The sequence below is a fragment of the Nocardia sp. CA-145437 genome (assembly GCF_050956485.1).
Classification (GTDB): Bacteria; Actinomycetota; Actinomycetes; order Mycobacteriales; family Mycobacteriaceae; genus Nocardia.
Map to the genome: position 1 here is coordinate 3,465,577 of NZ_CP191204.1, position 57,671 is coordinate 3,523,247.

General features: G+C 68.0%; 41 protein-coding genes and 3 pseudogenes (2 of these 44 only partly in view). 24 read left to right on the forward strand and 20 right to left on the reverse strand.

The genetic code is table 11. From position 1 onward, the window contains the following. The 4 genes in view from ACQPYY_RS16110 to dmpG are tightly spaced (each overlapping or abutting the next) and all read left to right on the forward strand, a layout consistent with a single transcriptional unit that may run on beyond the window. Positions 1-261 carry the end of a bifunctional 3-(3-hydroxy-phenyl)propionate/3-hydroxycinnamic acid hydroxylase gene (locus ACQPYY_RS16110; protein WP_433594344.1) on the forward strand. Its footprint begins 1,497 nt before the window's first position, so the window shows 261 of its 1,758 coding nt (coding positions 1,498-1,758); its start codon lies off the left edge, out of view; its stop codon occupies positions 259-261. After that, positions 258-1,073, forward strand: coding sequence for a 2-keto-4-pentenoate hydratase (locus tag ACQPYY_RS16115; RefSeq protein WP_433594345.1), 816 nt, complete (start codon positions 258-260; stop codon positions 1,071-1,073). The genes ACQPYY_RS16110 and ACQPYY_RS16115 overlap by 4 nt, the downstream gene beginning before the upstream one ends. After that, positions 1,073-2,017 carry an acetaldehyde dehydrogenase (acetylating) gene (locus ACQPYY_RS16120; protein ID WP_433594346.1) on the forward strand — a complete coding sequence of 315 codons (945 nt, stop codon included), beginning with the start codon at positions 1,073-1,075 and terminating at the stop codon, positions 2,015-2,017. The genes ACQPYY_RS16115 and ACQPYY_RS16120 overlap by 1 nt, the downstream gene beginning before the upstream one ends. Next, positions 2,017-3,030 carry a 4-hydroxy-2-oxovalerate aldolase gene (gene dmpG / locus ACQPYY_RS16125; protein WP_433594347.1) on the forward strand — a complete coding sequence of 338 codons (1,014 nt, stop codon included), beginning with the start codon at positions 2,017-2,019 and terminating at the stop codon, positions 3,028-3,030. The genes ACQPYY_RS16120 and dmpG overlap by 1 nt, the downstream gene beginning before the upstream one ends. A 53-nt stretch (positions 3,031-3,083) precedes the next feature. On the opposite strand, the gene ACQPYY_RS16130 is transcribed toward dmpG, so the two are convergent. Beyond that, positions 3,084-3,722, reverse strand: coding sequence for a TetR/AcrR family transcriptional regulator (locus tag ACQPYY_RS16130; RefSeq protein ID WP_433594348.1), 639 nt, complete (start codon positions 3,720-3,722; stop codon positions 3,084-3,086). Between the two features lie 92 nt (positions 3,723-3,814). Here ACQPYY_RS16130 and ACQPYY_RS16135 point away from each other — a divergent pair, with 92 nt between their 5' ends. Beyond that, positions 3,815-4,951: an amidohydrolase family protein gene (locus ACQPYY_RS16135; RefSeq protein ID WP_433594349.1), complete on the forward strand. Its 1,137-nt coding sequence runs from the start codon at positions 3,815-3,817 to the stop codon at positions 4,949-4,951. A 151-nt stretch (positions 4,952-5,102) separates the two neighbouring features. Here the strand turns inward: ACQPYY_RS16135 and ACQPYY_RS16140 are convergent, their stop codons facing one another. Then, positions 5,103-5,765 (reverse strand): TetR/AcrR family transcriptional regulator, encoded by a 663-nt coding sequence (locus ACQPYY_RS16140; protein ID WP_433594350.1) that lies wholly within the window; start codon positions 5,763-5,765, stop codon positions 5,103-5,105. A gap of 135 nt (positions 5,766-5,900) precedes the next feature. Between ACQPYY_RS16140 and ACQPYY_RS16145 the strand changes: the two are divergent. The 4 genes and pseudogenes from ACQPYY_RS16145 to ACQPYY_RS16160 all read left to right on the forward strand — a co-directional run bounded on the left by ACQPYY_RS16145 (position 5,901) and on the right by ACQPYY_RS16160 (position 8,938). Continuing rightward, positions 5,901-7,035 (forward strand): annotated as a pseudogene (locus ACQPYY_RS16145) (VOC family protein). After that, the gene (locus ACQPYY_RS16150; protein WP_433594351.1) at positions 7,032-7,970 is read left to right on the forward strand and encodes a fumarylacetoacetate hydrolase family protein; all 939 of its coding nucleotides are present in this window, start codon (positions 7,032-7,034) and stop codon (positions 7,968-7,970) included. Before ACQPYY_RS16145 ends, ACQPYY_RS16150 begins: the two are co-directional and overlap by 4 nt. Next, positions 7,967-8,101 (forward strand): hypothetical protein, encoded by a 135-nt coding sequence (locus ACQPYY_RS16155; RefSeq protein ID WP_433594352.1) that lies wholly within the window; start codon positions 7,967-7,969, stop codon positions 8,099-8,101. Before ACQPYY_RS16150 ends, ACQPYY_RS16155 begins: the two co-directional genes overlap by 4 nt. 55 nt (positions 8,102-8,156) lie before the next feature. Then, positions 8,157-8,938 (forward strand): annotated as a pseudogene (locus ACQPYY_RS16160) (amidohydrolase family protein). A 79-nt stretch (positions 8,939-9,017) separates the two neighbouring features. Here the strand turns inward: ACQPYY_RS16160 and ACQPYY_RS16165 are convergent. After that, positions 9,018-9,659: a TetR/AcrR family transcriptional regulator gene (locus tag ACQPYY_RS16165; RefSeq protein ID WP_433594353.1), complete on the reverse strand. Its 642-nt coding sequence runs from the start codon at positions 9,657-9,659 to the stop codon at positions 9,018-9,020. 259 nt (positions 9,660-9,918) lie between these two features. On the opposite strand from ACQPYY_RS16165, the gene ACQPYY_RS16170 reads away from it, so the two are divergent. After that, positions 9,919-11,382, forward strand: coding sequence for a WS/DGAT/MGAT family O-acyltransferase (locus tag ACQPYY_RS16170; RefSeq protein ID WP_433594354.1), 1,464 nt, complete (start codon positions 9,919-9,921; stop codon positions 11,380-11,382). Between the two features lie 62 nt (positions 11,383-11,444). On the opposite strand, the gene ACQPYY_RS16175 is transcribed toward ACQPYY_RS16170, so the two are convergent. Beyond that, positions 11,445-12,098, reverse strand: a complete 654-nt coding sequence (locus ACQPYY_RS16175; RefSeq protein WP_433594355.1) for an LmeA family phospholipid-binding protein — start codon at positions 12,096-12,098, stop codon at positions 11,445-11,447. A gap of 287 nt (positions 12,099-12,385) precedes the next feature. On the opposite strand from ACQPYY_RS16175, the gene ACQPYY_RS16180 reads away from it, so the two are divergent. The 7 genes and pseudogenes from ACQPYY_RS16180 to ACQPYY_RS16210 all read left to right on the forward strand — a co-directional run bounded on the left by ACQPYY_RS16180 (position 12,386) and on the right by ACQPYY_RS16210 (position 18,597). Continuing rightward, entirely contained in the window at positions 12,386-13,933 is a 1,548-nt protein-coding gene (locus tag ACQPYY_RS16180; RefSeq protein WP_433594356.1) for an MFS transporter, read from the forward strand. 62 nt (positions 13,934-13,995) lie between these two features. Further along, positions 13,996-14,961 carry a hypothetical protein gene (locus tag ACQPYY_RS16185; RefSeq protein ID WP_433594357.1) on the forward strand — a complete coding sequence of 322 codons (966 nt, stop codon included), beginning with the start codon at positions 13,996-13,998 and terminating at the stop codon, positions 14,959-14,961. A gap of 92 nt (positions 14,962-15,053) precedes the next feature. Beyond that, positions 15,054-16,016 (forward strand): amidohydrolase family protein, encoded by a 963-nt coding sequence (locus ACQPYY_RS16190; protein WP_433594358.1) that lies wholly within the window; start codon positions 15,054-15,056, stop codon positions 16,014-16,016. A 204-nt stretch (positions 16,017-16,220) separates the two neighbouring features. Beyond that, positions 16,221-17,204 (forward strand): hypothetical protein, encoded by a 984-nt coding sequence (locus ACQPYY_RS16195; RefSeq protein WP_433594359.1) that lies wholly within the window; start codon positions 16,221-16,223, stop codon positions 17,202-17,204. Positions 17,205-17,387: 183 nt separating this feature from the next. Then, on the forward strand, positions 17,388-17,897 hold the full coding sequence (locus ACQPYY_RS16200; protein ID WP_433594360.1) for a hypothetical protein: 510 nt from the start codon (positions 17,388-17,390) through the stop codon (positions 17,895-17,897). A 46-nt stretch (positions 17,898-17,943) separates the two neighbouring features. Beyond that, positions 17,944-18,030: pseudogene (locus ACQPYY_RS16205) on the forward strand (VOC family protein); the annotation flags it as partial. Positions 18,031-18,114: 84 nt separating this feature from the next. Continuing rightward, positions 18,115-18,597 carry an adenosine-specific kinase gene (locus ACQPYY_RS16210; RefSeq protein WP_379098796.1) on the forward strand — a complete coding sequence of 161 codons (483 nt, stop codon included), beginning with the start codon at positions 18,115-18,117 and terminating at the stop codon, positions 18,595-18,597. Between the two features lie 7 nt (positions 18,598-18,604). Here the strand turns inward: ACQPYY_RS16210 and ACQPYY_RS16215 are convergent, their stop codons facing one another. From ACQPYY_RS16215 to ACQPYY_RS16235, 5 genes are all read right to left on the reverse strand, one after another. Beyond that, positions 18,605-19,615 carry a LysR family transcriptional regulator gene (locus tag ACQPYY_RS16215; protein ID WP_433594361.1) on the reverse strand — a complete coding sequence of 337 codons (1,011 nt, stop codon included), beginning with the start codon at positions 19,613-19,615 and terminating at the stop codon, positions 18,605-18,607. A gap of 9 nt (positions 19,616-19,624) precedes the next feature. Further along, complete coding sequence (locus ACQPYY_RS16220; protein ID WP_433594362.1) at positions 19,625-20,116, reverse strand: Zn-ribbon domain-containing OB-fold protein; 492 nt, start codon at positions 20,114-20,116, stop codon at positions 19,625-19,627. Between the two features lie 904 nt (positions 20,117-21,020). After that, complete coding sequence (locus ACQPYY_RS16225) at positions 21,021-21,965, reverse strand: response regulator transcription factor (protein WP_433594363.1); 945 nt, start codon at positions 21,963-21,965, stop codon at positions 21,021-21,023. Beyond that, positions 21,965-23,296, reverse strand: a complete 1,332-nt coding sequence (locus tag ACQPYY_RS16230; protein ID WP_433594364.1) for an ATP-binding protein — start codon at positions 23,294-23,296, stop codon at positions 21,965-21,967. The genes ACQPYY_RS16225 and ACQPYY_RS16230 overlap by 1 nt, the downstream gene beginning before the upstream one ends. Before the next feature lie 449 nt (positions 23,297-23,745). Then, positions 23,746-24,408 (reverse strand): TetR/AcrR family transcriptional regulator, encoded by a 663-nt coding sequence (locus ACQPYY_RS16235; protein ID WP_433594365.1) that lies wholly within the window; start codon positions 24,406-24,408, stop codon positions 23,746-23,748. 264 nt (positions 24,409-24,672) lie between these two features. On the opposite strand from ACQPYY_RS16235, the gene ACQPYY_RS16240 reads away from it, so the two are divergent. Continuing rightward, the gene (locus ACQPYY_RS16240) at positions 24,673-25,188 is read left to right on the forward strand and encodes a hypothetical protein (RefSeq protein ID WP_433594366.1); all 516 of its coding nucleotides are present in this window, start codon (positions 24,673-24,675) and stop codon (positions 25,186-25,188) included. 149 nt (positions 25,189-25,337) lie between these two features. Here the strand turns inward: ACQPYY_RS16240 and ACQPYY_RS16245 are convergent, their stop codons facing one another. The 3 genes from ACQPYY_RS16245 to ACQPYY_RS16255 all read right to left on the reverse strand — a co-directional run bounded on the left by ACQPYY_RS16245 (position 25,338) and on the right by ACQPYY_RS16255 (position 26,925). Continuing rightward, complete coding sequence (locus ACQPYY_RS16245; RefSeq protein WP_433594367.1) at positions 25,338-25,538, reverse strand: three-helix bundle dimerization domain-containing protein; 201 nt, start codon at positions 25,536-25,538, stop codon at positions 25,338-25,340. Positions 25,539-25,813: 275 nt separating this feature from the next. Beyond that, the gene (locus ACQPYY_RS16250) at positions 25,814-26,266 is read right to left on the reverse strand and encodes a hypothetical protein (RefSeq protein WP_379098818.1); all 453 of its coding nucleotides are present in this window, start codon (positions 26,264-26,266) and stop codon (positions 25,814-25,816) included. A 14-nt stretch (positions 26,267-26,280) separates the two neighbouring features. Further along, positions 26,281-26,925 (reverse strand): VOC family protein, encoded by a 645-nt coding sequence (locus ACQPYY_RS16255; protein ID WP_433594368.1) that lies wholly within the window; start codon positions 26,923-26,925, stop codon positions 26,281-26,283. Between the two features lie 339 nt (positions 26,926-27,264). Here ACQPYY_RS16255 and ACQPYY_RS16260 point away from each other — a divergent pair, with 339 nt between their 5' ends. The 3 genes from ACQPYY_RS16260 (at position 27,265) to ACQPYY_RS16270 (ending at position 29,662) form a co-directional block, all read left to right on the forward strand. Further along, the gene (locus tag ACQPYY_RS16260) at positions 27,265-27,693 is read left to right on the forward strand and encodes a response regulator (RefSeq protein WP_379098823.1); all 429 of its coding nucleotides are present in this window, start codon (positions 27,265-27,267) and stop codon (positions 27,691-27,693) included. A gap of 104 nt (positions 27,694-27,797) precedes the next feature. Continuing rightward, entirely contained in the window at positions 27,798-28,694 is an 897-nt protein-coding gene (locus ACQPYY_RS16265; RefSeq protein ID WP_433594369.1) for an IclR family transcriptional regulator, read from the forward strand. Next, positions 28,691-29,662 (forward strand): Gfo/Idh/MocA family protein, encoded by a 972-nt coding sequence (locus tag ACQPYY_RS16270; protein WP_433594370.1) that lies wholly within the window; start codon positions 28,691-28,693, stop codon positions 29,660-29,662. Before ACQPYY_RS16265 ends, ACQPYY_RS16270 begins: the two co-directional genes overlap by 4 nt. 110 nt (positions 29,663-29,772) lie before the next feature. Here the strand turns inward: ACQPYY_RS16270 and ACQPYY_RS16275 are convergent, their stop codons facing one another. From ACQPYY_RS16275 to ACQPYY_RS16290, 4 genes are all read right to left on the reverse strand, one after another. Continuing rightward, the gene (locus ACQPYY_RS16275; protein ID WP_379098834.1) at positions 29,773-30,096 is read right to left on the reverse strand and encodes a hypothetical protein; all 324 of its coding nucleotides are present in this window, start codon (positions 30,094-30,096) and stop codon (positions 29,773-29,775) included. Then, positions 30,093-30,491: a Zn-ribbon domain-containing OB-fold protein gene (locus ACQPYY_RS16280; RefSeq protein ID WP_433594371.1), complete on the reverse strand. Its 399-nt coding sequence runs from the start codon at positions 30,489-30,491 to the stop codon at positions 30,093-30,095. The genes ACQPYY_RS16275 and ACQPYY_RS16280 overlap by 4 nt, the downstream gene beginning before the upstream one ends. 97 nt (positions 30,492-30,588) lie before the next feature. After that, positions 30,589-33,639 (reverse strand): protein kinase domain-containing protein, encoded by a 3,051-nt coding sequence (locus ACQPYY_RS16285; protein ID WP_433594372.1) that lies wholly within the window; start codon positions 33,637-33,639, stop codon positions 30,589-30,591. A gap of 176 nt (positions 33,640-33,815) precedes the next feature. After that, positions 33,816-34,820: an AraC family transcriptional regulator ligand-binding domain-containing protein gene (locus ACQPYY_RS16290; RefSeq protein WP_433594373.1), complete on the reverse strand. Its 1,005-nt coding sequence runs from the start codon at positions 34,818-34,820 to the stop codon at positions 33,816-33,818. Between the two features lie 218 nt (positions 34,821-35,038). On the opposite strand from ACQPYY_RS16290, the gene ACQPYY_RS16295 reads away from it, so the two are divergent. Together ACQPYY_RS16295 and ACQPYY_RS16300 are read left to right on the forward strand one after the other, a co-directional pair. Next, positions 35,039-35,647 (forward strand): TetR/AcrR family transcriptional regulator, encoded by a 609-nt coding sequence (locus tag ACQPYY_RS16295; RefSeq protein ID WP_433594374.1) that lies wholly within the window; start codon positions 35,039-35,041, stop codon positions 35,645-35,647. Between the two features lie 102 nt (positions 35,648-35,749). Then, positions 35,750-36,190 carry a nitroreductase family deazaflavin-dependent oxidoreductase gene (locus tag ACQPYY_RS16300; RefSeq protein WP_433594375.1) on the forward strand — a complete coding sequence of 147 codons (441 nt, stop codon included), beginning with the start codon at positions 35,750-35,752 and terminating at the stop codon, positions 36,188-36,190. 19 nt (positions 36,191-36,209) lie between these two features. Here ACQPYY_RS16300 and ACQPYY_RS16305 read toward each other — a convergent pair whose 3' ends face one another. The 3 genes from ACQPYY_RS16305 to ACQPYY_RS16315 all read right to left on the reverse strand — a co-directional run bounded on the left by ACQPYY_RS16305 (position 36,210) and on the right by ACQPYY_RS16315 (position 39,599). Further along, positions 36,210-37,817: a succinic semialdehyde dehydrogenase gene (locus ACQPYY_RS16305; RefSeq protein ID WP_433594376.1), complete on the reverse strand. Its 1,608-nt coding sequence runs from the start codon at positions 37,815-37,817 to the stop codon at positions 36,210-36,212. Beyond that, a complete protein-coding gene (locus ACQPYY_RS16310) occupies positions 37,814-38,740 on the reverse strand; it encodes an acetoacetate decarboxylase family protein (RefSeq protein WP_433594377.1) in 927 nt (308 codons plus the stop codon). Before ACQPYY_RS16310 ends, ACQPYY_RS16305 begins: the two co-directional genes overlap by 4 nt. Positions 38,741-38,819: 79 nt before the next feature. Next, positions 38,820-39,599 (reverse strand): alpha/beta fold hydrolase, encoded by a 780-nt coding sequence (locus ACQPYY_RS16315; protein ID WP_433594378.1) that lies wholly within the window; start codon positions 39,597-39,599, stop codon positions 38,820-38,822. A 291-nt stretch (positions 39,600-39,890) separates the two neighbouring features. Here ACQPYY_RS16315 and ACQPYY_RS16320 point away from each other — a divergent pair, with 291 nt between their 5' ends. Beyond that, the gene (locus ACQPYY_RS16320) at positions 39,891-40,487 is read left to right on the forward strand and encodes a hypothetical protein (protein WP_433594379.1); all 597 of its coding nucleotides are present in this window, start codon (positions 39,891-39,893) and stop codon (positions 40,485-40,487) included. Positions 40,488-40,496: 9 nt separating this feature from the next. Here ACQPYY_RS16320 and ACQPYY_RS16325 read toward each other — a convergent pair whose 3' ends face one another. Continuing rightward, a protein-coding gene (locus tag ACQPYY_RS16325) for an amino acid adenylation domain-containing protein (protein WP_433594380.1) crosses the window boundary here: on the reverse strand, positions 40,497-57,671 show its 3' portion. 945 nt of this gene lie beyond the right edge of the window; only the last 17,175 of its 18,120 coding nucleotides appear in the window; its start codon lies beyond the right edge, outside the window; the stop codon is at positions 40,497-40,499.

A 57,671-nucleotide genomic window follows, 5' to 3' on the forward strand; every position in this document is an offset into this window, starting at 1 on the left:
GACTACGCCGACATCGAGGACCACACCGGCGTGTTGACGCGATGGTTCGGCAAGGCCGGCGTCCGCACCGGCGGGCTGCTCCTGCTGCGGCCGGACCGCTACGTCTTCGGCACCGCCGCCGCCGGAGCAGGCGACAAGCTCGTGGCCGAACTGTTCGGTCGGCTGGCCGCGCCGCGCACCGGCGTCCCCGTTCCGGATACCTCCGCGATCGGGCCGTCCGCATCGCCGGAGTCCGACCGCGACCTCGAGGAGGCTCGATGACCTTCACCCTGACCGATTCCCCGGCCATCCGCGCGGCGGCCGACCGGCTGGCAGCCGCGACCGCCACCGGTGAGCCCGTCGCACCGGTCCGCGACCTCATCGGCCCGGACGACGTCGTGTCGGCGTACGCCGTGCAGCGCATCGGCGTCCAGGGCCGCCTCGGCTCCGGCGCCCGGATCGTCGGGCGCAAGATCGGGCTGACCTCGCCTGCGGTACAGCAGCAACTGGGTGTCGACCAGCCCGACTTCGGGGTGCTCTTGGGTGACATGGATGTATCGGAAACCACTGTGGCCCAGCGGCCGCGGCTGCTGCAGCCGAAGGTGGAGGCCGAACTGGCCTTCGTACTCGGTGCCGACCTGGATGGCGAGCAGCTCGACCCGATCACCGTGCGCGGCGCGATCGAGTACGCGGTCGCCGCCCTCGAGATCGTCGACAGCCGGATCGCCGACTGGGACATCACTTTCGCCGACACCGTCGCCGACAACGCCTCCAGCGGTTGGTTCGCGCTCGGCTCGCGGCGACTGTCGCTCGAGGAATTCGAACCCCGCGAGATAGCCATGACCATGGCCATCGACGGCGAGGTCGTCTCCACCGGAACCGGGTCGGCCTGCCTGGGCGACCCGCTCAACGCGCTGGCCTGGCTCGCGCGAACCGCTCGCGACTTCGGTAATCCGTTGCGTGCGGGGGAGGTGGTGCTCTCCGGCGCTCTCGGCCCGATGGCGTCGCTACGCCCCGGCGCTCGCGTGCACGCCGAGATATTCAGCAGCGCGGAGACACTCGGCGCCGTCGACTTCGTATGGGAGGAACTGTGATGAGCCGCATCAAGGTAGCGGTAATCGGTTCGGGCAATATCGGCACCGACCTGATGATCAAGGTGCTGCGTCACTCGGAGGTCCTCGAGATGGCGGCGATGGTCGGCATCGATCCCGACTCCGACGGGCTGGCCCGCGCCGCGCGGATGGGGGTGCCCACGACCGCGCGCGGCGTCAGTGGACTCATCGGCATGGAGGATTTCGATCAGATCGACATCGTCTTCGACGCGACTTCCGCGGGCGCTCACCAGGCCAACGCGGCCGCGCTCGAACCGTTCGGGAAACGACTGATCGACCTGACTCCCGCGGCGATCGGTCCGTACGTCGTGCCCCCGGTCAATCTCGACCAGCACCTGGACTCGCCCAATGTGAACATGGTGACCTGCGGCGGGCAGGCCACGATCCCGATCGTTTCGGCGATCTCTCAGGTCACGGCTGTGCCGTACGCGGAAATCGTCGCCTCGATCGCGTCGAAGTCGGCCGGCCCGGGAACCCGCGCGAACATCGACGAATTCACCGAGACGACATCGCACGCGATCGAGGCGGTCGGCGGTGCGGCGTCCGGGCGAGCGATCATCGTCCTCAATCCCGCCGAGCCGCCGCTGATCATGCGCGATACCGTGCTCGCCCTGATCGGTGACCCCGATCCGGAAACCCATGCGGCCGTGCGGGCATCGATCGAATCGATGGTCGCCGAGGTCGCGAGCTACGTGCCGGGCTACCGACTCAAGCAGTCCGTGCAGATCGTTCCGGTCAACGCGGCCGCGATGCGCACGCTCGTGGGTGATTCGATTGTCACGCACCAGATTTCGGTCTTCCTCGAAGTCGAGGGCGCGGCCCACTACCTGCCCGCCTACGCCGGGAACCTCGACATCATGACCTCCGCCGCACTGCGGGTTGCCGAGCGGATCGCGACCACCGCCCTGACCCAGGAGACCGTGTAATGACCAAGATCTTCCTTCAGGACGTGACGCTGCGCGACGGCATGCACGCGCTGCGCCATCGGATCACGCCGAAAACCGTTGCCGCGGTGGCCGCGGCGCTGGATGCCGCCGGGGTCGACGCGGTGGAGGTCGCGCACGGCGACGGTCTGCACGGCGGCAGCCTCACCTACGGGGCCGGCAGCCACACCGACTGGGAATGGATCGAGGCCGCGGCGGGGGCGCTGACCACCGCACGGCTGACCACGCTGCTGCTGCCGGGCATCGGCACCATCGAAGATCTGAGGCGCGCCTACGACCTCGGTGTCCGCTCGGTGCGCGTCGCGACGCACTGCACCGAAGCCGACATCTCGGCCCAGCACATCGCCTATGCCCGGGACCTCGGTATGGATGTGTCGGGCTTCTTGATGATGAGCCACATGAACACGCCGACTGGGCTGGCAGCTCAGGCGAGACTCATGGAATCCTATGGAGCGCACTGCGTTTACGTCACCGACTCGGGTGGCAGGCTCACCATGGACGGTGTTCGCGATCGCGTGCGGGCCTACCGTGAGGTGCTCGACCAGAACACGGAAATCGGCATCCACGCTCACCAGAACCTGTCGCTGTCCGTCGCGAACAGCGTGGTCGCGGTCGAGGAGGGCGTCACCCGTGTAGACGCGTCGCTCGCCGGTCTCGGCGCGGGCGCCGGCAACACACCGTTGGAAGCCTTCGTCGCCGTGGCTGATCTGACCGGCTGGAAGCACTCCGCGAAGCTGGATCAGCTGACCGATGCCGCGGACGACCTCATCAGGCCCCTGATGGACCGGCCGGTTCAGGTCGACCGGGAAACCCTGGCCCTGGGCTACGCGGGCGTGTACTCGAGTTTCCTGCGGCACGCGGAAAAAGCCTCCGCCACCTACGGAGTCGATGTGCGGACCTTGCTCGGCGAGGCGGGCCGGCGAGGTCTCGTCGGCGGCCAGGAGGACATGATCGTCGATATCGCACTCGACCTCACCGGCGGCCGTGCCCGATGAGGGTGGGCGGCGGCACTCGCCCGGCCAGGCCCGCCGCGGGGCGGGGGTTGCCGCTACAGCTGCGGCTGGGCGGGCAGTTCGGTGCTGGTCAGCTTCTGCGCGGAGCGCTTGTTCATGCCGAACATGCGCAGCATGTGGTACGTCATCTCGTCGGCCAGGGCGCCGGCGTCGGCGTCGGGCTGTGCGTCGAGCAGCTGAAGCAACCCGAGCAGCGATCCGCCCGCCGCCATCACCGCCATGTCCGGGTCCATCTGCTCGAAGCGCCCCGCTTCCTGAGCGGCGATGATGTCGCGGCGGGCGCGGGGAGCGAGACCTTCGTCGCGCAGCAGCACCGAGGTGCCGGAATTGAGGATCACCCGGATCATTTCGGGCACTTGCCGTTGCAGCCGCGCGGTCATGCGGAAGCTGACGGCGAAGACCTCGGCGGGATCGTCGTACAGGGCGACGATGCCGTCCCGCATCTCGCTGTAGACCTGCAACACGGACCGGACCGCTTCGTCGAAGAGTTGTTCCTTGGAGTCGAAGTGGTTGTAGAAGGAGCCGAAGCCGACGTCGGCTTCGTCGGTGATCTCTTGGATGCTCACCGCGGAGCGGCCCTCGGCCAGAAACTTCCGGGCTGCTCCGAGTAGGGCGTTGCGCGTGCGCTCACGCCGCCGATCGATGCGATTGCGGACCACGGGTTCTGAAGCCATCAGTTGCTCATCTCCATCGAAAATCGCCCTTGACTCATGTCTGACGAAACGATCAGTGCCGATCGTGATTCTAACCGAAAGGAAGGTCAGTTGTGACCGACGCCGCTTCGCAGTCCCAAACCGGTGTCAGCCGCCGCCGCATGCTCGGTGGTGCGATCGCCGGAACACTCGGTGTGGCCGCGACGGCCGCGGCGGGCCCGCTCGCCTCGGCCGCCCCGATCCTCGGGCGCCAGAGTGCGCCCGAGGGCACTTACCGGATCGATCTCCACGCGCACTTTCTGCCGCCCGACTACCGGGCCGCGTTGCTCGAACACGGCCACTTCACCATCGGTGGCTACCCGACGCCGGACTGGTCGCCGGAACAGGCGATCTCGTTCATGGACTACTACGGAATTGCGGCCCAGGCGCTTTCGGTTTCCGATCCGGGAGTTTCGTTCCTGTCCGGTCAAGAGGCCAACGACATGGCCCGCTACTGCAACACCTATGCAGCCGGCCTGTTCAAATCCCATCCCACTCGATTCGGCGCTTTCGCCGTGTTGCCGATGCCCGATATCGCGGCGTCCATCGCGGAGGCGATCTACGCGCTCGATGAGCTGAAACTCGACGGCGTGATCCTGCTGTCCGCGTACGACGGGGTCTACCTGGGCGATCCGCGCTTCGAACCGCTCATGATCGCCTTGAACCAGCGCAACGCCTACGTCTTCGTGCATCCCGCCGCGATCCCCGACAACGCGAAGCCCGCACTGCCGCTGCCGGACTTCCTCGAGGAATTCACCTTCGACACCACCCGCGCGGCGACGATGATGATGTTCACCGGCGTGACGCAGCGATATCCGAACATCCGGTTCCAACTCGCCCACGCCGGCGGCACCGTCCCGTTCCTTTCCCACCGCATCGGCATCGCGTCCGAGACCGTGATCGGCAAGATGTGGCCGCAGGACCTGCCGAAGGCGTCGCTGCTCGACACGCGCCAGCAGATCGCGAACTTCTACTACGACACCGCGCTGAGCGGTTCGGCAGCGGCCATGTCCGGCGTGCTCGCCGTCACCGCCCGCGAGCACATCGTGTTCGGGTCGGACTGGCCGTTCAGTGCCATGACGCTTCCGCAGACCGGCAGCCACGATCCGGCACCGGGGCTGAGCGATGTATTCAACGCTGATCAGCGGATGGAGGTCGAACGTCTGAACCCGCTACGGCAGCTGCCGCGGCTGGCGCAGGCGGTCGGCTAGCGACCGACTGGACACGTCGCGTGCTCGGAGGCGGCGCCCGAATCCTGCGGCGCTACCACCGGCACGAGATGGTCTGTGAGCCGATGCCGGAAGGTCCGGTGCAAACGCGGTCTCGTGTCCCGACTCTCGGCTGAGCTGCCGGCCGAGCCGGCTATGTGGCGGGTTCGGCCGGCGGCGCGATGTTGAGCGAAGGTAAAGGGCGACGGGAAATGTCCTGCGCTTGGTCGGCCGGTAGGCCGAGCATGCGCAGTAGGTCCTCGGTGATCTGATCCGTTGCCGCGGCGTCGTCGCGCTCCGGGTGGTCGTGGAGGAGTTTGCCCAGCGCTAGGGCGGTTCCGGAGATGATCGTCATGGTCAGCTGCGGGTCGCGGATCTGGAAACGCCCGGCACGCATGGCTGTTTCGATATCGCGGAGGGCTCTGGGCTCGAGTCCTTTCTCGGAGCCGGTGAGATTGAGGCCATTGTTGAGCAATACCTTGCTCAGCGTGGGACTCGAGCGGTGCAGGCGGCCTGTGAGCCGAAAGCTCTGTGCGAAGACCTGCGCGGGATCGTCCAGGTCTTCGCACAGGAGATCGAGGAGCGCACCGTGCTGGTCGAGCGCCTCCTCGATCGCGGCGTGGAACAGCTCCTCTCGGCTCTGGAAGTGGTTGTAGAACGACCCCATGCCGACATCGGCGGCCTGGGTGATCTCGAGGATCGGCGCGCCGGTCCTATCCGCTGCCAAGAGCGACTGTGCCGCGCGGACGAGTGAGGCGCGGGTCTTCGCCTTGCGGCGCTCCAGCCGGCTGGGCTCCATGTCGTTCCGCGGGGCCATCGTTGCTCGCCTCTCTCTCACATGTCCAGCTACATGTTAGTTGCTCTTGTCAGTATTGACGAACATGTCAGAAACTCTTGACTGATCGAATCGGCGTGAGTGACGATATCGTCAGTACTTCGAAGGGAGTGGTCGATGAGCGGCCATCACGATGTGCACAGTGGCCTGCACAGCGAGCACGGCGCGCTGGCGGGCGAGCATCCCGGACGTGCGCGAAACCCGGTGGTGAAGGTTCTCGACCTCGCCTGGCTGGAGTTCGAGAAGGCGGACCTGGACAAGGCCGAAGCTTTCGCGCACGCCTTCGGTTTCGCTGCCGCCCTGCGGACGCCCGACGAGTTGCAGCTCCGAGGAACCGACCCGGGTTCACCCTGCATTGTGATCCGGCGTGGACCTCGGTCACGGTTCGCCGGACCGGCCTTCCGGGCTGCTGACTCCGCGGATCTGATCCGACTTGCGGCAGCCATGGGCGAGCAGGCTGTACCGCTGCCGGAATCACTTGGTGGGCTGACCGTCGACCTCGCCGATCCGAGTCGGCTGCGCGTCCGGGGTCGTCGCCGACACCCACGAACTACCCGCCTCGGCGCCACAGCCGACGCAGGTCTTCAACGTCGGCCACGAGGTGCTGCGGGTCAACGCCACACAACGGCCACGGCGGACCCCCGCACTGGTTCGGAGGCTCGGCCACGTGGTGGTGCAGACGACCCGACACCGCGAAACTCTCGACTGGTACCTGAAGAATCTGGGCCTGATCGTCAGCGACTTCCTCTACTACCCCGGCCTGCGCGAGCGCGGACCGGTCATGAGCTTCATCCGCTGCGATCGAGGTTCGGATCCGGCCGATCACCACACCCTGGCGCTGACGCTGGGGCCGTCCAACCGGTATGTGCACTCGGCCTATCAGGTCGCCGACCTGGACGCGCTCGCCGCGGGTGGCGAGTATCTGCGTGACCACGGCTACCGCCGGTCATGGGGGATCGGCCGTCACATCCAGGGCAGCCAGATCTTCGACTATTGGCGTGACCCCGACGGTTTCATGGTCGAGCACTTCAGCGACGGCGACATGTTCGACTGCACCCTCGAACCCGGATGGGCTCCCATGAGCGCGTCCGGCCTTGCCCAGTGGGGACCGCCGGCCACCAAGGACTTCCTCGGCATTTCCCCGAGCCGGGAATCGGTTCGCGAACTGCGCGCGACGCTCGGCGCACTGCGCGAGGACAACGAATTCGACCTTCGCCGCCTACGCGGCCTGTTGAAAGTAGCCAACTCATGAGCGTTTCCGTCCTCCGCACCGCCGAAGCCTGGTGGGTGAGCACACCCTCCGGCGCGGCCCGCGTCGACACCGCCGCGACCACCACACGGGAGCTGCTGGCTGATCGCGCGGCGATCACCGCCGCGTCTGCGAGTTCGGACACCGTTGCGGTGGAGAGTCTTTCGTTGTTGTCTCCGGTGACGGCGCCCTGTCGGGTTGTCGCCCAGATGACGAATTTCGCTTCCCATGTCAAGGATTCCGGCGGGGACCCCGAGACTGTGCCGTTGACGTTCTTCCGGAAGGCATCCGGATCGATCAGCGGGCCCTACGACGAGGTGATCCGCCCCGCGCATGTGCGGCTACTGGACTACGAGGTGGAGATCGGCCTCGTTTTCGGTGCGGACATGCCGGTCGGATCGGAGATCACGCCGGACAATCTCCCGGACTACGTCGCGGGCGTGGTTGTCACGAACGATGTCTCCGCGCGTGACGTCCAACTGCCGAAAACTCAGTTCTACGAAGCGAAGTCGTATCCCACCTTCACACCGGTCGGTCCGGCGCTGCTGCTCCTCGATGCCGACGAGCTGAAGCGATTCACCGACCTACGGCTGCGGTTGTGGGTCAACGGCGAAATACGTCAGGACATGGCGGTCGCCGACATGATCTACCGACCGGTGCGGACCCTGCGCGAACTGACTCGATTCCAGCGAATGGAATCCGGAGACCTGCTACTCACCGGCACGCCGGTCGGCACCGCGATCAGCGCCCCACCCAAGCCGGTGGAGATCATCGGCTCCCTGCTGCCGCCGAAGGTCAGGTGGAAGCTGTTCTTCCGAGGGCAGGCCAAGAATCCTAAGTATCTCCAGGACGGCGACGTGATGGAGGTCGCGGTCGGCACCGACGACGGCCTACTGGATCTCGGTCGTCAGCGCACGATCGTGAGATTCGCCCGGTGACCAAGAAGCTCACCGTCGAAACCGCGGCATTCAGTCCACCGGGTCAGTTGTCTCTGGGCGGTCTCTGCCTGCTGGTATACAGCCTGGTCGTATTGATGATAGTCTCAGAAATGATCATTTTGTCGCATTAGTTGGCGCTCAGATCAAGCGACGGAAAGCTCGGCAGAGAGGATGTTCGGCATGCCGCTGAACCGAATCGATGTGCACCAGCACATGATCCCCCCGTTGTACGCGGAAGCGCTGCGTGAGCACGGCATCGCATCCGCGGGCGGACGGGACCTCCCGGAGTGGAGTCCTCGCGATGCCATCGACACCATGGCGGGTGCCGGTAGGAAGGGCAGGACGAGTTGTTCCGGGTGCTCGATGAGCGCGCGGCTGTGGTGTTCGTGCACCCTGCGGACCTTCGCGGACCCGCTGTCCCGGGAGTGCTGCCGTTCGCGGCGGACTTCCTCCTCGATACCAGCCGCGCGGCTTATCTACTGGTGCGCAACGGTGTTCGTCAGCGATACCCGAACATTCGGTTCGTGCTCAGTCACGGTGGCGGGTTCGTCCCCTATGCATCGCATCGCATGGCGTTGAGCATCTTCACTCAGACCGGGCGCAGTCCGATCGAGGTTCTCGAGGAGCTCGCGAGCTTCTACTTCGACACCGCGTTGACCTCGAGTTCGGCCGCGTTGCCGACATTGCTCGAGTTCGCCGCGCCGGGACATGTGCTGTACGGCAGCGACTGGCCGTTCGCGCCCGAACCGGCTGTGCGCTATTTCCAGGCCGGTCTCACCGAGTATCGGGGTGCGGACGAGGCGACCCGCACCGCGATAGCACGCTCGAACGCCACGGTGCTGTTCCCGCGCTTCGGTGAGGGCGGTGCGCCGGTATCGGCGCCCGGGCAGTCCCTGCGCACGCGGGTACGGCGCGAGCTGCGGACGCGTGTGTTCCGAGCGGTAGCGCGGGCTGCCAGTCAGCGCTGACCCGCATCACTGCGCACACCGCCGGTGAACTGCCACGGCCTGATCTGCGCTGATATCGGGCCGGACTCGAGACTGTCAACTAGAGGTCGAGCCTTGGCTCGGATGGCAACACGGACGTGGTCAGCGTCTGCGCCGAGTGCTTGTTCATGCCGAACATCTGCAACACATGCAGCGTCATCTCATCGGATAAGGCGTCGGCGTCGGCTTCCGGCTGCGTGTCCAGCAACTGCAGTAGGCCCAGAAGTGCTCCTCCGGCGGCCATGATCGCTACATCGGGATCCATCGGTTCGAACCGACCCGCCTGCTGGGCGGCGGTGATGTCCCTGCGAGCACGAGGGGCCAGACCCTCCTCGTAGAGCAGCACGGACATGCCGGAATGCAGCAGTACCCGCACCAGTTCTGGTGCCTGCCGCTGGAGCCTGCCTGTCATGCGGAAGCTGACGGCGAATACCTCTGCGGGGTCGTCGTATGGAGCGACGATGCTGTCACGAAACTCGCTGTAGATCTGCAGGACTGAGCGCAGAGCGTCGTCGAAGAGTTGTTCCTTGGAGTCGAAGTGGTTGTAGAAGGAGCCGAAGCCGACGTCGGCTTCGTCGGTGATCTCCTGGATGCTCACTGTGGAGCGGCCCTCGGCCAGGAACTTGCGGGCCGCTCCGAGTAGGGCGTTGCGCGTGCGCTCACGACGCCTGTCGATGCGGTTGTGAACCGCGGGGTCGGTCACGGCCCCTCCTTCCGCCTGCTATCGCACCTTCTATCATAACTGACCAAAGCATCAAATTAGCTGGGTCCTCGCGTGGCGAGTGGGTTCGATCACCGGCGAGCGCACCATATTGATGATCTGCTTCGTATATGATGAAATCATCAAAACTCGGTGTGAAGGCCTGGTGGATGGACCCCGCGGTCTCGCCGAGAAGCTGACTGTGCGCCGCCGATGTCGCGCGAAATCCACGTGTTCAACACCTTCATGCATAGGGGATATCGTGAGTGGATCTGCTGATCGCAAGCGGCTCGGAATCGACGACTCGTTCTGGGTGTGGCTCGAATCGCCCGAAACACCAATGCATGTCGCGGCACTCGCAGTCTTCGAGTCGGAGTCCGAACCTGCCACCGAGGTCGCTAAGAGGATCGTCGACGCCTTCCGGGATCGAACCGATTTCGAGGCGCGGTTCCGTTCCCTCATCGTCGAGCGCCGTTTCCCCCTGCCGGCCGGGCGCGGCGAGGCCGGAGACGTCGATATCGATTTCCACCTTCGGCACAAGGCTCTGCCCGCGCCTGGCGGTGAACTGGAACTGGCGCAGCTCATCTCGCGCCTGCACTCGATCCAGCTCGACGCGCGTCGACCGATGTGGGAGGTGCATGTCATCGAGGGCCTGCAGGGCAATCGATTCGCGATCTACATCAAGGTCCATCACGCGTTGATCAACGGCGTCGACGCGATACGTTTGCTCGCACGATCGCTCGCGGACGAACCTGAAGTGGCGATGTCCGACCCGGCGTGGGCGCTCGAACGGCCTCGACGAAAAGGTTCGGTGCGCAGTGTTCGAGACGTCGACGATCAGAACCGGCCGAGTCGGCCGAAACTGCTGATGGCCTCGCTGAAGGCGGTCAATGCCCTGCGGAAGGCGAGGCGGTCGGACTCTTCATTGGTCGGCCCCTTTGTGGCCCCACGATCACCGCTCAACGTGGAAGTCGGGCCACAGCGACGGGTATGCACCGCGTCGATCGACCTCGCCAGAATCAAACATCTCGCGACGCTCAGTGGAACCAGCCTCAATGACATCGTTCTCGCCGCCTGCGCGGCTGCGCTACGCCGGTACCTGCTCGAGATCGATGGCCTTCCCGGGATGCCGCTGGTAGCGGGCTGCCCGGTGTCCATCGCGCCGACGGGATCGTCAACGGACAGTTCGGTCGGCATCATGCTCGCGAACCTGGCGACCGACGAACCTGATCCACTGGTCAGGTTGTCGGTCATAGCCGATTCCACCCGATCGGCGAAGGAGCATCACTCCGCGGTGCCGCACCGTGCGCTGGTTGCGTATTCCATCCTCGCCATGGCGCCGCACACGTTGCGGCAACTGGTACCTACTGCCGTTCGCAAGCTTCCGCCAATGTTCAACCTCATCATCTCGAATGTGCCCGGACCGAAACAGCGTCTGTATCTGGCCGGTGCGCGCATGGTGGGGCTCTATCCCTTGTCCCTGTTGTTCCGGGGTGAGGCACTCAACATCACGGCGGTTTCGCACGACGGCCGAATGAACTTCGGCTTCACCGCGTGCCGCAGCGCCCTCCCGCACGTTCAAAACCTCGCGCTCTATCTGGAAGACGGGTTCGATGAACTCGAGCATGCCGTATCGGTCGGGCGCGCAGAGGGTTCCGGTCTTGATCGGGCCGCAGTGGTTCACATCCAATCCGTGCTGCGGCCCGACCGGCGCAGTATCTCGTAGCGAGAGGCGGGGGAGTGTCGCGCGGGCTACAAGGCGGTTGTGGCCTCCGGGCGCTGAGGTGATCAGCAACTACCTGTGCTGCCGGGCAACTCGGCGAAGCCTCCGGCCAGTTGGATTCGCAGTCCCGCGGGCGTGACGGTGATATCTGTCGGCTGCTGGTTCAGCGGATAGTCCTGGAGGCTCTGGGCTACCACGCCCAGGATCCGGTCGGCCATGCCGGCAGGGACCCCGCGGGAAGAGACGATCTCGATCTGAATCTTGCCGTCCGCGACATAGGGGTGCAGCTCGACTGCGGCCAAGCCGGTGAGCAGTTGCATGGTGATGGAGTTCGTGTCGGGGTGGGAAGTCACCTCCGATGCCAGGCCGTGCAGTGTTCTCAGGATCGCGGTGTCGCTCCATGTCGCAGTCGTTCGGCTACTCGTGACACTCGCGCCGCCACTGGACTTGTCGGCGAGGTCGACGTCTTTCAGATTCGCCTGGGCCTGCATGTCGACCGCCGGGCCGAACGCCGCGTTCTCGGTGTCGAGCGTCATGCTCGGGATATGGTGGTCGATCGCGGCCGGCAGCAAAGGGCGTGCGCCGAAACCGACCGTGACGGAGCTGCCGAGCTCCTGCTCCGCCTGGGCTGCGACGCAGCGCTCGATTCGATCGCGGTAGTAGATCTCCGCGGCCATGCCACATGCGGCGACGAGTGTGACTGCCAGCGCACTGCTCATGAGAGTCAGTCGTAGTCGGCGTTTCCTGTGGCGGACCGGGAAGTCTGCGGGTGCTGTCGCGGTGTCCGGGCTTCTGTTCACGGTCGGTCCTTCTTCATGTCGGGGCACATCCGGGCGTGGTGCCGGACAAGATTCCGGTTGGCATCCATCATTAGTGACGGTTTCATCATTGCCATTAGTTCGATCATAGCGTCATAATTGACGACATCATCAACAATATCTCTCGTGCGGCGGCTGACAACCACGGCCCGCGTCAACGAGGCAGTCGGATTTGGGAGGAGGGACCGATGGCTTACGAACCATCCGCACCGCCGTCCAGCGAGCACGCGAGTGTCCTCGCCGCTGGGCGTGCCGGAACCGGCGGAGTTCTCGCCGCGATGTGTACGTGCCTCGTCCTCGTCGTCGCGTCGGTGTCGGCTCTCAATCTCGCGATGCCGGATCTGGCTATCGACTTGTCGGCGTCGACGACCTCGCTGACGTGGATCGCCGACGCTTACACGGTCGCGCTGGCCGCGTTCGTGTTGCCGATCGGCGCTCTGGGAGACCGGATCGGTCGGCGGAATGTGCTGGTCGGCGGGACGATCGTCTTCGCGGTCGGGTCCATCGCGGCGGGCCTGGTCCACTCGACGGATCCACTGATCGGTTGGCGTGCGGTCATGGGTATCGGTGCCGCGATGATCATGCCGGGCACTCTGTCCACGATCACAGCCGCGTTCCCCGCCGACCGTCGGGACCGTGGCGTCGCGGTGTGGTCGGGGTTCGCCGCGGCCGGCGCGATCATCGGGTTGCTCGCCGCGGGATTTCTACTGCGGCAATGGAGTTGGCGCTCGATCTTCATCACCAGCGCGGTCGTCGCACTCCTCGGTGGGCTACTGGCGGTGCTCCTCGCCCCGAATACCCGGGACGAGGATCAGCGTCCGCTCGATCACGCGGGTGCGTGGACGAGCGCGGTCGCGATCGGTGGCCTCGTCTACGGCATCATCGAAGGCAGCGAGGCGGGGTGGACCAGCGGCCGCGTGGTCGCCGGCCTCGCCGTGGCCGTCGCGGCGCTGGTGCTGTATGCCGTTCTCGGGTTCCGCAACAGTCATCCCCTACTCGACCCGAGGCTGTTCGGCATTCGGGGCTTCCGGGCGGGGGCGATCACCATTCTGGTGCAGTTCATGGCGGTCTTCGGCTTCTTCTTCGTCGGCCTGCAATACCTGCAATTGATCCTGGGATACAGCCCGCTCGAGAGTGCCGTGGCGCTGATCCCGATCGCGGTCGTGGTCTTACCGACCAGCGTGCTGACGCCGAAATTGTCTCGGCGTGTGGGGATCAAGACGGTCATGGGTGTCGGATTGCTGCTGTTGGCCGCAGGAATGTTCGCGTTGTCCTTCCTGGAAGCCGACTCGGGATACTGGCTCTTCTTCGGCGGCCTGATCATCTCCGGGCTCGGAGTCGGCATGACCAGTGCCGTCGGCACCGCTGTCATCGTCGGCTCGCTGCGGGCGGAACAGCAGGGCGTCGCGTCGGCGATGAACGACGCCACCCGCGAAGTGGGCTCCGCGGTCGGCATCGCGTTGATGGGATCGGTCTTCACGAGCCACTACAAGTCGGCCCTGCCCACCCTGCAGGGACTGCCTCCGCAAGCGGCGCATGCCGTGGAATCGTCGGCGGCCGCGGGTATCCATGTGGCCGGGCTGGTCGGGCAACAGGGGCCCGCGCTCGAGGCGGTGGTGAAATCGGCCTTCATCAGCGGACTGTCTCACTCGTTGGTCGCAGTGACGATCATCGTCGCCGTCGCGGGTGTCGGTGCGCTCCTGTTCGCACCGCATGAACAGACCCCTCCGGAGTAACGGAAAACCGGTGCCGCAGTCCTGCATCTCACGAATTCGAAGACCGAATGGAGCTGGTTCGAATGTCCGGTCTGCGCGGGTGGTTGGCGGTTCCCGTGACGGTTGCGCTAGCCGTGGCGGGTGTGTTCGCGGTAACCGGGTGCAGCGGCATCGGGAAGAATGTGGCGTCGCGCGACTTCGGAGCGTCGGGTATCGGACCGTCGTCGGCCGGAAACGACACGGCCGCACAGGTAGTCGTCGCAGCCGAGCGGGCCGGTCACCAGTGGGCTGCGGCCGGGTCGGCGGCACTCGCGCCCGGCGTGCAGACCTATACGCAGGGCGGAGGTCAGTGCACGGCGAACTACGTTTTCGTCGATGATGCCGGCGGCGTATACCTCGGACAGGCCGCGCACTGTGCGGGCGCGGGGAACTCCGCCGAAACGAACGGGTGTATGGCCCACAACCTCCCGCTCGACACCGCGGTGAACTTCACCCACAACGGTTCGCTGCACTCCTCGGGCACCACGATCGGCACCGGACAACTGGCCTACAGCAGCTGGTCGACGATGCGCGCGCTAGGGGAGAGCGATCCGAATACCTGTGCGTACAACGATTTCTCGCTGGTGAAAGTCGACCAGCAGTTCGCCGACAAGGTCAATCCCAGCCTGCCCCACTGGGGCGGCCCGGCCGGCCTCAACACCTCGGGCACCGCCGGCGGCAAGGTCTACAGCTACGGCAACTCCAGCCTGCGTGCCGGAATCTCCGGCCTCTCTCCGCAACGCGGCGAGAGCAGGGCAGATGACAACTCCACCGGCGGTTGGACCCATGCGCTCGTGTCCCGCACGCCTGGGATCCCGGGCGACAGCGGCAGCGCCTACCTCGCCGCGGACGGACAAGCCCTGGGCACTCTCTCAACTCTGGGCATCGGCGTACCCGTGGTCAACAACGTCGGAGATATCGGCCGCGAACTGGCCTACGCCCGAGCGCACTCCGGAATCACGGGCCTGCGTCTCGTGCTCGGCACCGAGCAATTCAACCCGAACCGGTAATGCCCGGTGGGAGCCCTTCGGGAGAGGACGCCCCGGCAGGCGAGATGTTGCCGGACCGCAATACGATGATGTACAGCAAGGAGAAAGTTCCCATGAGTCGCGCTCACCGCATCGACACTCATCAGCACCTGGCCCCGCCGAAGTACGCGGAGTGGTTGAACTCCAAGGGGGTGCAGCCCGGCGGAATCGACGTGCCGAACTGGTCGGAATCGACGGCACTGGATTTCATGGACCGGCGCGGTATCCGGGCGGGGTTGCTGTCCCTGTCGACGCCCGGCGTGTACTTCGGCGACGCCGCCGAGGCGCGCCGATGGTCGCGGGAGATGAACGAGTACAGCGCCGACGTGGTCCGGCGGAATCCGGATCGGTTCGGGTTCTTCGCCACCCTCACGCTGCCCGATGTCGAGGGGGCACTCGCCGAGGCGGAGTACGCATTGGACACGCTGCACGCGGACGGCGTCGTCCTGCTGGCGAACAACGACGGCCGCTACCTGGGCGATCCCGAATTCGAACCGCTGCTGCAGTTCCTCCACGACCGGCAGGCGGTGGTGTTCGTGCACCCCGGGGAGCTGCCCGCCGCACCAGTGCCAGGGATTCCGACCTTCGCCGCGGACTTTCTGCTCGATACCACTCGCACGGCCATCAGCCTCATACTGTCCGGCCGCCTGAACAAGTACTCGGGTATCAAGTTCATTCTGGCGCATGCCGGAGGCTTCGTCCCCTACATCGCCTACCGCGTGAAGCTTGTCATGTTCGCAACGAACATGGTTGTGCCGCAGCTCGACGATTCCGACGATCCGGTCGCGGCGTACAAAGCTGTGCTGCGCCAGTTCTATTACGACATCGCCCTGTCCGGCACCCCCGCCGCCTTGCCCAGCCTGCTGGCCGTCGCGGACCCGTCACACATCACCTACGGCAGCGACTTCCCGTTCGCTCCCGAGGCAGCGGTCGCCTTCATCGACAACGAATACGAGCATTACCCGCTCGAGGAGGCACTGCGTACGGCAATCGATCATGGGAACAGCGAAGCTCTGTTCCCGCGGTTGAAGTTCTGACCGAACTCCTCCGCCGTATGGCGCCGGCGGTCGCCGACATTTGCGCACGCTTCAACTGGCCGTTCTGCCGCCATGCTTCGTCACGCCGTCATGTGACTTGACGTATCTATCGAATATGACAAACTCATCATCTGTAGGTGAATGGGCCGCAACCGCTCAGGCTGTGAAGGTGCGAGAGGGGCCGAATCGAAGGTAAGGAAGCCCATGCTCGCATCGCGCGGCGATCACATCACCAAGCTCGCATTTCTGGCTGTGATTGCTGTCGGAGTCGCGTCGATTTCCTCCTGTAGCCGGCCGGGAGCCGACTCGCTCACGCCGGACGGCGCACCATTATCGGCCGCACCCACACGTCTACCGAGCTTCGAGGACGACGTGATCGCGCAAATGATGGTGTCGGCGGACGCTGCTGGACCACAGTGGGCCCCTGCTGGATCGGCGACCCTCGGGCCCGGCACCCAGCTGACCACCCAGGGGGTGGGGCAATGCACCGCCAACTACGTATTCATCGACAATGCTGCCAACGTCTACCTCGGTCAATCCGCACACTGCGCCATGACCGCGGAAGTGATGAGCATGAACGGGTGCCGTTGGGGAAACAGCCGGTCACTCGGCACCCTCGTGTCGCTGGAGCGCGGCGGCGCGCCAGTCTTGGATGGTGCGACCCCAGCTGTCGGTCGACTCGTATACAGCAGCTGGCTGTCGATGCAACAGGCTGGCGAAACCGATAGGAATGTCTGCGCGTACAACGACTTCGCGCTGGTGAAGATCGCGCCCGGGCAGGTAGCGGGGGTCAATCCGAGTGTGCCGTTCTGGGGTGGTCCGGTCGGAATAACAAGCTCCGGCGTAGGTGCGGGAGATCGGGTCTACACGTACGGAGAGACAAATGCCCGTACGGACTCGACGGGGCTCTCACCTCATCGGAACGAAGGCAAAGCCGACGACTCTGCCCAGGGAGGCTGGACGCATTCGCTCGCCGCAGTAAGCCGCAGCACGTCCGGAGACAGCGGCGGCGCCGCGCTCGACCCCAACGGACGCGCACTGGGCACATTATCGACACTCGGTCTCGCCGCGCCGATCGTCAACACCATCGGCGACCTTGGGCACGAACTCGACTATGCCCGAGCACATTCCGGCATTCCCGGATTGCGTCTGGTGCTCGGCACCGAAAGCTTCCGGCCGACGCCCTGACCCCTGGCCCGCCCCGAATCGCCACGTGCACCGTCTGATTGAGCCCCGCGGAGGGGGCGATCGCGAGTAGCGTGATCAATTCCGTGTGTGCCATCGACGTAGCGATTCGCGGGCCCGATGAGACCCGAGGACACGGCTGTCATCGTAGACCGAAATAGCCGCGTTGCTCGTTAGGCTTTCGAGATGAACAGCTGGATCGTCGAGGGAAGCGCGGTCGACAAACAGGATGTGGTGCACCTGATCGTGGACCCGCACAACACGGGCGATTGGACGCAGCGATGCACGGGACGGCCCGCCACGCCTGAAACCGCGCCGGGGCGAGCGCGCTGCCTGCGTTGTGCGCTCAAAGCCGCAGAGGCGTTCCGCCTCGGCGAACAACCGTTGGATGTCGTCAAAGAATGGATGCGAGTCGACCACACGGCTCTTCCCCGCCCGGCTTCGATCCAGCCTCGGGCGCCTGAACGGCGGACGCATCGGTCGGCCCTTGCCGAGCCGGGAAACCAGGAGCTGGTGCTCGATCTGGCGGACCCGGACATGCGGTATGTCCTCAGGGATGCGCTCTCGAGATGGGCTGCGCACCAGCGTCGCAAGGCCCGCGCCGAACCGGACACGACCCTGACCGCAACGCGAAACCGTTGGGCCGACCTCGCTGACGTTGTCCGTGTCCGCGCCGATGTCGTGGGAAGTGACTGAGTTTCCAGAAGCGTAGGCAGAGTTTCCAGAAACGTGGGCAGTGGGTATGGGATTCGTTCAGCGATTCGACCATGTCGGTATCACCGTTGCCGACCTCGACGCCGTGACTGCGTTCTTCGTCAGCCTCGGCTTGGCAGGCCGCCGTTGACCATGCCGCAGCAGACGCGCGGGGTCGGGCGGGTTGTTTCCCAGCGACGTGACGAGGGACGATAGCCCCATGGAACTGACAGCGGTGCCCATCGAGAATCCCGATGAGCTCAATGTCGTCATCGGGCAGTCCCACTTCATCAAGACCGTCGAGGACCTCCACGAAGCCCTCGTCGGCACCGGCCCGCAACTCCGCTTCGGGCTGGCCTTCTGCGAAGCCTCCGGCCCCCGCCTGATCCGCTGGTCGGGGAACGACGACAGCCTGGTCGATCTCGCCACCAGGAACGCGACGGCCCTCGCCGCCGGCCACTCCTTCATCGTCTTCCTCCGCGACGGCTACCCCGTCAACGTCCTCAACGCGATCCGCCACATCCCCGAGCTCTGCACCATCTTCTGCGCCACCGCCAACCCCGTCGAAGTCCTCATCGCGGAAACTCCGCTCGGACGCGGCATCATCGGCGTCGTCGACGGTGCACCGCCCCTCGGGATCGAAACCGAGACCGACCGGGCCGACCGGCACCAACTGCTCCGCGCCATCGGCTACAAGCTCTGAGAGCCAGCTACACCACGGGTTGGGATGCGCGGTTGCGGCAACGGGGTGCCTGCAGCCGCGCGAGCATGCCCGGATTCGTATCGCGGATGCGGCGCGCGACGTCGACGAAGGACCGCACGAGGGGGCTGTCGTTCCCCGCGCGCCAGCTCACGGCGACCTCGTTCGGGGCCGTGCCGGTCACCGGTACCAGCCGCACGCCGGGAAACTTGATCCACGCCGCGCACGGCACGGTGATCGCGATGGCCGCCCCGGTCGCCACATGGTGCAGTTCCTCCAGGAGCGTCTTCGTGCGCGCGGCCACGCGTGCGGGCCGTCCTCCGCGATGGGAGTTCAACTGCCAGTAGGCATTCCACACCGAGTCGGTGGCGGCGGAGGACAGGATGGGTTCGTCCAGCAGTTCCGCCACCGCGACTTCGGCACGGTTCGCCAAGCGATGGTTCGCCGGCAGCATCACCATCAGCGGCTGGCGGAAGAGGGGTTCGAATCGCAGCCCGTCATCCTCGAACGGCCGCCGCACGATCGCCACATCCACCTGGCGGTCCGCCAATCCGGCCGAGGGCGTCTCGTAGGTGAAGTAGTTCGACTCGAGGGTGATGTTCGGGTGGCGTTGCCGGAATGCGGCCAGGATCGGTGCGGTGAGTGTCAGCGCCGCCCCCTCGATGCAGCCGAGCACCAGGCGGTTGTGCTCGCCGCGGTGCACCGCCCGCGCCTGCTCGACGCCGAAGTCCAAGCGGTGCAGCGCGTCCCGCGCATGCTGGAGAAACGCCGCTCCGGCCGCGGTGAGCTCGACATGCCGTGTGCTCCGGGCGAACAATGCGACGGCCACATGCTGCTCGAGCTGCTTGATCTGGGTGCTGAGCCCCTGTTGAGTCACGCCGAGGCGCTGTGAGGCCCGGGTGAAGTTCAATTCCTCCGCGACGACGATGAAATTCCGCAACTGGCGGGAATGAACGTCCATAGAGCGCGGCGCGACGGTCGGCTCGTCATGGCGGCCGTGCGGCGGATGCTGGGATCGCATGGCGCGCGATCAGCCGGACACGCGGGCGGGGGAGACGCTCCAGAATGCCGGATGCCAAGGATCGGCATCGACGGTGAAGACTGGCAACCTGTCCGGCCGGGGACTCGGCTGGAAGTGCACACGCGTCGGCGCATTGGAGATCAGCGGCAGGTGTCCTTCGATGGCGGTGTGGATCCATGGGCCCTCGTCGAGTTCCACGATGGCGGTCGCCACGGGCGCCGGCTCGCCGCTCGGACCGCTCGGGCGGTACATCATCCGCCACGACACGATCGAACCGGCGCCCGACGCCGGCACCGACTCGAGATCATCGGCGGCGCAGACGGAACAGGCCGTGGTCAGCGGGGCGAAGATTTTGTCGCATGCCGTGCAACGCCGGATCATCAATGTGTCTACGGTGGCGCAGGCGCTCTCGTCGGTGCCATCCTGCGGGAGCCGGGCTTTCGATGGGATCATGGAAACCTCTGCGGAACGGTGCTGGTGGACTCGTTCGAGCATGGTCATCGGCGAGTGATCCCGCGACGGTGGAATTACGTGTGGGTATACCTGTTTCTGTTCCGACGGGGGCCTTCCAGGCAAGCACGGTGGCCGCGGGCACGGGTTCGAAGCCGCGGGATGATGCCGCTGACGAGCCCGGGGAATCGCCTTGGATGAGCTGGACAACGTTGCGATCGAATTGACAAGCGGAACTTGTGGACAATCCACCGACAGCGGTTTCTCTTCGCAGCGCGGTTGCACTAGCATGATTCATGCGTCCGCGGCGAGAAGAATTGAGTTCCCCTCATGTGCGGCGGTTCGCGAAATCCAATGTGCGGACGCCGTTCACGGCGGCCTTCCAGACGTGCGAGCCCGCTTCCAATTCCAGGCTCGCACCGCCTCACCGAGCGCAGTGAGGCAAATGTCGGCATCGCTGGTGAATGCCCGTGAAGGGGCGGGAAAGCCAGCGGTGCCGACCTCCATTCCCGCCGCGGTCCGGCTAGACGCCCCACAGTTGGGAGCAAGGGAGACAAGGCATCTCGGAGGTCACGAGTTCGTCGACCGTGACCGCGACCACGCCGGCGGCGCTCAGCTCGAAGGCCACTTCGCCGATTTGATCGGCGTGGCCCCGATAGTCCAAGACCAGTGGTCCCAATTCCAGGTGAAGGTGGAGAATTCGACTCGGCGCACTCATCGGCCCGCTTCCGGTTTCGAATCTTGTTGCTGGCGGAGGACTGACGGTGCCGGGTGGCCGAGTTCAATCCGTTCTCGGCGGCGTGGAAGAATCTATCGCCGCCCGATGGTGTGCGCGAAGCCGAGGTTATCCGGCTGATTTCGAAACCCTACTTGCTGTCCGGGTATTCGAGAAATCAATTCTCTTTGCGGATTATCAATAGCTGTCTGTCAATTCCGCTCCCGGCGCGGAGAGCCCTTACTCGGCCGTGTCCGCAGGCTGAGCCGCGGCCCAGACAGCGATCTGCGCGCGCGAGGTGAAGCCCAGTTTGGTGAGTATGTGCTGGATATGCCCCTGCACGGTGCGCGGCGAAACGACCAGGCGATCGGCGATCGCCTTGCTGGTCAGTCCTTCGGCGACGAGGTCGGCGATCTGGCGTTCCCGCGCGGTGAGTGCCTCCGGCGAACGATCGGCTGGGGAGACGCCCGGGGATGGGTCCCCGAGTGCGAACGCGACCGCGTTCTCGAGACTCATCGACGCGCCGTGCTGGAGGGCGGCATCGAACGCGTTGTCGCCGAGGGTTCGGCGGCCGCTCTGCTCGCATTCGTGACGGTAGGGCATCAGCAGAATGGTGGGGCTGCCGGCGAGACGCCCCAGGGCATCCGCCGCGCCCAGCAGGACAGCCGCACGACGGGCCTCGAGCTCATCGGCCGCGATCCAGGCCAGCGTCGCCAGGCGGCCCGTGATGACCAGCGGATCAGCGACCTTGTGGGCCAACCGAATCGCCTCCGCGAGCGAGCGTCTGGCGCGCTCGGTCTCACCGCCGCGCCAGGCCGCGAATCCCGCCGTCCACAGCACATAGGATCGGTAGATCGTCTCGCCCGCGGTTTCCGTGAGGCGGAGTGCCTCCTCCAGAACGTCGAGGGCTCGGGAGGTCTCGCCCAGCAGTGAATAGCACCAGCCGAGTGAGACCCGAGCATCCAACTGCCGTGCTACCGCACCGCAACTCTCGTAGGTACGCAGCGCATGCTCGAGATCGGCGACCAACCGGTGCGGATCACCCCCGCCTCCGGTGAGCGCGTAGTTCGCCCGGGTGTGCGCGAGCAGCGCGGGAACCGTCGGATCGTCGGTCTGCTCGGACAGCTTCGCCAGTTCCTCGACCTGGTCGGTGGCGGTCCGCAGGTCACCTTGGAGGGCCGCCATCAAGCTCGCGGCGAAAGGGCTTCGGCCCGTTCCGTCGACGGGCCCGAGGACGGGCGCGCGAGAATCCGCTCGTGCCACCGGCGACCCTCGCCGATCCGGCCCCGCAACATCCAGAACACATACAGGGCGGTCACGATCCGCAGTCCGCTGTCCTCGGACTCGGTGAGGCTGAACTCCAGTGCGTTCACCACGTTCGCCTGCTCCCGCTCCAGCCGTTCGACCCAGTACATCTGGCGCGGCCCGATCCAGTGGGCGCTCCAGTCGTGCACCAACTGCTCACACCACTCCCGATGCCGGAGATGCAGCAGCTCGGACTCCCCGGACTCGTCGGCCTTCTGCGCGCCGAATTCACGGACCGTCTCGAGCATGTGGAACCGTACCGAGCCGGATTCCTCCTTGCGGATGAGGAGCGACTTCTCCATCAGGCCCGACAGCGTGTCATGCAAGTCCGGCTCGGCCGCGCCGGCGGAACACACGTGCAGGACCGCGTCGAGTTCGAACCCGCCGGTGAACACCGAGAGCCGGCGCCACAGCCGCCGCTCGTCCGATGTGCACAGGTCATAGCTCCAGTCCATGCAGGTGTGCATCGTCTGCTGCCGTCTGGGCGCACTACGGTTGGCCCGGGTCAGGAAAGCGAACCGGTCGTCCAGCCGGTTCAGTATCTGTTCGACGGACATCGTGCGCAGGCGCGCCGCGGCCAGTTCGATCGCCAGCGGCAGGCCGTCCAGCCGTGCGCAGACCTGGGCAATGGACAGCCTGTTGTCGTCGCTCACCTCGAATCCTGGGACCGCCGCGGCCGCTCGCTCGGCGAAGAGGGCGATCGCGTCATTGCGGGTGACGGTCCGCAATGACGGATTGGCGGCCGGATCGGGTACATCCAACGGCGACAGCGGATATACCGCCTCACCCTCGATATCGAGGGTCTCGCGACTGGTGGCGAGGATCCGCACGTTCGGGCAGGCTCTCAGGATCGATTCGACCAGCCGTGCGACGGCCGCGACCAGGTGTTCGCAGTTGTCCACGATGAGGAGCAGGTCCTGGGCGGCCAGCAACTGGATCAGCGCGTCGGGCGCCGATCCGCCGCCGTGGTCGGACAGGCCGAAGGCGGCGGCCACGACGTCCGGCAGCGACTCCTCGTCACGCACGTCGCCCAACTCGACCAGCCATGCCCCATTCGCGAAGTTCCGCCGCATGCTGTGCGCGACCCGTAGCGCGAGCCGTGACTTGCCTACGCCCCCGATCCCGGTCAGTGTCACCAGACGCGAGCCGGCCAGCAGGTTCTTGACGTCGGACTGCGGTGTCCTGCGGCCGACGAAGCTGGTCAACTGCAAGGGCAGATTTCCCAGTCCCGACCGGAAGCTGTCGCTGCGGAAATGTGTAATCCTGTGTGCCGCAGCGTCTTCGGATGTGGAGTCGATGTCGATGCCGCCCAGGCTCCCGTTCGGGCCGTCGTCAGGCATCTGTCGCTCGCAACCGGGACACATCGGTCAGACTATCGTCGGCCTCCGCGGTGAGCGTCGCCGACCAGGCTGTCCATGATTGCCGCGAAATCAGAACTACTCCCGCCCGTCAGATGTCCTATGCCGTAAGACAGCTGAGCTCGACGGCCAGATGTCTCGGACGAGGGCTGAGGCTACAAGAAGCATCCTGGGATCCGCGCAACCGCCTGATGGTCGGCGTGCCGATCCCGCTCCGAACTCATCGAAACCGTCCGCGCCACGTCCCCGCGCTGCGTCGTCCGCACCTGGGCAGGACATGCGCCGCTGCGGTCACTCTTCTCCTATGCGGTGATAATTCCGATCACCGTTGCGACGAGATCGCCGCCGGGATCGCGCAGGCGCGGTAGCGACGCCCTGTCCTGCAAAAGCGATCCCAGGGTGAGATCTACCAGTTCAGCACCGACCTGTTCGGCGGAATTGCGCCCGCCCGGCTCGAACCACGTCCACGCCCATTGCGCGGCGCCGAAGATGAGCAGGCTCCGGATGCTGGTGTCGACGGGCTGGAAGTCGCCGGATGCGATGCCCGCCTCTAGCACGCCACGCAGGATTCCGATGTAATACCTGCGCAGCTTGCGCCCCTCGGAATCCTCCTCCTGCTGCGCGAACCGGGCGACCTCGCGCTGGAATGCGACGGTCCGGTTCCGGTCGTGTACCTGATACAGCATGGCCGCGTGCAACAATCCGGCCAGCTGTTCGGGTGGTGCCGAGAAGGTCGAGACGATTCGTTCCGCCTCGTCGACACGGCGCCGCATATAGGAAACATGCAGCGCTTCCAGAAGCCGCGCCTTGGTGCCGTAATGGTGCACGATCAAGCCCTGGGAGATACCGAGCTCGCGTGCTACATCGCTGAAACTCGTTCCGTCGTAGCCTTTCTCGGCGACATGGCGCGTGAATGTATCGAGAATCGCGCCCGACTTGCCGGGTCCCGCCGCACGTCCATTCATCGATCCCGCCCCTTTTCGTTCGTATTCTCCGACGCCCCTGAGAACCGATCAACCCCGCGACCTGTCGTTGACTGAGTGCGCAGTCAGTATTAGCATTATGCCCCGAGTCGCAGCGGCGCGTTCTCTACATCAACCATTCATCTCGAAAAGTTGACCTACCGCCCATGTATCAGCACGCCAATCTCACCGAAACTGTCGATGAGCGACGAGCCCTCGCATGCATCGCATGACCGGCTCCTCCGACAGCCCCACGGGCGGGCGCGCATGAACGCGGACGTGGCGGCATACGAGGACCCGGCGACCGATTCCGAATCGCTGTTGTCGCCGGAGCAACTGCTGGCCGCGATCGCCGGGCGGCTCGCCGAACCGTTCCCACTCGTCACGTGGGCGCGAGAGCTCGGCGATCTGCACGCCGCGTTGATCGCGGCGGTTCTGAATCCGCGGCGGAACGCGCCGGAGGTCACCGAGGCGGCGCTGTGTGCCGATATCGCGAAGGTCATCGACAAGATCAATTCTTGGGCCGCGTCCGCTGTACGCCACAGCCGCTGCGCCCGCCGCCACACCCACACCTTCGGTGAGGTGATCAGTCACGTGGCCAAGACCTACGCCGAAGCGTGGTGGACGGTGCTGCACAGTGACTGCGAGGATCTTCGACACTCGGCCTGGGTCCATCTCGGCGAGGTTCGCGACGGCTACGCGCACCTCATCAGCGATATCCGCGCGGGGCGCGTCCAACTTCCACTCGGCTGGCGAGGCATCCGGCACGAGCCCGCAGGCTGAGGGCCGACGCGACCGGTTCGCCGAGGCGGCCACGAAACCCGATGTGCGCGTAGCGATCACAGGCCGGCGAGCGTATCGGCCTGTAGCCCGAGGACATTGCCCGCGGGATCGCCTGGGTCATCGATCGGCCGGCACCCTCGACAGTCGAATCACTGTGGGGCGGTGGCCAACCTGCGGGCGGCCATCCGCTCGACGAGCAGCGGGATGAAGTCGCGGACGGGACGTCCGTCGAAGCTGCGGTGGGCGTCGTGAACGATATCGGCGACCGTCCCGGCGCCGACGGCCGGAAACTTGGTGGTGAGTCGACGAACGAGTTCCTTGATCTGCTGATCTTCATCATTCGCTGCCATACCTCATGGTCGCGCCTCGTGGTCGAGTGCCGTTCCGGAACCGCGATGAAATCCACATGGCTGTTTGCTCTCCATATGGTCACGGTGCGCAATTCATGGTCACGGTGCGCAATTCGCGTCGAGCGCTGATCCCGTGTCTGCCGAAGACCTTCCTCCATCCGACCGCGACGAGCGGTGGTCTGTGCGGCCGTTCCGCCACGCCAGACCACCGTCGTCGCGCGACAGCGCTGCTACTCGGCTGTGCCCGCGAGGAATTCGTCGACACCGGGCCTGGTCTACCTGCCGGTCTCGGTTCGGGCCTCGATCGCGGTCACGGAGTTCTTGAACGCCTTGGTCAGTACGCCCCTGCCGACGGTGGCGAGCACCGCTCCGAGGAACCAGCCGCGCGGATTCTTGCCCTCTCGTACCACGACGTAGTCGATATCGGTGGTGCCGTCGGGACGCGGGGTCAGATCGTAGGTGTGCCCGGAGTGGTGACCCCACGCGTTGGAATCGGTGGTGGTCAGCACGACGTGGTCCGGGTTGGTCCAGTCGTATACGAGCCGCTCCCAGATTCCGGTGGATCCCTCGGTGACGTCCGCGTGATGGGCATCCTGGGCGTGCACCGCGAGGTACGACCCCGCGCTGTTGCCGAACAGTTCCGAACGGTCCGGGCCGAAGTCGGTGAGGGCCGCGACGAACTGCTCGGGCGTCACATGCGCGTTCGCGTGCATATGGATGGTGGTCATGGGGCTGTTCTCCTTTACTCGGGTAGCTGATCGCCGTGGGCTTCGGCGACCATGTAGGCCGCGTACCACCGGGGCCACTCGGCGTCGTACCGGCCGCCGTTGCGGGCCTCGTGCTCGCCGTGGGCGGTCGCCGCGCGCACGAGCGCGTCGACCAGGTCGCTGGTGGTGGCGTAGGAGGTCTCGGTGGCTTCGACGCGGCCCGGGATCCGGGCGGTGACCTCTTGCAGCAGGAAGGTGTTGCCGTCCGGGTCCCGGAAGGTCGCGAACGATCCGTAGCTCGCGCGCTCGTCGGCGGCTCCCGCCACGCGCCCGTCGCCCGACAGGGGCTGGAACTGGGCTCCGGGTGCGCCGGTGTGGAAGACCTCGCTGATGTCGGCGCCCTGGGCCGCGAGCGCGTCGCGTGCCTGCTGGACATCGGACACCACCAGGTAGATGCCTTCCGCCGTGCCCGCCTTCGCGGTGGTGATGCTGGTGCCGAATTGGATCGACGTCGGCGAGCCCGGGGGCGTGAACTGCACGGCCCGGAAGCCGTTGTCGAATTCGAAGTCGGCGTCGAGGCGCCAGCCCAGACCGTCGTAGAACTTCTTCGACCGGTCCACGTCGGCGACCGGGATGACGACCGCCTCGAGCTTCAGTGCGGGAACCCCTGTGGTTGTCATGGCCTGTTCCTCGTTTCCTGTAGCAGCGGTGTTGCTCGCATGTCCCAGGGTGCGCTTCGGCCGGCGTCGTCGAACCAGTGACTGTCCCTGGTCGGCCTCGGGCGCCGTTCTCGAAGCCGCTTCGATGAACTCCAAGTGGCTGTTCGGTCTCGATACGGACACGGTGGCGGCAGACTGGGCGCCACAAGATCACGGGAACGTGACGATCGTGATTAATCGGACGGTCTAGAGCACGCAGCTATTGCTGACAAGTTGCTGTTCGGCTTAGCGTCGAGTTCCGTCCGGATAAGTGGGGCGGGTCACACCCGGTCGGGGATCCGGTGAGCAAGGGATACGTCCATGAACCTTCATCAACTCTCCACCATTCGAGCCAGCCGTCCGCCGATCGACGTGCCCGATGAGATGCGGCCGGCGGCCCGCGTGCTGATCGTCGAGCAACATCCCGCGACCGCCGAGATGACTCTGCTGGTACTGGCCGCGGCCGGCTTCGACGCCGTGCACACGTCGACGGCCGCACAGGCGCTCACCGCCGTCGCCGGCTGGAAGCCGGATCTGGTGCTGACGGATCTGCTGTTGCCGGACCTTTCCGGACCCGAGTTCTGCCTGCGACTGCGGGCGACCTCGTCGGTGCCGATCCTGATCGTGACCACCGAAACCGATCCCGACCTCGTGGGCCTCGCGATCAGCGCGGGCGCGTCGGGCTATCTGCCCAAACCGTTCCGGACCGGCGAACTCTTGGATCGAATCCACACCGGTCTCGGGTTCTGACCGAGCGTATCGCCCGCCCGCTGAGCGGTGGGCCGTGATGCCGGGTATTCTCGCCGGGTATTCGAAATAGCGATGAACGCTTTCGAATAGTCGAAAGGAATCCGGTGGCTGTTCCGGCTGACTCGGGGTCGCCTCCCACGCAGCGGGTGGTGCGGATCGTGGCCGTCCTCGCCGCGCACCCGGGACGATCGTTCTCGCTGAGCGAGCTGGCTCGCGCGGCCGAAATCACCACCGCCACATGCCATGCCATCCTGGTCAGCCTGGTGCGGTCCGGGTGGGTGACCCGGACCGACCTGACCTACGGCCTGGGACCGGCGATGCTCGCGATCGGCCGGGCCGCCGCGTCGGGGTATCCGATGGCGCGGGCGGCTGCCTCGGAGTTGCCGTCCCTCGCCGCGACCACGGGATTCACCGCCGGGGTGTCGGTGCTGGACGGGGACTCGATCGTGCTGGTCGATGCCGTAGGCCCGGGTGCGGCGGAGTTGATCGGCCGCAGGGTTCCGTACGCGCCGCCGGTCGGGATGGTGTTCGCCGCGTTCGATCCCGCCGGGCACCAGGACTGGATGAACCGCTTGCCGGATACCACGAATTCCGTTGAGCGCGAGGAGCTCCGGCGTGCGCTGGAGGAGACCGCGCGGCGCGGTTTCGTCCTCGAACGCCTCACCCCGGCCGCCACGAAACTTCGTGACGTCCTGGCCGATATCGCCGGATCGTCGTCGAGTGCCGATGGTCGGTTGCGGGACGCGGTGTTGTCCCTGCTGGCCCGGCTCGGCCCCGCCGAGTATTTCCCCACCGCGCCCGACGGCGACGAATCGATCGAGGTGACGGTGCTGGGCGTGCCCGTCTTCGGAGCGGACGGCTACGTCGACGCGCACCTCTGGCTGCATCCGGGCCGGGAGATGTCGGGATCGCGCATCGCCACGGCCGTGGCGTCGTTGTCGAGCGCGGCCGCGCGGACCGCGGCGGGATCGGGGTCGATCGAAAAAGGGAGAGTGTCTTGAGGATTGGGATCCTGGGTGCGGCGTCGATCGCGCCCACCGCGCTGATCGGACCCGCCGCGGTGGTGCCGGGGGTCGAGGTCACCGCGATCGCGGCCCGGGACCGCGCACGAGCGGAGGCATTCGCCCGCAAGCACGGGATCGCGCAGGTATACGACTCCTACACCGACCTGCTGAGCGCGGTGGACGCGGTCTACATTCCGCTGCCCAATGCCCTGCACGCGCAGTGGACGTTGCGGGCTCTGGCCGCGGGTCGGCATGTCCTGTGCGAGAAGCCGCTCACCGCCAATGCCGCCGAGGCCCGGCAGGTGGCCGAGGAAGCGCGGCGCACCGGGCTCACCGTCATGGAAGGCTTCCACTATCGGTATCACCCGCTGGCCGAGCGCATGCGGGAGATCGCCGCGACCGAGTTGGGCGCCATCCGGCGGGTGGAGAGCTCGATGTGCTTCCCGCTGCCCAAGTTCGGCGACATCCGCTACCGGCTGGACCTCGCGGGCGGGGCCACCATGGACGCGGGCTGCTACGCGATCCACAGCATGCGACTGTTCGATCCCGACCGCCCGGAGGTGACGGCCGCGCGGGCCCTGCTGCGTGGTCCCGGCGTGGATCGGGCCATGACCGCCGACTTCCGTTTCCCGTCCGGCGCGGTGGGCCGGATCAACGCGTCGATGTGGTCGCGCTCGCTGTTGCGGATCGGGCTGCGGGTCGAGGGTGAGCGCGGAACCATGAAGGTCCTCAATCACGTACTGCCGCAGGCCTTCCACCGAGTGACGGTGACCGTCGACGGTGTCACCCGCCGCGAGCGGATCCCGGGCGAACCCACTTACGTCCGTCAGCTGCGCGCCTTCGCGAGCGCGGTGTCCGGCGCCGACACCAACCTCACACCGCCCGAGGACTCCGTCGTCACCATGGAACTGATCGACGATGTCTATCGGGCCGCCGGGCTACACCCGCGTGGCGCCGTCGGATGAGCAGTGGTGTCGGCTACCCCACCGGTAGTAGGTCGCTTCGGTGATCTGAAGGATCCGATACCCGAGGATGAACAGCATCGCTACCGGCGTCAGCGGCGCGGAGACGAGGCTCATGGGCGGACCTCCTGTACCGCGGCTTCGGCTCGAGCCTCGAGGATCGCGAGCAGGACCTTGCGGCACACGGACGTGCCCGACAGGTGTCCGGGGAGCGTCAGCACGTGGCAGGCTCGGGCCCGCCGGCATTCGTGGACGAGGTCGATGAACACCGGGGGCAGGGTCGCGCCCTGCGGTCCCGGCTCATGGAAAACCGTGCCGAGCGCGTACCCGAGTGATCGGGCGGCGGCGCGCAGTAGCGTGTCGCTGACACTCGGGTCGCGGTTGCTCAACAGATCGTCGCGCACGTATCCGTAGGCGAGCGGCAGCAGAGCGGTCATCGAAGCAGCCGGTTCGGGCGGTCGGCGACGGTGACGACCGGAAATCCGTCCTCGCGGCGACTCTGCTGGAAGCGCACCCGCACCGGCCCGATGGAGACCAGCGGGACCTCGCCTTCGAGGGAGGTGTAGACCCAGGGGCCCTCGTCGAGTTCGACGATGGCGATGGTCAACGGCGTCGACACGCCGTGCGGATCACCCGAGCGGTGCACCCTCCGCGAGGACACGATCGAACCGGACCCGGACGAGGGCACCCACTCGAGATCGGCGGACGCGCACGCCGAACAGGCGCCGATCATCGGCCCGAACAGCTTGTCGCAGGCCGCGCATCGCCGGATCGCGAACATGTCTTCGTTGTCGCTGACACCCGCTGTGTGCTGGGCAATCGGTAGGGACATGGAACCGAACCTCCGTGGACCGGTGCTGGTGGATTTCGGTTTTCAGCATCGTCGGTCCGCACGGCTCGCACGACGGTGGAATGGCCACTGGGTATACCTATTTTTGGGTCGCGTCCACGATCCACGCCGCGATCTGGGCGCGAGAGTTGAACCCGAGCTTGGCCAGGATGTGCTCGACGTGCGCGTCCACGGTGCGCTGGGCGATCACCAGCTGGGTCGCGATCTGCTTGTTGGTGAGCCCCTCGGCGACGAGGCCCGCCACCTGGCGTTCCCGTTTGGTCAGAGTCGTCGCGCGGGCGCGTGGCGTGTCGGCGGGGCGTTCTTCGTCCAGGGCGTAGGCGACCGCGGCGTTGACCCGCATCGCCTGCCCTCGTCGCCATGCCGTATCGAAGCGCGCGGCGCCGAGCGCGCCACGCACCACCCGCTCGCAGTCGAGGTGGGCTTCGACCATCTGGGGGAAGTAGATCGCCACGCCGGGGGCGGTCCGCATCATGTTCGCCGCCGCGCCCATCAGCACGGCGGCTCGCTGGTCGTCGGCCCCGGCGGCGATCCAGGCCAGCACTTCGAGATCGAGCGCCGCGACGAGCAGGCTGCGCACGCGCCGGTTGAGCCGCAGCGATTCCCGCAGCAGATCCCGTGCGCGGGAGCTCTCACCCCCGCGGTAGGCCGCGATCGCGGTCATTCCCAGAGCGGTCGACCGGAACAGCGACTCGCCGCACTCCTCGGTGATGGACAGGATCCGCTGATGGCACTCGGCGGCACGCTCGGCGTCCCCCTGCTGCGCGTACGCCACACCGAGCAACAGCAGCGCGGAAACGTGCAGGGATCCGCGCGGGTCGGAGCTCAGCACCTCGATGGCTCGATTGATACACGCCACCGCGCGCGGGGGCTCGTCGCGATAGAGCGCCAGATCTCCCTCCGCGTAGGCGATCAAGGCTTGATTCAGGGGTGTGGGATCGCGCTCGGCGAGCACCCGCCCGTGGGCGAGCAGGGCGGCCGCCGTCTCCAGGTCCCATTGCCGGGTGGCCATGAATATGCTGGCGTGCACCGCCCGGACCTGGTCGGTGGTCGAATGCGCGCACGGATGGGCCAGGGCGCGCTCGAGCCAGCGGCGGCCTTCACCGAACAGGCCGCGGAAGCTCCAGAACGTGAGGGACGCGGCGCTGATGCGCAGCCCCGCTTCGGCCGACTGTTCGGTCGGGTCGGACATGCAGAATTCGAGCGCTGCCCGGATGTTGCCCTGCTCGCGGTCGAGCCGGGCCATCCAGTCGCATTGCCGGTCGCTGATCCAGTCGTCCTCGGCGTCGAGCACCAGCTGCCGGTACCAGTCCCGGTGCCCGCGCCGGAATTCTTCGTCCGCACCGGCCTCCCGCAGCTTGTCCTGCCCGTATTCCCGGACGGTGTCGAGCATCCGGAAGCGGACCGCGCCCTCGGGCTCCTCCCTGATCACCACCGATTTGTCCACCAGCGAGGACAGCACGTCGAGCAGCTCTGCCGCCTCGGCCTCGGCGCCGCACACCGACTCGACGGCTTCGAGTTCGAAACCGCCGGCGAACACCGACAATCGGGCCCACAGCCGCTGTTCGGCCGGGGCGCACAGCTCATAGCTCCAGTCGATGCACCACCGCAGGGCCTGCTGCCGTGTCGGCGCGGTCCGGTGGCCCCGGGTGAGCAGGGCGAACCGGTCGGTGAGCCGTTGCAGAATCTGGTCCGGCGACATCGTGCGCATTCGAGCCGCCGCGAGTTCGATCGCCAGGGGCAGACCGTCCAATCGGGCGCAGATCCCGGCCACCGCGGCCTTGTTCTCCTCGGTCACCTCGAAACCGGGCACGACCGTGCCGGCGCGATCGGCGAACAGTGTCACGGCGTCGTACTTACGTAGCTGTCGCAGCGTCGGTTCGCGGCCGGCGGCGGGAACGCTCAGCGGCAGTAGCCGCTGCACCGCTTCTCCGCCGATATCCAGCGGCTCGCGGCTGGTGACCAGCATCCGCAGGTCCGGGCACGCCGACAACAATGTCTCGGCCAGGTTGGCCATCGGCTTGGCGACCTGCTCGCAGTTGTCGACGACGAGCAGGGTTTCCCGGGATCGCAGATATTCGACGAGCGTGTCGTGGACCGGCCGTGCCGAATCGGCCCGCACACCCAGAGCGGCCGCGACGATGGGAGCCACCAGTGACGGGTCGCGCACATCGGCCAGGTCGATCGCCCACACCCCGTCGGCGAAATCGCGTTGCGCGGCCGAGGCCGCTCGCAGCGCCAGCCGGGTCTTGCCGACGCCTCCCATCCCGGCCAGAGTCACCAGCCTCGACACGGTGAGTTGGTGCTTGAGTGCGGTCAACTCGGCGCGCCGGTTGATGAAGCTGGTCAACTCGGGCAGCAGAGTGCGGTGGTGTCGCGTGGTTCGCGCCGCGACGCCGTGTTGCTGTATCTGCCGGATGGTCGCGCCGAACTCCGCCGCGGAGGGCCGTTGTTCGGGATCGCGGTGCATCGCCGCTTCCACGGCGGTGCACAGCTCGGCGGGGAAGCCGCGATCGCGCAGGTCGGGTGCCTGCGGCTCGGAGGCCGCATGTCCGGTCAGTGCCCAGAACAACGTGGCGCCGAGCCCGTGGATATCGGCGGCGAGAGTTGGTGTGCGTCCCTCGGCTGACGTTTCGGGGCTCCCGGGAACGCGCGCGATTCCGAAGTCGGTCAGGGCGGGTTCTCCGTGTTCGGGGAACAGGATGTTGCCGGGCCGCACATCGCCGTGCACGATGCCCAGTCGGTGCGCGCTCTCGAGTGCCCGGGCAATCCCGGCTCCGAGCTTCAGCACGTCATCGACAGGAAGCGGACCTCGCTGCCGGATCCGCGTATCCAGGGAGTCCACCGGGTGATACGGCTGGGCGAGATAAGGGCGCCCGCCGCTGGTGACACCGGCCGCCAGCACGGTGACGAGATTGGGATGCCCGGTCAGGCGGCCCAGCGCCTGCTGCTCCGACACGAACCGCGCCTGGCTCTCCTCGTCCAGGTTCTCGGTCAGGACCTTCACCGTGACCGTGCGATCCAGCCTCGGCTGCCGGCAGCGGTAGACCACATCGAAACCGCCGCGACCGATCTTTTCGGCGTTCTCGAAGCCGAGTTCGCGCAATTCTTCCGCTACCGTCAGGCTCATGTCGCGGGGGGTTCGGTTCGTCGCGTCGTCGATCATCGGCCGCGCGCAATCCTCACGGTATGGCTGCGAGCACGGGCCATGATCGACTCACCTTTCGACGGTGTCCAGCCTATCGCCGATGACAGGCAGACATGCAGCTATTCGGTGCAGGATCGGTGGTCTCGATCGTCTGTCGTTCACGGCTGCAGCGGTGAGCGGTGCGTGCTGTTGGCGACCGCCCAGCGCAGCGCGGCCCGGCGCATGGAGGACTCGTCGGCGTACCCCAGCAGTTGTGCCTGTTTGCCGCGGCTCAGCGGTCCGGTCGCCTGTGCCGCGCCGAGGCGGGCCGAGCGTGCCCGGTCGAGCTCCCGCCGCCAGGTCGTCCCGGCTTCGGCGAGCCGGCGTTGGAGGGTGCGCGGGCTGGTGGTGAGTCGCCGCGCGACCCGTTCCAAGGACGCGTCGCCCTCGTCGAGGGCGGCGGCGGCGGCCACGGCGACCCGTTCGGGCCACGCGGAGATCAGCGGCGGGGGAGGCGGCAGCGCGTCCGCCAGGGGTTGCAGGACGGCGGCGAGGACCGGGTCGGCGGTGGTGAGCGGCAGGGCCAGGTCGGACGGGCGGAAGGTCATCGCGTCGATGTCCGCGCCGAATTCGATGGTGGCGTCGCCGAATACGTCCCGGTAAGCATCGAGCCGCCGAGGTGCGTTGCGGCGCACGGTGACTCGCACGGGGTCCACGGGGGCGTCGACGACGCGGCGGGCCCGGGTCAGCACGGCGGCCAAACCCCACAGCTGGGTGTGGTCACGGGTCGCGTCGGCCCCGTCGACCATGTCCAGGCGCAGTGTCGGTCCGCGGTCGTCGTCGACGAGGGTGAAATTGTGATTGGTGGTGACGGCGCTGACATAGGGGCCGCAGGTCGCCAATCCAGCGCCCAAGGTCGGTGCGCTGGTGAACAAATAGTCGTAGAGGCCCGTTGCGCGGAGCTGGTACCGGCTCGCGACACGCAACGCCACGTCCGGGTCGTCGAGCATCCTCGCCCCGGTCTCCCACAGTCGCCAGAAGGTTTCGCTGGGAACGTGGACGCCGCCGCCGGTCAATGTCCACTCCGGCACACCGGATTCCTGGATCAGCCGCGTGCGGTCGAGGCCCATGGAGGTCAGCTGGGAGAGCACAAACTGGTGCAGCAGAGTCAGATCAGTGCGCAATGCCCCTCCTACGCATCGTCGTCCCCCGGTCGATGGGTGGATCGTAGACGCGGCGGCGATCCGGAACCAGCACCGGGTGGGGCCGCGAACCGGGTGCGACGGTCGGCGACCACACCCCGCTATCGGTGGTGGGCGGGGCCGCGTTAGGGCGGTGTTCCAGCGGAAGATCGGCCGGTGGGCGGTCCGGCGTGGCGTCGCCGCTTGATAGATTCGATCGCGTGACGTCGTCGACCACTCAGCCGTATCATCACGGCGACCTGCCCTCGGCGCTGTTGCGTGCGGCGGTCGAGCTGCTGGAGGAGAACGGCGCCGCCGACCTGTCCTTGCGTGCCGTGGCCCGACGTGCCGGTGTGTCGACCGCCGCGCCCTACCGCCATTTCGCGGACCGCGAAGCCCTGCTGTCCGCGGTCGCCGCCGTCGGATACCGCGATCTGGCAAGCCGTTTGGCCGCCGTGCATCCCGCGCCGGTGACGCCGGAGGATCTGGCCCTGATCGCCGTCGCGTACGTGCGGTTCGCCTTGGATCGGCCGGGGTTGTTCCTGGTGATGTTCGCCGATCCGTGTGATCCGACGAGTCCGGAGCGGGTGGCGGCCACCGAGGCGATCCACGAGTACGTGGAGAACATTGTGCGGCAGGCGTTTCCGGCGTCGGATCCGGACGCCATGGCCACCGCGGTGTGGGCGCTGGTCCACGGCCTGGCGTTCCTGCACCTCGACGGCAAGTTCGAGGCGGTCTCCGACACAGCTGTCGCCGAACGTATTCGCGCCGCGGTCTTCGCGGTGCTCGGCGCGTCGAGCCAGGTCTCGAACACGCCTCACGCCAACTGACCTCCACAACCGGTCGGGGTCGCCGACCGGCGAGAATGAATGTTGACACTGTTCACACCCTTGGTAATGTCAGCGCCGCTAACTCGACACATGGGGTGCGCTATGAACAAGAACACGGTGGCAGACCGCGGAGCCAAGCTGATGAACTTCGCACACCGGCTCGTCCTCACGGTCAGCGGAAACAAGCTGCTGGCCAATCCGTTCGGAATGCCGGTGGTCGAATTGCACACGATCGGAAGGAAATCGGGGCAACCGCGGTCGTGCTATCCGACGGCCCCCGTGCACGATCCGAACCGGATCGTCCTGGTCGCCTCGAAAGGCGGTGACGACCGAAATCCCGACTGGTACCGCAACCTGCGGGCCAACCCCGACGCCGAGGTCGTGATCTACGGGCGACGGCGAAAAGTGCACGCGCACACCGCCGGCGCCGAGGAGCGGGCGGTCCTCTGGCCGCAGATCACCTCGGCGTACCAGGGTTATGCGAACTATCAGCAGCGGACCGCCCGCGAGATTCCGGTCGTGGTCTGCGAGTTCCGGGACTGAGACGGGTGGGCGGGTCGATTCACCGGACGCCGAAGCGCTTCATCACCTTCAGCCACGTGGTGAGAATGCCCGCCCACGCTCGGTACGGCACGGCGGCCGGCGGGGTGAATCCCATGACGCGCTGGTGGGCGACGGTTTGCGCTTCGGTGTATTTGAGAATGCCCTCCGCCCCGTGACGTCGTCCGAGCCCGGAGTCGCCCACCCCGCCCATCGGAGCGTCGATGCTGCCCCAGGCGGCGGCGAACGCATCATTGACGTTGACCGTCCCCGCGTGCAGGCGGGCCGCGACGGCCCGGCCCTTGGCGCCATCGCGAGTCCACACACTGGCATTGAGACCGTGGGGAGTGGCGTTGGCCCGCTCGACCGCATCGTCGAGACTGTCGAACGAGTAGATCGACACGACCGGGCCGAAGGTCTCGTGCGCGCAGAGCGTCATCTCGGGCGTGACATCGGTGAGAATCGTCGGCTCGAAGAACAGCGGACCCAGATCGGGTCGCGCCCGGCCGCCCGCCAGCACCGTTGCGCCCTTGGCCACCGCGTCGTCGACGTGCGCGGTGACGGTCTCCAGTTGGGAGACCGTCGTCAGCGACCCGACGTCGCGGCTGAAGTCGTAGGCCGCGCCGGTGCTCAGCGTGCGTGTGCGGGCGACGAAGGCCGCGACGAATTCCGCTCGGATCGATTCGGCGACGTAGAGACGCTCGACCGAGACGCAGAGCTGACCCGCCGACGGGAAGCAGGCATCGACCGCGCCGGCGGCGGCCCGATCGATATCGGCGTCGTCGAGGACCAGCATGGCGTTCTTGCCGCCCAGTTCCAGGGATGCCCCGATGAGCCGCTCACCGGCGTCGCGCGCGATGCGGCGGCCGCTGGCCGTCGAGCCGGTGAACATGATGTAGTCGGCGTTGTCCATCAGCGCGTCGCCGATATCGCTGCCCCGCCCGACCACCATCTGCCACACGTCGTCGGGCAGACCGGCCTCACGCATCAGGTCCAGCGCCCACAGCGCGGTGAGGGCGGTCTGGGTGTCGGGTTTCTGGACCACCGCGTTGCCCGCCAGCAGCGCCGGGATCGCATCGCTCGCCGCCATGCTGAGCGGATAGTTCCACGGGGAGATCACGGCGACAACGCCTTTGGGGTGGCGCAGTTCGGTGGTGTAGGTCAGCAGCGGGATCGCGCCGCGGCGGCGGGTGGGCGCGAGCAGCCCCGCGGCGCGCCGCGCGTAATAGCGGGCGACGATCGCGACGTCGACGACTTCGAGGAAGGCGTCGCGCCGAGTCTTGCCGCTTTCGGCCTGCATCAGATCCAGCACCTCGCGCTGACGTTCGAGCAGCAGATCGTGGAAGCGCAGCATGATGGACTTGCGGTCACGGAAAGACGTTGCCGCCCACCGCTTCTGCGCGGCCCGCGCGCGGGCGAACGCGGCTTCGACGTCGGCGTTCGTCGACACCGGCAGATCGGCAAGGGGCGCGCCCGTGTACGGGATCGTCTTGGTGACCGCGGCGGCGTCGGGCGCTGCGGTGACCCGGGTGGCCAGTCGGGAGATGAGCTCGGCGGTCGATGCCGGGGCGGGAGACCGGTGGCCGGTGCCACCGGCTGCGCGGATGGGCGAGACGTACTCGATGGTCATGCCGCTGCTCCGAGGGTGGAGACCGAGGTCGGGACCGGCATGTGGAGGGCGAGTTGGCCTTCGGTCATGACATCGAGCCGGACGGTCCGGACCGGTGCGAGCGAGCGCAGGTCCGCTGCCATGCGGCCGGTCCCGAGTTCGAGGTCGATACCGCGCGGCAGCAGGGAGCTTCCGGCCGCCAGGGTGTTGGTCTGGCTCAGCGTCGAGTGCCACGCCCCGTCGATCCGGGTGTAGGAGGTGAGCGACGAGACATGTGCTCCGGTGCGATGGGTGGTCTGCGCGGGTGTCGGCACCGACAGGGCGATATCGGTGCCGCCGTCGTCGTTCGCCACCCGGGCGGTGGCCCGGTCGGCCCGGATGTCGATGTCGATGTCGGTGACCCACTTGGGGAATCCGTAGCCGTCGTGGCCGCGCACCTGGGCGATCTCACTGCTGACCGGGAGCGACAACACGTACGAGTGGAGATGGTCGCCGGCGAGTCCGGCGAGCAGGTCCACGGTGCCGAGACGTCCGTGCCGTGCCGGGCGGACCGCGATGCCGACCGCGGCCTCGGTGTAGAAGTCGATATCGCACACGTCGTAGCGGAACACCATCAGCGAGACGATCCCGATGCCGGGCACGACCTCGAGCGGTGCGAGCTCGCGGGGGAGCCGGCCGCGGATGGCGCGGGTGCGGGCGAGCATCACCAGCCGGGCGGTCGAGATGCGGTAGTAGAAGTTCGGGGTGAGCGTCTTGCCGATGCGGGAGTCGACCTCGGTCTTGGGCATCCGGCGGAAGAAGTCCACGCTGCTCACCCGTGGATCCGCCGCGATGGCGTCGAGGTCGGGCCGCATCCGGTAGGTGTCGTACAGGCCGCCTTCGGGGACGGTGACGACGCGGCCGTCGAGGGCGACCTTGACTGTGTTCTGAGAGGTCGATGGCATGTTTCCGGGTTCCTCGCTCTAATGTATGCGGTGTTAACATCAGGCTAGGAGTGAATGTAAGCGGTGTCAACACGTCTACTCAGACGAAGAACTCCCGCAGTGCCGCGGCCACCACGGCGGCGTCGTGGGGATGGTGGAACTGCCCCGGCAGGGTGATGGTGCGCGCATCCGGGAGCGTCGCCTGGAGTAGTTCGACGCTCTCGGTGCCGTAGGGGTCGGTGAGCCCGCCCGCGAGCAGGAGGGCGGGGACATCGATGGCCGACCAGGGGGTGATGTCGGCGTTCATGGCGGTCAGGCATTCGAGGTCGGCCACCAGGCCCGAGGCTCGGAAGGTCAGGGCGTCGGCGAGGGGCTGCAAGGCCGCGCGGGGCGGGGTGGGTTCGACAATGGCGGTGAAGAATTCGATGATCGCGTCCGCGGGGCGCGAGGCGGCCATGTGGTCGCGGATCGTTGCGAGGGTCGACGTCAGCGGGGGACCGGCGAGGGACACCGGGGGCTCGTAGAGCGCTAGGCCGCGGACCATCGACTGATCCCGGTGGAGCGCATGCAGAGCGACCAGGCCGCCCGCGGAATGCCCGAAGACGAAGGCGTGGTCGTCCAGGGTCGCGAGCACCGCTGCCAGGTCGGCGGCCTGGGCGGTGAATTCGGCGGGGCGCGGGCCGTTTCCGCTCTCGCCGTATTCTCGCCGTTCGACCACGAGGACCCGGTAGGCCGGGGCCAGCAATTCCGCCAGCTGGAAATAGAAGTCGAGGGTGACCAGCGCGCCGGGGACGATAACCAGGGCCGGGCCGTCGCCTCGGGAGTGGAAGACGATGCGGGTGCCGTCCGCCGATTCTACGGCTTCTCTGTATTGCGACATATATCGATGGTGACAGATATCCGCCATCACATCGGCTGGTGGACAGGAGAATTCGCCGCCCGTAGTGCTGTATCGGGTGGGTGGCTAATTGTGGGCACGAGCCCGCAGGAGGTCGGCCGGCGGCGCGCCGGAGGCGGTGGAGGGTGCGGAATATGGGGTGTGACGGTGGATTTGCTGATTGTGAATTGATATTGGAGTTTCGTCCTTATTTCGCCATGCGCTCCGCCTAAGATCTCTAGGGCATCAGGCAATTGCTCGATGTAGAGCAGTTTTTCGCTCAGGAGGTGCGGAATGCTGGAAGCCAATTGGTGGATCCGGTCGCGACCACTGTTGATTGCGGGTGCTTTGCCGTTCGCCGTGCTACTCGGCACCGGAGTCGCCTCGGCGGCACCGGAGGCCGACGCGCCGCCGCCCGCCGCGCTACCGGCGCCACCGGATTGGCTGATGAACGGCCAACTACCCGCGATCGATCTACCCGCGATCGACGCGGCGGAGCCGCTGCCGGGCGTGGATCCGGAGTTCGTGGGTTCGCTGTGCGCGTCCATTCCGGTCGACGCGCAGCGGTGCGGTGTCACCGTGGTCGACGCGGGTGTCGGCGCGGCGATCGGGGCGGGGATCGGGGTGGGCGTGTCCGCGCCGCTGGCGATCGCCACCGGACTGGTCGGCGCCGGTCTCGGATTCGTCGCCGGAATCCCGTTCCTGCCCACCGGTTTGGTGGTCGGACCGCTCGTCGGGGCGGCTGTCGGCGTGGCCGTCGTGGCCGGGCCCGCGGCCGTGCTGGGCGCGGCGTTGGGGGCGTCGGTCGGGGCGATCGTGGGCCTCACGACGCCGCTGCCGGTGGACGCGCCGGTCGACGACGGGGCCGGCGTATCCACCGCTCTGGAGTAACGACCATCCTCAGCGCTCCAAGTAGGCGTTGAGGATGTGGGCGATCTGGGCGACCGCGCCCGGGTCGGTCATCTCGAGGTGGGCCGCATCGATGTCGAAGGCCGAGATCCGGCCGCTGACAACGTCGGCCCATCCGGCGTGTCCGGTGGCGTCGGCCCGCCGGTCGCGGGTGGCGGTGAAGTACAGCATGTCGCTGTCGAGGAGCGCGGGCTGCCAGGTGCTGGCGGCCCGGATCGCCAGGTTGTAGGCGTCGGTCAGGCGCTCGATTTGCGCGGCGTCGATGCCCATCGCGGTGCCGAGGTGCTGTTCGATCAGGTCGGCGGCCTCCTGGGCGGTCGCGTCGGGGCTGACGTAGTCGACGCCCATGACCGGACCGAGGTTGCTGATCAGCTCGCCCGCGGTGACGGTGCGCAGCGTGGATTCGTCGACCCCGCTCGCCTCGGCGTCCAGTAGCGCCAGCAGCGCGACTTCCTCACCGGCGGAACGCATTTCGACGGCAATCTGATGGGCGATCGCGCCGCCGAGCGACCAGCCGAGCAGGTGGTACGGGCCGTGGGGTTGCACGGCGCGGATCTCCGCGAAGTAGCGTCGCGCCATCTCCACGATCGTGGTCGGTCCCGGGTCCTCGCCGGTGATCTGCGGGGCCTGGATGCCGTAGATCGGCCGGTCGCCGGCGAGGTACCGGTCGAAGGTGTGGTAGCACCACGACAGGCCCAGGGCGGGGTGGATGCAGAACAGCGGAGGCTGGTCGCCGCCGGTCCGGATGGGCAGCAGCACGTCGAAGCCGAGCGCGGTGCCGTCGACCGTGCTGCCGGAGCGCATGCCGGACTCGATCCGCTTGGCCAGATCGGCCGGGCAGGGATCGGACAGCATCCACCGGATCGGCACCTCGTAGTCGATCTCCTTGCGCAGGTGGGTGACCACCTGCACCGACTTCAGCGAGTTGCCGCCGAGGGCGTAGAAGTCGTCGTCCGCGCCGACCCGGTCCACGCCGAGCACCGCGCCGAAGGCTCGGGCGACTTCTTCCTCGAGCCACGACGACGGTTCGCGGAACTCGCCGACCGGGAGCACCGGCTCGGGGAGCAGCTTCCGGTCCAGCTTGCCGGACACGGTGAGCGGCATGCTGTCCAGGGCCATCACGGTGGTGGGCACCATGTAGTCGGTCAGCGCGCCCGCGGCGTGCGCCAGGATCGCGGCGGTGTCGATGGTCGCGCCCGCGGCGGGCACCACGTACCCGACGAGGTGTTCGGCCGCGCCCGTGTTGTGCACCAGCGCGATCGCGCGGGCGACGCTCGGGTGCTCGGCCAGCACCGCCTCGATCTCCCCGAGCTCGATCCGCAGGCCGCGCAGCTTCACCTGGAAGTCGGTGCGGCCCAGGTATTCCAGTTCGCCGTCGCTGTTCCAGCGCACCACGTCGCCGGTGCGGTAGAGGCGTCCGCCGTCGCCGAACGGGTCGGGCACGAACCGTTCCGCGGTGAGGCCGGGCCGCGACTGGTAGCCGCGCGAGAGCTGGACGCCCGCGAGGTACAGCTCGCCCGCGACGCCCGGCGGCACCGGGTGCAACCGGCTGTCGAGCACGTAGGCCCGGGTGTTCCAGGCGGGTGCGCCGATCGGCATGTTCCCGCTGTCGGTGTCGGTGACCGGATGCGAGGTCGCGCACACGGTGAACTCGGTCGGCCCGTACAGGTTGTGCAATTCGACCCCGGGCATGGTGCGCCGCGCCTCGGCGACGACGTCGGGACCGAACGCCTCACCACCGACCAGCAGCGTCCGCACGGAGTCCAGGGATCCGGCGGGCACCGCGTCGGCGAACACCGCCAGCATCGACGGCACCAGCGCGGTGATGGTGACCCGCTGGGCGGCAATGGTTTCCGCGAGATAGAGCGGGTCCGAGTGCCCGTCGGCGCGCGCGATCACCATGCGCGCCCCCATGGCGAGGGTCGCGAACAGTTCCCACACCGACATGTCGAAGGTGGCGGGGGACTTGTGCAGCACCACGTCGTCGGGTGACCACGCGTAGGTGCCGCCGAGCCACCGCACCTGGTTCACCACCGAACCATGGGTCACCGCCACGCCTTTCGGCCGTCCGGTCGACCCGGAGGTGAACAGGACGTAGGCGAGATTGTGTGGTCGCAGCGGCACGATCCGGTCGGCGTCGGTCACCGGACCGTCGTCGAATCCGGACAGGTCCAGGCCGTCGAGGGTCGACAGTTCCAGCGCGGGCGCCGCGATCGACAGCATGTACTCGACGCGATCGTCCGGCAGGTCCGGATCGATGGGCACGTAGCCCGCGCCCGCGGCGTGCACGGCGTACATGGCGGTCACCTGGTCCAGGGACCGCCGCATCCGCAGCGCCACCAGGGATTCCGGGCCCACGCCGCGGCCGATCAGCCAGCGCGCCAACCGATTGACGCGGGTGGCGAATGCCGCGTAGGTCAGGGACTCGTCGGCGGTCACGATGGCGGTCCGGTCCGGGTAGGCCCGTACCGAGTCGGTGAAGAGCGAGGCGAGCGTCTCGTCGGTGGGGAGGTCGCGGTCGGTCGAATTCCAGTGCCGCAGTACGGTGTCCCGTTCCTCGACTCCGAGCAGGTCAACGTCGTACACCTGCTGGGTCGCGTCGGTCGCCAGGGCGCCGAGCAGCCGCAGCAGCCGGTCGGCGATGGTGCTCGCCGTGGCCGCGTCGAACAGGTCGCTCGCGTAGGTCACCGCGCCGGAGATTCCGGCCGGTTCACCGGTGGCGTCGTAGGAATCCTGTACGGACACCAGCAGATCGAACAGCGCGGTGTCGGCGTCGGGTGTGACGCCCGAGACCGACAGGCCCGGCAGTTCGAATTCGGCCTTGTCGACGTTCTGGAACGCCAGCATCACCTGGAACAGCGGGTGATGCGCGTGCGACCGCATCGGATTCAGCTCCTGCACCAGCCGCTCGAACGGCACGTCGGCGTGCCCGAAGGCGGCGAGGTCGGTGCCGCGCACATGCTCGAGCAGTTGGGTGAGGGTCATCTCCGGCGCCAGCCGGGTCCGCAGCACCAGGGTGTTGACGAACATGCCGACCAGGTCGTCGAGTTCGGGTTCGCCGCGTCCCGCGTACGGGGTGCCGATCGCGATGTCGTCCATGTCGGCGAGCCGGGCCAGGGTGGCGGCCAGCGCGGCGTGGACCACCATGAACAGCGTCGTGTTGTGCTCCCGCGCGACCTGCTGCAGGCCGGTGTGCAGGTCGGCGTCGATGCTGATCGGTACGGTCGCGCCCGCGTAGGTCTGCACGGGCGGCCGCGGCCGGTCGGTCGGGAGTTCCAGCAGCGGCGGGAGTTCCGCCAATTCGAGGGTCCAGTAGTCGATCTGGGCTCGGATCAGCGAGTCGGGATCGTCCTCGGTGCCCAGCACCGCGCGTTCCCAGATCGCGTAGTCCGCGTACTGCACCGGCAGTTCGGGCAGATTCGGGGTCTCCCCGGTCAGGTGGGCGGCGTAGGCGGTCATGGTGTCCCGGGCGAGCGGGCCCAGTGAGGAGCCGTCGCAGGAGATGTGGTGCGCGACCACGGCGAGGACCCATTCGTGCTGCCCGAGTTCGAACAGCCGGACCCGCAGGGGCGCGTCGACGGTGACGTCGAAGGCCGTCGCAACCAACGCCGACATCGCTTCGGCCAGTTCCGATTCCGTGACCGGGGTCGGAATGATCGGCGTCACGGCCCGTGCCGTGGGCAGCACGACCTGCGATGGTTCGCCCTCGGCGTACGGGTAGACGGTCCGCAGCACCTCGTGCCGGTCGACCACCTCGGTGAGGGCCGCGCGCAGCGCGTCGAGGTTCAGTTCTCCGGTGAGTCGCAGCATGATCGGGATGCTGTAGGCGGCCGAGTCGGGCTCGAGCCGGTTCAGGAACCACATGCGCTGCTGGGCGTAGGACAGTGGAATCCGTTGCGGCCGCCGCTGTGCGGTCAACCCGATCCGGCCGGTATTGGCCCGCGATTCGGCGCGTGCGGCCAGCCGCGCCACGGTCGGCGCTTCGAAGATGGTCGACACCGGGACGGTCCCGTCGAGCGCGGCGCCGATGCGGGCGGCGACACGGGTGGCGACCAGGCTGTTGCCGCCCAGTTCGAAGAAGTCGTCGTCGGCGCCGATGGGGGTGTCGATGTCGAGGACGTCGGCGAAGATGCCCGCCACGATCTCCTCCGCGGGGGAGGACGGGGCCCGGAATCGCTTGGCCTGCACCACGGGAGCGGGCAGCGCCGAGCGGTCGAGTTTGCCGTTGGGCGAGAGCGGGATGGTGTCGAGGATCATCACGGCGGCGGGGACCAGGTACGACGGCAGCGCCTCGGCCAGTGCCGCGCGCAGCTCCTCGCTCGACAGGCTCGCCCCGGCCTCGGGGACCGCGTAGGTCACCAGCTGGGTGGGCCCGGTGTCGGTGCGCCACGGTGTGGTGATCGCGTAGGCGACATCCGGCCGCGCGTCGAGGACGGCGTCGATCTCGCCCATCTCGACCCGGTAGCCGCGGATCTTGACCTGGAAGTCGTTGCGTCCCAGGAATTCCAGATTGCCCTCGGCGTTCCACCGCACCACGTCGCCGGTGCGGTACATGCGGCTGCCGGGTTCCCCGAACGGGTGCGCCACGAAGCGGGACCCGCTGGCGGCGGGCTTGTCCAGGTAGGCGCGCGCCAGGGACGGGCCCGCCAGATACAGCTCACCGGCCACCCCGACGGGCACCGGCCGCAGCCGGGCATCGAGGACCAGCGCCTGGACGGCCTGCAACGGAACGCCGATCGTCGGCCGGTCGCCGGGCCACAGCGGTCCGGTCGCCGTGGTCACCATCGTGGCCTCGGTCGGACCGTACAGCTCCCGGAACATCCGGATGCCCGCGAGATCGGTTCCGGCCCACCGGTTCACCAGCTCCGCCGACACCTCGTCACCACCGGACATGACCACCCGCAGGTCGTCGAGCCCGGCCGGATCCACCGATGCCAGCGCGGCGGGGGTCATGAAGGCGTGGGTGACGCGCTCCTCGCGCAGGAATTCCGTCATCTCGGCGCCACCGTAGACGCCGGTCGGCGCGATGATCAGCGCACCGGCGCCGCTGACCGCCATCAGGGTCTCCAGCAGGGCGGCGTCGAACGACGGCGATGCGAAGCGCAGTACCCGGGAGGCCGGCCCGAGGTCGAAGTCGGCGCGGAACGAGGCGAGGAAGTCGGCAACGCCGGTGTGGGTGACGGCCACGCCCTTCGGTCTTCCGGTCGACCCGGAGGTGAAGACCACGTACGCCACGTTCTCGGCGCGCATCGGGTGGAGCCGGTCGGGATCGCCGACCGGCCCGCTCGCCAACCCGTCGAGGCGCTCGGCGACAGCCGCGTCGTCGAGCACGATCCAGTCCACCGACGTGGGCAGCCGGCCGGAGACGGCGGACACCGTGACACCCAGCGTCGCGGCCGAATCCGACACCATCTGCGCGATCCGGCTCTCCGGGTATCCGGCGTCCACCGGGACGAAAGCCGCGCCCGACTTGACCACGGCCCACCACGCGACCACGGTCTCCAGCGAGCGCGAGGCCGCCACCAGCACGGGGGTCTCCGGTCCGGCGCCGCGGCCGATCAGCAACCGCGCCAACCGGTTCGAGCGTTCATCGAGTTGCGTGTACGTCAAGGCGGTGTCGCCGGCGACCACGGCGATGCCGTGCGGGTTGTTCCGGACGGCGGTGTCGAACACCTCCGGCAGCAGTCCGGAGGGCTCCGGCCTGGTGCCGGTGCGCGCTCCGGCCCGGGAGGTGAGCGCGGCGCGCTCGGCGGCGTCGAGCCAGTCGATATCGCCGACCACCACGGCCGGATCGGCGGCGACGGCTTCGAGCACCCGCACCAACCGGCGCATGATCGCCGCCGCGGTCGACTCGTCGAACAGGTCCCGGGCGAAGGTCAGCATGCCCGAGATGCCCTGTGCGACACCGGCCTCGGGGGCCGCTTCGGAGAGCACGAGTTGCAGGTCGAACTGCGTCGCCCCGGTATCGACCTCGGCGCGGGCGATGCGGACGCCGGGCAGCGCCACCTCGACCGTCGCCAGGTTCTCGAACGCCAGGGCCACCTGGAACAGCGGATGCCGGGCCGCGGATCGCTCCGGGTTCAGCTCCTCCACCACCCGCTCGAACGGCACGTCGGCGTGCTCGAAGGCCAGCAGGTCGGTGTCGCGGGCGCGCATGAGGAGCTCGGCGAACCGCTCGGTGGTGTCGACCCGGGTGCGCAGGGCCAGCGTGTTCACGAACATGCCGACCAGTTGTTCCAGGCCGGGTTCGCCGCGCCCGGCGACAGGGGTGCCGATCACGACGTCGTCGGTGCCGCCGAGCCGTCCCAGCACCGTTGCCAGCGCGGCGTGCATCACCATGAACAGCGACGCTCCACGCGACCGCGCGAGGGTGACCAGTTGCCGGTGCAGGTCCGCGTCGATCCGCACCGGCACCCGGCCCCCCGCCAGGGAGGCGACGGCGGGGCGCGGGCGGTCGGCGGGCAGGTCCAACCGGTCCGGCGCGCCGTCGAGGGTGGTGCGCCAGAACTCCAGCTGGGCGGACATCAGGGAGGCCGGATCGTCCGCGGCGCCGAGCATCTCGCGCTGCCACCACGCGAAGTCGGCGTACTGCACGGTGAGCGGCTTCCATTCGGGCGCGTGCCCCGCGGTTCGCGCGGCGTAGGCCGTCATCACGTCATGGGCCAGTGGCCCCATCGACTGGCCGTCACCGGCGATGTGATGGACCACCAGCACCAGCAGGAATTCGCCGGTGCCATCGTCGTGTTCGGCGAGTTCGAACAGGCCCACCCGCATCGGAACGTTCGCGGTGACGTCGAATCCGCGGCGCACGAACTCGCCGACCACCTCGGCGACGGCCTCTTCGGGCACGCGCTTCGGCTCGACCGCGGTCGCGGGCTCGTCGAGCACGACCTGCCGGGGCTCACCGGAGAATTCGGGGTAGACCGTCCGCAGCACCTCGTGGCGGGTGACCACATCGGCGAGCGCGGCCGCGAGGGCCTCGGTGTCCAGCGATCCCGACAACCGCAGCATGACCGGGATGTTGTAGGCCGGGGATTCGGGCTCGAAGCGGTTGAGGAACCACATCCGCTGCTGGGCCAGCGACAGCGGCACCGGGTCGGGATGGGTCCCGGGCAGCAGCGGCAGCCGGTCCGAGTCACTGAATGTCCAGGTGCGAGCGGCCAATTCGGCGACCGTCGGCGCTTCGAAGATGGACCGCACCGGCACCTGCACCTGCAGGGCCGCGCCCAGCCGTCCCGCGACCAGCGAGGCGCTGAGCGAATCGCCGCCCAGTTCGAAGAAGTCGTCGTCCGCGCCGACACCGGCCACATCGAGGACCCGCTCGTAGATCCGTGCCACCAGTTCTTCCGCACCCGGTGTCGGGGCCCGGAATTCGCGGGTGACGGCGACGGGCTCGGGTAGTCGGTCGCGATCGAGTTTGCCGTTGGCGGTCAGCGGCACCTCGTCGAGCACGATCACCGCGGACGGCACCATGATCCGGGGCAGCGACTCGGCCAGTGCCGCACGCAATTCCGCACCCGAGAGCTGGATTCCGGCCGCGGGCACGACATAGGACACCAGCCGGACCGGCCGACCGGGATCGTGGCGCGGCACGGTGACCGCGTACGCGACCTCGGGCCGCGCGCCGAGCGCGGCGTCGATCTCGCCGAGTTCGATGCGGGTGCCGTGCACCTTCACCTGGAAGTCGTTGCGGCCCAGGAACTCGAACTCGCCGTCGGCGGTGCGGCGCACCACGTCGCCGGTGCGGTACATGGGGCGGCCGGGCTCACCGAACGGGCAGGCCACGAAGCGCGCCGCGGTCAAGGCCGCCCTGGCGACGTAGCCGTCGGCCAGGCCCGCGCCGAACAGGTACAGCTCACCCGCGACGCCGTGCGGCACCGGCCGCAACCAGGTGTCGAGGACTACGGCCGCCACGGGACCGACCGGTCGGCCGATCGTGATGGCCGCACCCGGCGTCAGCGCGTCGGTGGCCGTCGCCCAGATGGTGGTCTCGCTGGGCCCGTACAGATTGACCATGGTGCGCCCGGGGGCCCACCGCTCGACCAGTTCGGGCCCGAGGGGTTCACCGGCGGTCGCCAGCAGCCGCAGCCCGTCCAAACCGGCGGTCGGGACCGTCGCCAGCGCCGAGGGGGTCACCACGGCGTGCGAAACCCGTTCGCGCGCGATCAGTTCCGCCAGGTCGGGCCCGGCGTAGATCTCGCCGGGGGAGACGACCAGGCGGCCGCCCGACCCATGCGCCATGAGCAGTTCGAACACCGAGGCGTCGAAGCTGGGCGAGGCGACCTGCAGCACCACCGACATCGGGTCCACCCCGAACCGCCGCCGCTGCGCCGCGACGATATCGGCCAGGCCGCGATGGCTCACCAGCACGCCCTTGGGGGTTCCGGTGGAGCCGGAGGTGTAGCTGACGTACGCGATCTGCTCGCGCCGGATCGGCGCGCCGCGTTCGGCATCGGTGATCGGCGCGCCCGACACCGAGTCCAGGGCGTGCAACGCCTGCGACCCGTCCAGCAGCAGCCAGTCGACGCCGTCCGGCGGGCGCTTGCGGACGGAACCGTCGGTCAGCCCGAGCACGGTGCCCGAGTCCGACAGCAGGAATTCGATCCGTTCGGCGGGCAGCGTCGGATCGATCGGCAGGATCGCCGCACCCGTCTTCGCCACCGCCCACAGAGTGACCGTGGCCGCCAGCGAGCGGGGCAGCACCGAGGCGACCACCTGACCGCGTCGGGCCCCGCGCCGCAACAGGATTCGAGCCAGCCTGGTGGATCGGTCGTCGAGCTGCCGGTAGGTCAGGGAATCCGCGCCGCAGCGAACCGCGACCGTATCCGGATCGGCGATCACCGAGGCCGCGAGGATGCGATCCAGGGTCTCCGGGAGCGCCACCTCGGCAGCCGATTCCGGCCACGCGGGCAGCGGTTCCCGGTCCAGGGGCAGTTCGCCCAGCCGGGTGCCGGCGTGCGCGCCGATCCGGCCCAGCAGGTCGATGAAGCGGTCGAGAACGCGCCGCGCGGAGTCGTGGTCGAAGACCCGTTCGTGGTAGCGGAGGATGATCTTCAGGCCGTTCGCCGCACCGTGCTCGGACTGCATCGGTTCCACGACCATGCTCAACGGGTACGGGGCCGCGTCCACGCCGTCGAGGTCGGTCACCCGCAGGCCCGCCGAATCGACAAGGCGTTGCAGGGCCGAGCGGTCGACGGGGAACGACTGGTAGGTGATGGCGGTGTCGAACAGCTCCGACAAGCCTGCGCTGCGGTGGATCTCGGGCAGGCCGATGTGGTGGTGGTCGAGCATGCGGGCCTGCCGCGACTGCATCTCGCTCAGCAACTCGCGCACCGTCATGGCCGGATCGAGCGGGACGCGCACCGGAATCGTGTTCAGGAACATGCCGAGCGTCTGGTCGACCATCGGCAATTCCGGAGGCCGGCCCGCGACCGAGGCACCGAAGATCACATCGGTCTCACCGGTCAGCACACGCAGATTCAGCGCCCACGCCGCGTTGACGGCGGTATTGAGGGTGACGGCCGCGTCCGCGGCCACCCGGCGCAGTGCGCCGAAGCGGTCCTCGGCCAGCTCGGCCCCGACCTCGCCGGAGGACGTCGGGCCCGCGTCGGCCTCACGGGACACCCGGGTGGGGGCGTCGACATCCGAGAATTCCCGCGCCCAGGCCGCTTTGGACTCGGCGTTGTCCTGCCGACCCAGCCAGGTCAGGTAGTCGCGGTAGGTGGGGGCCGGTCCGGCGGCGTCGATGTGGTCGGGCGAGCCGTAGTAGTCGAGCAGTTCGGCCATGAGCAGCGGCATCGACCAGCCGTCCAGGATCACATGGTGATTGGTGACCAGCAGCCGGTAGGACTGCGCACCGAGCCGGATCAGGGTCAGGCGCAGCAGCGGCGGGGCCGCCAGGTCGAAGCTCTCGGCCGCGTCCGCCGCGGCGATCGCGGCCGGGTCGGTCGGGCCGTCCGCGTCGTCGCCGGCGGCCGGATCGACCACCCGGAACGGGATCTCGGCGTGATCGACCACGACCTGGCACGGCCCGGCCGCGGTGTCCGCGAACGCGGCCCGCAGGATGTCGTGCCGGTCCACCAGTGCCTGCGCGGCCCGCCGCAGCCGCTCGGCGTCGACGGCGCCGGAGAAGCCGATCATCGTCTGGACGGTGTAGCCGTCGTCCGCGTCCGGGTCGAACATCGTGTGGAAGTGCATGCCGGACTGCATGGGCGACAACGGCCAGACATCGGACAGCCGGGGGTACTGCCGCTCGAGCTGATCGATGTCCTGGCGGGTGAGCTTGACGAGTTGGGTACCCACGGCGCGATACGCGTGATGCGCGGTGGCGGGCCGCGGGGGCTCCTCGACGGCCTTCGGGGTCGCTCCGCCGTCGGCCAGCGCGGCCAGGGCCGCAACGGTCTTGCCTTCGAAGACATCTCGCGGAGTCAGCGTCAACCCCGCGTTCCGCGCCAGCGCCACCAGCCGCATGGACACGATGCTGTCGCCGCCGAGGGCGAAGAAGTTGCTGTCGGCGGACACCGACTCCAGGTGCAGCACCTCGGCGAAGAGCCGCGCCATCACCTGCTCGGCGGGGGTCGACGGTGCTCTGCCGCCGGTCGCGCCCACCTCGAAGGCGCGCTTCTGCAAGGCTCTTCGATCGACCTTGCCCGTGGGAGTCCGCGGCATCTCTTCGAGCCGCACGATCGCGGCGGGGTTCATGTAGCGCGGCATGCTGCCCGCCAGATCGCCCTCGATGGCGGTCACGTCGACCGATTCGCCGGGTGCGGCCACGACATAGGACACCAGCAACGGTTCGCCGGTAGGCCCGTCGACGGTCACCGTGGCGACGCTGGACACGGCGGGGTGGCGCGCGATGTGGGCGTCGATCTCGCCGGGCTCGATGCGCAGCCCGTGAATCTTGACCTGCTGATCGATGCGGCCCAGGTACTCCAGCGCGAGACGGCCGTTCGCCCGAACCCAGCGCACGGAATCACCGGTGCGGTAGAGCCGTTCACCGCGGGTGGACCGCGGATCGGCGACGAACCGCGCCGCCGACACCTCCGGGCGATCGAGGTAGCCGCGGGCCAGGCCCGGGCCGCCGATGTACAGCTCACCCGCGACGCCGACCGGCACCGGTCGCAGCCACGGGTCCAGCACCAGCGCGGACGCGCCGATGACGGGTCCGCCGATCGTGACGGGGTCACCGGCGGCGAGATCGTCGGATCCCGTTGCCCAGACGGTGCATTCGGTCGGACCGTAGTGGTTCATGAGCCGCCGGCCGGGGGCCCACCGGTTCACGGTGTCGGGCCCGACCGCCTCACCGACCACGGCCAGGGTGGTCAACGACGGCAGGTGGGACGGGTCCATGGTGTTCAGCACCGACGGGGTGATGATCGCGTGCGAAACCCGCTGCGACCGAAGCAGTTCCTCCAGGTCGATGCCCGCGTACACCTCGGGCGGCGCGACCACGAGGCACGCCCCACTGCCGTGCGCCAACAGCATCTCCGAGACGCAGGCGTCGAATCCGGGCGAGGCCACCTGCAACACCAGGGATTCCGGGGTGGGCCGGAACGCGTCGGCCTGCGCCGCGACCAGATCGGCCACACCCCGGTGGCTGAGGTGGACCGCCTTGGGCGTGCCGGTCGAGCCGGACGTGTAGATCACGTACGCCGCGTGGTCGACCGACAGGTCCACCTCGGGCGGGTGCGGGAGAAGCTCATCGGCGTCGGACGTCGGAGCCTCCAGCGTCAGCCAGTCGACCGCCGCCGGAAGCTGCTGTGCGACAGCACTTGTCGTGACACCCAGTCGGGTGTGCGAGCCGGACAGCAGCTCGCCGATCCGCGCGGCCGGATTGCCGGGATCCAGGGGCAGGAACGCGGCGCCGGTCTTGGCGACGGCCCAGATCGCGACGATGAGTTCGGCCGAGCGGGGCAGCACCAGAGCCACGGTCGACTCGGGGCGTGCGCCGTGGGCGATCAGCCGGCGGGCGAACGCGTCGGCCCGCTCGTCCAGCTCCCGATAGGTCCACGTCGTGTCGCTGTACCGGACGGCCGCGGCGTCGGGGTGCCGGCGTGCGGTCGCGGACAGGATGTCGCGGAGCACCCGCTCGGGGGCGGGCTCGCCGCCGCTGACCGAGAGCAGCTTGGCGCGTTCGGAATCCCAGCAGGACGAGATCGACGCGACCGTGGCGGCCGGATCGTCGACGAGCTGCATGAGCAGCAGCTCGAAGCGACCGAGCAGCTGATGGGCGTCATTGTCGTCGAAGCGGTCGGTGGCGAATTTCAGTGTCACCGAATAGGTTCCGGTGTCGGCTCCGCCGTCGCCACCCGGGCGCGGTGGGGTCACCTGCAGGCTCAACGGGAACGGCGTCGCGTCGTGCGCGTCGATCTCGACCAGCCGCAAACCGGCGGCCGAGAGGTCGTGGGCCAGCAACTCCCGATCGAACGGGTAGGACTCGAGCACCGTCGCGGTGTCGAACATGTCGGTGATCCCGGATACCCGCTGCAATTCCGCCAAGCCGATGTGCTGGTGATCCAGCATCGCGGCCTGCTCGGCCTGCACCCGCACCAGCAGATCGCCGACGGTCTCGCCGGGCTCGAGCCGGATCCGCACGGGCAGCGTGTTCACCATCAGCCCGACCATGCGCTCGACATCCGGAATCCGCGGCGGACGGTTCGAGACCGTATTGCCGAACACCACGTCCGGCCGCCCGGCCAGCACGGACACCAGCAGCGCCCAGGCCACGTGCAGGGCGGTATTGGGGGTGACGCCGTGCGAGCGGCCGAGGTCGAGAATCGCGGCGGAGGTGGCGGTATCGAGGTGCAGGCCCACCTCGCCCGCGTCCGAGGTGACCGTCCGCTCCGGGCCGTTCGTGATCCGCGTCGGCCGGTCGATCCCGGCGAGCATGTCCCGCCACGCGGCCGCCGTGGCGTCGCCGTCCTGCTCCTGGAGCCAGCGCAGGTATTCGCGGAACGACCGCGCGGGCGCGAGGCCGGCGGTGTCGCCGTCGGAGACGTACAGCGTCAGCAACTCGTGGATGAGCAGCGGCATCGACCAGCCGTCCAGCACCAGATGGTGATTGGTCACCAGCAGCCGGAACTGTTCGACACCGGTGCGCACGAGGTGGAAACGCACCAGCGGCGGCCGCGCCGGATCGAAGGGCGCGGCGGCGACGCGCGCGATGTCACGCAGCGCTTCGTCCTGCCGGTCGACCAGGCTGACATCGGACTCGGCCCACTCGACCGCGGTGTCGCGCAGCACGATCTGACGCGGCCCGGCATCGGTCTCGACGAACGCGGTCCGCAGGGCGTCGTGCCGATCCAGCAGCACCTGGGCGGCCCGCCGCATCCGCTCGCCGTCCACCTGGCCGTCGAACGTCAGCGCGGCCTGCACGATGTAGCCGTCCTCGCCGCCCCGGTCGTAGATGGTGTGGAACAGCAACCCGGACTGCAGGGCGGTGAGCGGCCACACCTCGGTCATCGACGGGTATTCGCGCAGCCACCGGTCGATCTGCTCCTGGGCGACGGTGGCGAGCGGGAAGTCGGAGGGTGTGTAGCTGTGTCCGGTCGCGGACCGGACGTGATCGGCCAGCGACTCCAGCGCGCGGGTCCACAGTCCGGCGAGTTCCTCGACGTCCTCGGCCGCCATTGCCTGCGACGCGAATTCCCATGTCACAGCGAGCTCCAGCCCATCGTTGCCCGCCTCGGCGATGGCATTGACATCGAGCAGGGCGGCCAGCGCCATGGCCGGATCGCTGGTCCCGGTGAGCGCGGTGAACTCGGTGGTCGGGGCCCACGGCCCGGACCGCTCACCCGAACTCACGCGCCCGAGGTAGTTGAAGCTGATCTGCGGTTTGGGTAGGGGCGCGAGCTCGGCGCGGCCCACGGGGTCGAGATGCCGCAGCACCGGGAAGCCGATGCCGTTGCCCGGCACCGCGCGCAGCTGCTCCTTGACCAGCTTGATCGCCCGTCCCGCGCTCGGGCCGCCGGCGAGGGCGTCGTCGAGGTCGAGGTCGTCCCATTCGATGCGGATCGGGAAGCGGGTGGTGAACCAGCCGACGGTGGCGCCCAGATCCGCGCCCGGGACGGCGTGTTCCTCGCGGCCGTGGCCTTCCAACAGGATCGACTCCCCGGTCGAGGTCACGCCGCGCCGGCGTCGCCACTCTGCCAGAGCCAGCACCAGTGCCGCGACCAGCGGATCGTTGGCGCCGCAATGGAATCGGTCCGGGATGGTGGTGAGGACCGCCTCGGTCACCGCCGCCGGAATCCGTTCGTGGATCCGGCCCGCCGTGGCGCCGGTGTCGACGTCCGGGTCCAGGCGACGCGAGCCGAGTAGTCGGTCCTCGTGCGAGAGAACGTCTTTCCAGTGCTCGAGTTCGGTCGCGCGCCTACCGTGCGCCCGCTCGGCCAAACCGTGCAACCACCGCCGCACCGAGGTGGTGGCCGGACCCCACCGCGGCTCATCGCCCTGTGTCCAGGCCTGTGCGAGATCGGTGAGCACGGTGCGCCACGACACCGCGTCCACGGCGAGATGGTGGATCACCAGCCAGAGCAGGTCGGGTCCGGAATCGCGGTCGTCCCGCAGCCACACGGCCTGAACGAGTACGCCGTTGCCGGGATCCAATCGATCCGCGGCGTCCTGGAGATGACGGTCGATCTCGTCGGCGTCGCGACGGCCGAGGCGCACCTCGTGCAGCGAGGAACCCGGGTCGACCCCGTCCCGCTCGAGGACCTCGACGTAGCCACCCGATCCGACGCCGCGCAAGGCCGCGCGCAGCATGTCGTGGCGGTCCATCAGGGAGCCCAGTGCGCGCACCAGACCGGCTCGATCGACTCCGTCCGGGAGTTCCACGAGCGCGGCCTGCGCGAACCGGTCGTAGTGACCGCGGTCGAGCATGGCGTGCATGATCGGCGACAACGGCATCCGCCCGACGCCGCCGCCCGGCAGTTCGGCCAGCCCGGGCGCATCGCCGACCTCGGTGGCCACGGCCGCCAGCCCGGCGACCGTCTTGTGCACGAAGACGTCCTGGGTCGAGAAGCCCAGGCCCTCGGCCTTGGCGCGCGCCACGAGGCGGATCGACAGGATGCTGTCGCCGCCCAGGACGAAGAAGCTGTCGTCGGCCCCGACCCGGGGCACCCCGAGCACCTCCGCGAACAGCCCCGCGATCGTCTTCTCCCGTTCGGTCGCCGGGGCCCGCCCGGCGGGTGCGGTCCCGAACTCGGGCTTCGGCAAGGCGTGGCGATCCACCTTGCCGAAGGCGTTCATCGGCAGGCTGTCCAGGGGCAGCACGATCGCCGGAACCAGGTGCGGCGGCAGCGTTTCGCGGGCGAAGCGCAGGATCTCGACCGGATCGATATCGCGGCCCTCGACCGGCACGACATACGACGCCAGCACGGTGGTGCCGACATTGTTCTGTGCCGGCACGGTGACGCACAGATCCACGTCCTCGTGGGTGGTGAGCGCGGCGTCGACCTCGCCCGGCTCGATCCGGTAGCCGCGGATCTTGACCTGGAAATCGCTGCGGCCCATCAGTTCGAGCGCGGTGTCGCCGTTCTCGCCGGTCCAGCGCGCGATATCGCCGGTGCGGTACATGCGCGCACCGGTCCCGCCGTACGGGTCGGCGACGAAGCGGGCGGCGGTCTCGACGAATCGGTGGCTGTAGCCGCGGGCCAATCCCGGTCCGGCCAGATACAACTCGCCGACGGTGCCGCGTGGCACGGGCTGCAACGCGCGGTCGAGGACCATGGCCTCGACGCCGCGGATCGGGCCGCCGATCGTGTGCACCTGCCCGGGCTCGAGCATCGCTCCCGCGGCGGTGACGGTCGATTCGGTGGGCCCGTACTCGTTGAACATGGCCGCCGACAGCGTCCAGCGTTCGACCAGATGCGGCGGGCAGACATCGCCACCCACCACGACCACTCGCACATCGGTCGGCAGCTCCGGATCCACCGTCGCCAGCATGGTCGGCGTCAGCGTCAGGTGGGTGACGTGCTCGTCGGCCAGCAGCCGGGTCAGCGAGTCGCCGCCGACCACCTCGGGCGGCACGACCACCAGCGTGGACCCGGACGCGAAGCAGGTCAGGAACTGTTCGAGGGAGGCGTCGAAACTGGGGGAGAGGGCGTACGACACACGGGAAGTCGTGTCGATGCCGAAGGTGGCCGCGCGATCGGCGACCAGATTCGCCAGACCGGTGTGCGTGACCTGCACGCCCTTCGGCGTTCCGGTGGAGCCCGAGGTGTAGGTCATGTACGCGACATTGGACGGCCGCAGCGGATGGCTGCGGTCGAGGTCGGAGATCGGCCCGGCCGCGGCGTCGGACAGAGCCAGGGTCGAGGGGTCGTCGAGCACTACTTGACGCAGGTCCGCCGGGAGGGTCTCGCGCAGCGCGTTCACCGTGATCGCCACGGTCGCACCGCTGTCGGCGACCATGTGCTCGATCCGCTTGGCCGGGTAGTCGGGGGCCATCTGCACGAAGGCCGCGCCGCTCTTGGCGACCGCCCAGGTCGCCACCACCGAATCGGTCGACCGGCGCAGCATGATCGCCACCGCCGTGTCCGGGCCACAACCCAGCGCGATCAGCTGCCGGGCGAGCCGTGAGGACTCGGAGTCCAGTTCGGCGTAGGTCATGCTCCGGCCATTGGAGATGATCGCGCAGCCGGCCGCGTTCCGGCGGGCGCTCTCGGCCAGCATGTCGGGCAGCAGGCGGGTGTCGACGGCGCTGGGCCCGCGCACGGGCAGCAGCTCATCGCGTTCCTGGCCGTCGAGCAGCGGCAGACCGCCGATCCGGCCGTCGGATCCGCCCGCCAGGAATTCGTGCAGGAACATGCGGAATCGTCGATGGTGACCGGCGAGTTCGTCGTGGCTGTAGGAATTCGGATTCCCCTGGAAGTCGATATATGTGCTCTCTTTGCCCGCGCCCGGGTAGATGTTGACGAAAAGGTCGGACGTGGGGCCCGAGGTGAGCACGTGCAAACGGCCCGTCGTCTCGCCCAGGACGACTTCGTTCTCCACCATCATGAGATTCACGGCGGGGCCGAACGAGGCGGCCTCGTCGCGCGCGATTCCCATATCGTGGAATATGTCCTCCTGGCGATACCGCTGCCGTCGCAGGGCGCTCGTCAATTCGCTTTTCACCGCCGCGATCAGTTCGCCGACGGTGCGATCCGCGACTCGGATGCGCAACGG

What these genes read in the sequence shown, in the direction of transcription:
- ACQPYY_RS16280 (WP_433594371.1), bottom strand. Translation starts at nt 30,491, where the DNA reads ATGTCCCTACCGATTGCCCAGCACACAGCGGGTGTCAGCGACAACGAA.
- ACQPYY_RS16120 (WP_433594346.1), top strand. Translation starts at nt 1,073, where the DNA reads ATGAGCCGCATCAAGGTAGCGGTAATCGGTTCGGGCAATATCGGCACC.
- ACQPYY_RS16250 (WP_379098818.1), bottom strand. Translation starts at nt 26,266, where the DNA reads ATGACCACCATCCATATGCACGCGAACGCGCATGTGACGCCCGAGCAG.
- ACQPYY_RS16200 (WP_433594360.1), top strand. Translation starts at nt 17,388, where the DNA reads ATGAACAGCTGGATCGTCGAGGGAAGCGCGGTCGACAAACAGGATGTG.
- ACQPYY_RS16175 (WP_433594355.1), bottom strand. Translation starts at nt 12,098, where the DNA reads ATGAGCAGTGCGCTGGCAGTCACACTCGTCGCCGCATGTGGCATGGCC.
- ACQPYY_RS16240 (WP_433594366.1), top strand. Translation starts at nt 24,673, where the DNA reads ATGAACGCGGACGTGGCGGCATACGAGGACCCGGCGACCGATTCCGAA.
- ACQPYY_RS16210 (WP_379098796.1), top strand. Translation starts at nt 18,115, where the DNA reads ATGGAACTGACAGCGGTGCCCATCGAGAATCCCGATGAGCTCAATGTC.
- dmpG (WP_433594347.1), top strand. Translation starts at nt 2,017, where the DNA reads ATGACCAAGATCTTCCTTCAGGACGTGACGCTGCGCGACGGCATGCAC.
- ACQPYY_RS16115 (WP_433594345.1), top strand. Translation starts at nt 258, where the DNA reads ATGACCTTCACCCTGACCGATTCCCCGGCCATCCGCGCGGCGGCCGAC.
- ACQPYY_RS16185 (WP_433594357.1), top strand. Translation starts at nt 13,996, where the DNA reads ATGTCCGGTCTGCGCGGGTGGTTGGCGGTTCCCGTGACGGTTGCGCTA.
- ACQPYY_RS16220 (WP_433594362.1), bottom strand. Translation starts at nt 20,116, where the DNA reads ATGACCATGCTCGAACGAGTCCACCAGCACCGTTCCGCAGAGGTTTCC.
- ACQPYY_RS16275 (WP_379098834.1), bottom strand. Translation starts at nt 30,096, where the DNA reads ATGACCGCTCTGCTGCCGCTCGCCTACGGATACGTGCGCGACGATCTG.
- ACQPYY_RS16130 (WP_433594348.1), bottom strand. Translation starts at nt 3,722, where the DNA reads ATGGCTTCAGAACCCGTGGTCCGCAATCGCATCGATCGGCGGCGTGAG.
- ACQPYY_RS16215 (WP_433594361.1), bottom strand. Translation starts at nt 19,615, where the DNA reads ATGCGATCCCAGCATCCGCCGCACGGCCGCCATGACGAGCCGACCGTC.
- ACQPYY_RS16180 (WP_433594356.1), top strand. Translation starts at nt 12,386, where the DNA reads ATGGCTTACGAACCATCCGCACCGCCGTCCAGCGAGCACGCGAGTGTC.
- ACQPYY_RS16140 (WP_433594350.1), bottom strand. Translation starts at nt 5,765, where the DNA reads ATGGCCCCGCGGAACGACATGGAGCCCAGCCGGCTGGAGCGCCGCAAG.
- ACQPYY_RS16305 (WP_433594376.1), bottom strand. Translation starts at nt 37,817, where the DNA reads ATGACCATCGAGTACGTCTCGCCCATCCGCGCAGCCGGTGGCACCGGC.
- ACQPYY_RS16320 (WP_433594379.1), top strand. Translation starts at nt 39,891, where the DNA reads ATGCTGGAAGCCAATTGGTGGATCCGGTCGCGACCACTGTTGATTGCG.
- ACQPYY_RS16245 (WP_433594367.1), bottom strand. Translation starts at nt 25,538, where the DNA reads ATGGCAGCGAATGATGAAGATCAGCAGATCAAGGAACTCGTTCGTCGA.
- ACQPYY_RS16310 (WP_433594377.1), bottom strand. Translation starts at nt 38,740, where the DNA reads ATGCCATCGACCTCTCAGAACACAGTCAAGGTCGCCCTCGACGGCCGC.
- ACQPYY_RS16260 (WP_379098823.1), top strand. Translation starts at nt 27,265, where the DNA reads ATGAACCTTCATCAACTCTCCACCATTCGAGCCAGCCGTCCGCCGATC.
- ACQPYY_RS16285 (WP_433594372.1), bottom strand. Translation starts at nt 33,639, where the DNA reads ATGAGCCTGACGGTAGCGGAAGAATTGCGCGAACTCGGCTTCGAGAAC.
- ACQPYY_RS16195 (WP_433594359.1), top strand. Translation starts at nt 16,221, where the DNA reads ATGCTCGCATCGCGCGGCGATCACATCACCAAGCTCGCATTTCTGGCT.
- ACQPYY_RS16225 (WP_433594363.1), bottom strand. Translation starts at nt 21,965, where the DNA reads ATGGCGGCCCTCCAAGGTGACCTGCGGACCGCCACCGACCAGGTCGAG.
- ACQPYY_RS16235 (WP_433594365.1), bottom strand. Translation starts at nt 24,408, where the DNA reads ATGAATGGACGTGCGGCGGGACCCGGCAAGTCGGGCGCGATTCTCGAT.
- ACQPYY_RS16190 (WP_433594358.1), top strand. Translation starts at nt 15,054, where the DNA reads ATGAGTCGCGCTCACCGCATCGACACTCATCAGCACCTGGCCCCGCCG.
- ACQPYY_RS16150 (WP_433594351.1), top strand. Translation starts at nt 7,032, where the DNA reads ATGAGCGTTTCCGTCCTCCGCACCGCCGAAGCCTGGTGGGTGAGCACA.
- ACQPYY_RS16300 (WP_433594375.1), top strand. Translation starts at nt 35,750, where the DNA reads ATGAACAAGAACACGGTGGCAGACCGCGGAGCCAAGCTGATGAACTTC.
- ACQPYY_RS16255 (WP_433594368.1), bottom strand. Translation starts at nt 26,925, where the DNA reads ATGACAACCACAGGGGTTCCCGCACTGAAGCTCGAGGCGGTCGTCATC.
- ACQPYY_RS16315 (WP_433594378.1), bottom strand. Translation starts at nt 39,599, where the DNA reads ATGTCGCAATACAGAGAAGCCGTAGAATCGGCGGACGGCACCCGCATC.